The organism is Ruegeria sp. B32, from assembly GCF_025141855.1.
GTDB classification, from domain to species: Bacteria; Pseudomonadota; Alphaproteobacteria; order Rhodobacterales; family Rhodobacteraceae; genus Ruegeria; species Ruegeria arenilitoris.
This window is the reverse complement of record NZ_CP081106.1, coordinates 1-56,388: the sequence shown is the minus strand read 5'-3', so window position 1 is coordinate 56,388 and position 56,388 is coordinate 1. Positions and strand designations below refer to the sequence as shown.

Annotated in this window: 54 protein-coding genes, 1 tRNA gene and 1 riboswitch (1 of these 56 only partly in view); of the genes, 19 read left to right on the top strand and 36 right to left on the bottom strand. The window is 61.2% G+C overall.

What is annotated here, in order from left to right; all coding sequences use genetic code 11:
• Positions 1–833: the 5' portion of a polyphosphate kinase 2 gene (gene ppk2, locus K3752_RS00275; protein WP_170360005.1), read on the bottom strand. Its footprint begins 85 nt before the window's first position; 833 of the gene's 918 nt are visible here — the first part of the coding sequence; it begins with the start codon at positions 831–833; its stop codon lies beyond the left edge, outside the window.
• 150 nt (positions 834–983) lie between these two features.
• Positions 984–1,442, bottom strand: coding sequence for an Lrp/AsnC family transcriptional regulator (locus K3752_RS00270; protein ID WP_093963556.1), 459 nt, complete (start codon positions 1,440–1,442; stop codon positions 984–986).
• A 135-nt stretch (positions 1,443–1,577) separates the two neighbouring features.
• On the opposite strand from K3752_RS00270, the gene ald reads away from it, so the two are divergent.
• Complete coding sequence (ald, locus tag K3752_RS00265) at positions 1,578–2,696, top strand: alanine dehydrogenase (protein WP_170342313.1); 1,119 nt, start codon at positions 1,578–1,580, stop codon at positions 2,694–2,696.
• Positions 2,697–2,784: 88 nt separating this feature from the next.
• Here ald and K3752_RS00260 read toward each other — a convergent pair whose 3' ends face one another.
• Positions 2,785–3,546, bottom strand: coding sequence for a mechanosensitive ion channel family protein (locus K3752_RS00260; protein ID WP_174819835.1), 762 nt, complete (start codon positions 3,544–3,546; stop codon positions 2,785–2,787).
• A 259-nt stretch (positions 3,547–3,805) separates the two neighbouring features.
• Here K3752_RS00260 and K3752_RS00255 point away from each other — a divergent pair, with 259 nt between their 5' ends.
• A complete protein-coding gene (locus K3752_RS00255; protein WP_260063986.1) occupies positions 3,806–4,504 on the top strand; it encodes a glutathione S-transferase family protein in 699 nt (232 codons plus the stop codon).
• 48 nt (positions 4,505–4,552) lie between these two features.
• On the opposite strand, the gene K3752_RS00250 is transcribed toward K3752_RS00255, so the two are convergent.
• Together K3752_RS00250 and K3752_RS00245 are read right to left on the bottom strand one after the other, a co-directional pair.
• The gene (locus K3752_RS00250; protein WP_170365493.1) at positions 4,553–5,002 is read right to left on the bottom strand and encodes a YtoQ family protein; all 450 of its coding nucleotides are present in this window, start codon (positions 5,000–5,002) and stop codon (positions 4,553–4,555) included.
• Positions 5,003–5,091: 89 nt separating this feature from the next.
• The gene (locus tag K3752_RS00245; protein WP_170359999.1) at positions 5,092–5,724 is read right to left on the bottom strand and encodes a class I SAM-dependent methyltransferase; all 633 of its coding nucleotides are present in this window, start codon (positions 5,722–5,724) and stop codon (positions 5,092–5,094) included.
• 84 nt (positions 5,725–5,808) lie between these two features.
• On the opposite strand from K3752_RS00245, the gene K3752_RS00240 reads away from it, so the two are divergent.
• Positions 5,809–6,693, top strand: a complete 885-nt coding sequence (locus K3752_RS00240) for a LysR family transcriptional regulator (RefSeq protein WP_170420857.1) — start codon at positions 5,809–5,811, stop codon at positions 6,691–6,693.
• 46 nt (positions 6,694–6,739) lie between these two features.
• Here the strand turns inward: K3752_RS00240 and pheT are convergent, their stop codons facing one another.
• The 7 genes from pheT to K3752_RS00205 all read right to left on the bottom strand — a co-directional run bounded on the left by pheT (position 6,740) and on the right by K3752_RS00205 (position 15,083).
• Positions 6,740–9,136: a phenylalanine--tRNA ligase subunit beta gene (gene pheT, locus K3752_RS00235; RefSeq protein WP_222457986.1), complete on the bottom strand. Its 2,397-nt coding sequence runs from the start codon at positions 9,134–9,136 to the stop codon at positions 6,740–6,742.
• Between the two features lie 74 nt (positions 9,137–9,210).
• Positions 9,211–10,284, bottom strand: coding sequence for a phenylalanine--tRNA ligase subunit alpha (pheS, locus tag K3752_RS00230; protein ID WP_093963563.1), 1,074 nt, complete (start codon positions 10,282–10,284; stop codon positions 9,211–9,213).
• 73 nt (positions 10,285–10,357) lie between these two features.
• The gene (locus K3752_RS00225; RefSeq protein ID WP_260063976.1) at positions 10,358–11,425 is read right to left on the bottom strand and encodes a Hint domain-containing protein; all 1,068 of its coding nucleotides are present in this window, start codon (positions 11,423–11,425) and stop codon (positions 10,358–10,360) included.
• Between the two features lie 112 nt (positions 11,426–11,537).
• Positions 11,538–12,908 (bottom strand): glutamate--cysteine ligase, encoded by a 1,371-nt coding sequence (locus K3752_RS00220; protein ID WP_170343046.1) that lies wholly within the window; start codon positions 12,906–12,908, stop codon positions 11,538–11,540.
• A 77-nt stretch (positions 12,909–12,985) separates the two neighbouring features.
• Entirely contained in the window at positions 12,986–13,513 is a 528-nt protein-coding gene (locus tag K3752_RS00215) for a hypothetical protein (RefSeq protein ID WP_260063974.1), read from the bottom strand.
• A complete protein-coding gene (locus K3752_RS00210; RefSeq protein WP_260063973.1) occupies positions 13,510–14,358 on the bottom strand; it encodes a GNAT family N-acetyltransferase in 849 nt (282 codons plus the stop codon). Before K3752_RS00210 ends, K3752_RS00215 begins: the two co-directional genes overlap by 4 nt.
• Positions 14,358–15,083: a 16S rRNA (uracil(1498)-N(3))-methyltransferase gene (locus tag K3752_RS00205; RefSeq protein WP_170343052.1), complete on the bottom strand. Its 726-nt coding sequence runs from the start codon at positions 15,081–15,083 to the stop codon at positions 14,358–14,360. Before K3752_RS00205 ends, K3752_RS00210 begins: the two co-directional genes overlap by 1 nt.
• A gap of 12 nt (positions 15,084–15,095) precedes the next feature.
• Here K3752_RS00205 and ubiA point away from each other — a divergent pair, with 12 nt between their 5' ends.
• From ubiA to K3752_RS00190, 3 genes are all read left to right on the top strand, one after another.
• Positions 15,096–16,058, top strand: a complete 963-nt coding sequence (gene ubiA / locus K3752_RS00200; protein ID WP_170343054.1) for a 4-hydroxybenzoate octaprenyltransferase — start codon at positions 15,096–15,098, stop codon at positions 16,056–16,058.
• Between the two features lie 65 nt (positions 16,059–16,123).
• Positions 16,124–18,043 (top strand): OmpA family protein, encoded by a 1,920-nt coding sequence (locus K3752_RS00195; RefSeq protein WP_260063972.1) that lies wholly within the window; start codon positions 16,124–16,126, stop codon positions 18,041–18,043.
• Position 18,044: 1 nt separating this feature from the next.
• Complete coding sequence (locus tag K3752_RS00190) at positions 18,045–18,365, top strand: hypothetical protein (protein WP_093963571.1); 321 nt, start codon at positions 18,045–18,047, stop codon at positions 18,363–18,365.
• Positions 18,366–18,369: 4 nt separating this feature from the next.
• On the opposite strand, the gene K3752_RS00185 is transcribed toward K3752_RS00190, so the two are convergent.
• The 3 genes from K3752_RS00185 to pgsA are packed head-to-tail and all read right to left on the bottom strand — an operon-like array spanning position 18,370 to position 19,735.
• Entirely contained in the window at positions 18,370–18,813 is a 444-nt protein-coding gene (locus K3752_RS00185; protein ID WP_260063971.1) for a molybdenum cofactor biosynthesis protein MoaE, read from the bottom strand.
• Positions 18,814–18,817: 4 nt separating this feature from the next.
• Complete coding sequence (moaD, locus tag K3752_RS00180; protein WP_260063970.1) at positions 18,818–19,063, bottom strand: molybdopterin converting factor subunit 1; 246 nt, start codon at positions 19,061–19,063, stop codon at positions 18,818–18,820.
• Positions 19,064–19,066: 3 nt separating this feature from the next.
• Entirely contained in the window at positions 19,067–19,735 is a 669-nt protein-coding gene (gene pgsA, locus K3752_RS00175) for a CDP-diacylglycerol--glycerol-3-phosphate 3-phosphatidyltransferase (RefSeq protein ID WP_170342342.1), read from the bottom strand.
• A 191-nt stretch (positions 19,736–19,926) separates the two neighbouring features.
• Here pgsA and K3752_RS00170 point away from each other — a divergent pair, with 191 nt between their 5' ends.
• Positions 19,927–20,826: a DMT family transporter gene (locus tag K3752_RS00170; protein WP_260063969.1), complete on the top strand. Its 900-nt coding sequence runs from the start codon at positions 19,927–19,929 to the stop codon at positions 20,824–20,826.
• On the opposite strand, the gene uvrC is transcribed toward K3752_RS00170, so the two are convergent.
• The 8 genes from uvrC to K3752_RS00130 form a co-directional block, all read right to left on the bottom strand.
• Positions 20,811–22,685 (bottom strand): excinuclease ABC subunit UvrC, encoded by a 1,875-nt coding sequence (uvrC, locus tag K3752_RS00165; RefSeq protein ID WP_260063968.1) that lies wholly within the window; start codon positions 22,683–22,685, stop codon positions 20,811–20,813. The genes K3752_RS00170 and uvrC overlap by 16 nt on opposite strands.
• Positions 22,686–22,975: 290 nt before the next feature.
• A complete protein-coding gene (locus K3752_RS00160; protein ID WP_260063967.1) occupies positions 22,976–23,755 on the bottom strand; it encodes an SDR family oxidoreductase in 780 nt (259 codons plus the stop codon).
• Between the two features lie 22 nt (positions 23,756–23,777).
• Positions 23,778–24,728 (bottom strand): calcium/sodium antiporter, encoded by a 951-nt coding sequence (locus K3752_RS00155; protein WP_170372372.1) that lies wholly within the window; start codon positions 24,726–24,728, stop codon positions 23,778–23,780.
• A gap of 168 nt (positions 24,729–24,896) precedes the next feature.
• Positions 24,897–25,694: a S49 family peptidase gene (locus K3752_RS00150; RefSeq protein ID WP_260063966.1), complete on the bottom strand. Its 798-nt coding sequence runs from the start codon at positions 25,692–25,694 to the stop codon at positions 24,897–24,899.
• Between the two features lie 104 nt (positions 25,695–25,798).
• A complete protein-coding gene (locus tag K3752_RS00145) occupies positions 25,799–26,560 on the bottom strand; it encodes an ABC transporter permease (protein ID WP_093963579.1) in 762 nt (253 codons plus the stop codon).
• Positions 26,557–27,486, bottom strand: coding sequence for an ABC transporter ATP-binding protein (locus K3752_RS00140; RefSeq protein ID WP_170343068.1), 930 nt, complete (start codon positions 27,484–27,486; stop codon positions 26,557–26,559). Before K3752_RS00140 ends, K3752_RS00145 begins: the two co-directional genes overlap by 4 nt.
• Positions 27,487–27,577: 91 nt before the next feature.
• The gene (locus K3752_RS00135) at positions 27,578–28,102 is read right to left on the bottom strand and encodes a CoxG family protein (protein WP_260063965.1); all 525 of its coding nucleotides are present in this window, start codon (positions 28,100–28,102) and stop codon (positions 27,578–27,580) included.
• An 84-nt stretch (positions 28,103–28,186) separates the two neighbouring features.
• Positions 28,187–29,461, bottom strand: a complete 1,275-nt coding sequence (locus tag K3752_RS00130; protein WP_260063964.1) for a TAXI family TRAP transporter solute-binding subunit — start codon at positions 29,459–29,461, stop codon at positions 28,187–28,189.
• A 185-nt stretch (positions 29,462–29,646) separates the two neighbouring features.
• Here K3752_RS00130 and K3752_RS00125 point away from each other — a divergent pair, with 185 nt between their 5' ends.
• Positions 29,647–30,741, top strand: a complete 1,095-nt coding sequence (locus tag K3752_RS00125; RefSeq protein ID WP_260066234.1) for a CaiB/BaiF CoA-transferase family protein — start codon at positions 29,647–29,649, stop codon at positions 30,739–30,741.
• 53 nt (positions 30,742–30,794) lie between these two features.
• Here K3752_RS00125 and hemE read toward each other — a convergent pair whose 3' ends face one another.
• Positions 30,795–31,829: a uroporphyrinogen decarboxylase gene (hemE, locus tag K3752_RS00120; RefSeq protein ID WP_170391762.1), complete on the bottom strand. Its 1,035-nt coding sequence runs from the start codon at positions 31,827–31,829 to the stop codon at positions 30,795–30,797.
• A 106-nt stretch (positions 31,830–31,935) separates the two neighbouring features.
• Between hemE and hemC the strand changes: the two genes are divergently transcribed.
• Entirely contained in the window at positions 31,936–32,898 is a 963-nt protein-coding gene (gene hemC, locus K3752_RS00115; RefSeq protein WP_260063963.1) for a hydroxymethylbilane synthase, read from the top strand.
• Positions 32,899–33,131: 233 nt separating this feature from the next.
• Here the strand turns inward: hemC and K3752_RS00110 are convergent, their stop codons facing one another.
• Positions 33,132–35,366, bottom strand: a complete 2,235-nt coding sequence (locus K3752_RS00110) for a CHASE2 domain-containing protein (RefSeq protein WP_260063962.1) — start codon at positions 35,364–35,366, stop codon at positions 33,132–33,134.
• 38 nt (positions 35,367–35,404) lie between these two features.
• Positions 35,405–36,190 (bottom strand): FecR domain-containing protein, encoded by a 786-nt coding sequence (locus tag K3752_RS00105; protein ID WP_260063961.1) that lies wholly within the window; start codon positions 36,188–36,190, stop codon positions 35,405–35,407.
• A gap of 707 nt (positions 36,191–36,897) precedes the next feature.
• Here K3752_RS00105 and K3752_RS00100 point away from each other — a divergent pair.
• A tRNA-Ser gene (locus tag K3752_RS00100) sits at positions 36,898–36,987 on the top strand.
• A 130-nt stretch (positions 36,988–37,117) separates the two neighbouring features.
• Here K3752_RS00100 and K3752_RS00095 read toward each other — a convergent pair.
• Genes K3752_RS00095 through K3752_RS00080 form a run of 4 tightly spaced genes read right to left on the bottom strand, consistent with a single transcriptional unit; the run spans position 37,118 to position 40,298 of the window.
• Positions 37,118–38,146: an iron ABC transporter permease gene (locus K3752_RS00095; protein WP_260063960.1), complete on the bottom strand. Its 1,029-nt coding sequence runs from the start codon at positions 38,144–38,146 to the stop codon at positions 37,118–37,120.
• Positions 38,147–39,100 (bottom strand): ABC transporter substrate-binding protein, encoded by a 954-nt coding sequence (locus K3752_RS00090; RefSeq protein WP_260063959.1) that lies wholly within the window; start codon positions 39,098–39,100, stop codon positions 38,147–38,149. It lies immediately after the preceding gene.
• Complete coding sequence (locus K3752_RS00085; protein ID WP_260063958.1) at positions 39,097–39,903, bottom strand: ABC transporter ATP-binding protein; 807 nt, start codon at positions 39,901–39,903, stop codon at positions 39,097–39,099. The genes K3752_RS00090 and K3752_RS00085 overlap by 4 nt, the downstream gene beginning before the upstream one ends.
• Complete coding sequence (locus tag K3752_RS00080; protein WP_260063957.1) at positions 39,900–40,298, bottom strand: DUF1636 domain-containing protein; 399 nt, start codon at positions 40,296–40,298, stop codon at positions 39,900–39,902. Before K3752_RS00080 ends, K3752_RS00085 begins: the two co-directional genes overlap by 4 nt.
• A gap of 102 nt (positions 40,299–40,400) precedes the next feature.
• Positions 40,401–40,609, bottom strand: a riboswitch (cobalamin riboswitch).
• A gap of 684 nt (positions 40,610–41,293) precedes the next feature.
• On the opposite strand from K3752_RS00080, the gene K3752_RS00075 reads away from it, so the two are divergent.
• The 7 genes from K3752_RS00075 (at position 41,294) to K3752_RS00045 (ending at position 46,647) form a co-directional block, all read left to right on the top strand.
• Positions 41,294–41,593 (top strand): hypothetical protein, encoded by a 300-nt coding sequence (locus K3752_RS00075; protein WP_260063956.1) that lies wholly within the window; start codon positions 41,294–41,296, stop codon positions 41,591–41,593.
• Positions 41,594–41,917: 324 nt separating this feature from the next.
• Positions 41,918–42,256: a hypothetical protein gene (locus tag K3752_RS00070; protein WP_260063955.1), complete on the top strand. Its 339-nt coding sequence runs from the start codon at positions 41,918–41,920 to the stop codon at positions 42,254–42,256.
• Positions 42,257–42,311: 55 nt separating this feature from the next.
• Complete coding sequence (locus K3752_RS00065) at positions 42,312–42,926, top strand: hypothetical protein (RefSeq protein WP_170406932.1); 615 nt, start codon at positions 42,312–42,314, stop codon at positions 42,924–42,926.
• Between the two features lie 52 nt (positions 42,927–42,978).
• On the top strand, positions 42,979–43,284 hold the full coding sequence (locus K3752_RS00060; RefSeq protein ID WP_170342371.1) for a hypothetical protein: 306 nt from the start codon (positions 42,979–42,981) through the stop codon (positions 43,282–43,284).
• 42 nt (positions 43,285–43,326) lie between these two features.
• Positions 43,327–43,500, top strand: a complete 174-nt coding sequence (locus K3752_RS00055) for a hypothetical protein (RefSeq protein WP_170342373.1) — start codon at positions 43,327–43,329, stop codon at positions 43,498–43,500.
• 782 nt (positions 43,501–44,282) lie between these two features.
• On the top strand, positions 44,283–45,716 hold the full coding sequence (locus K3752_RS00050; protein ID WP_260063954.1) for a hypothetical protein: 1,434 nt from the start codon (positions 44,283–44,285) through the stop codon (positions 45,714–45,716).
• Complete coding sequence (locus K3752_RS00045; RefSeq protein WP_260063953.1) at positions 45,706–46,647, top strand: metallophosphoesterase; 942 nt, start codon at positions 45,706–45,708, stop codon at positions 46,645–46,647. The genes K3752_RS00050 and K3752_RS00045 overlap by 11 nt, the downstream gene beginning before the upstream one ends.
• Here the strand turns inward: K3752_RS00045 and K3752_RS00040 are convergent, their stop codons facing one another.
• Complete coding sequence (locus K3752_RS00040) at positions 46,648–47,442, bottom strand: DUF4956 domain-containing protein (RefSeq protein WP_260063952.1); 795 nt, start codon at positions 47,440–47,442, stop codon at positions 46,648–46,650.
• A gap of 159 nt (positions 47,443–47,601) precedes the next feature.
• Between K3752_RS00040 and K3752_RS00035 the strand changes: the two genes are divergently transcribed.
• Positions 47,602–48,516 (top strand): SdiA-regulated domain-containing protein, encoded by a 915-nt coding sequence (locus K3752_RS00035; protein ID WP_260063951.1) that lies wholly within the window; start codon positions 47,602–47,604, stop codon positions 48,514–48,516.
• 191 nt (positions 48,517–48,707) lie between these two features.
• On the opposite strand, the gene gyrB is transcribed toward K3752_RS00035, so the two are convergent.
• Positions 48,708–51,125 (bottom strand): DNA topoisomerase (ATP-hydrolyzing) subunit B, encoded by a 2,418-nt coding sequence (gyrB, locus tag K3752_RS00030; protein WP_260063950.1) that lies wholly within the window; start codon positions 51,123–51,125, stop codon positions 48,708–48,710.
• Between the two features lie 125 nt (positions 51,126–51,250).
• A complete protein-coding gene (locus K3752_RS00025; RefSeq protein WP_260063949.1) occupies positions 51,251–51,823 on the bottom strand; it encodes a TetR/AcrR family transcriptional regulator in 573 nt (190 codons plus the stop codon).
• Positions 51,824–51,921: 98 nt separating this feature from the next.
• On the opposite strand from K3752_RS00025, the gene K3752_RS00020 reads away from it, so the two are divergent.
• Positions 51,922–52,488, top strand: a complete 567-nt coding sequence (locus K3752_RS00020; RefSeq protein WP_260063948.1) for a carboxymuconolactone decarboxylase family protein — start codon at positions 51,922–51,924, stop codon at positions 52,486–52,488.
• A gap of 5 nt (positions 52,489–52,493) precedes the next feature.
• Here K3752_RS00020 and recF read toward each other — a convergent pair whose 3' ends face one another.
• The 3 genes from recF to dnaA form a co-directional block, all read right to left on the bottom strand.
• Positions 52,494–53,594, bottom strand: coding sequence for a DNA replication/repair protein RecF (gene recF / locus K3752_RS00015; protein ID WP_260063947.1), 1,101 nt, complete (start codon positions 53,592–53,594; stop codon positions 52,494–52,496).
• A gap of 59 nt (positions 53,595–53,653) precedes the next feature.
• Positions 53,654–54,775 carry a DNA polymerase III subunit beta gene (gene dnaN, locus K3752_RS00010; protein WP_170342392.1) on the bottom strand — a complete coding sequence of 374 codons (1,122 nt, stop codon included), beginning with the start codon at positions 54,773–54,775 and terminating at the stop codon, positions 53,654–53,656.
• 221 nt (positions 54,776–54,996) lie between these two features.
• Complete coding sequence (gene dnaA / locus K3752_RS00005) at positions 54,997–56,388, bottom strand: chromosomal replication initiator protein DnaA (protein ID WP_260063946.1); 1,392 nt, start codon at positions 56,386–56,388, stop codon at positions 54,997–54,999.

Here is a 56,388-nt window from a genome sequence, read left to right as displayed (position 1 = left end):
TTTTCGTGGGGTACCTCTTCGTACGGAATCTTGGTCAGAATATGCTCCATGCAGTTCAACCTTTCCCGCTTTTTGTCGTTGCCTTCGACAATGTACCAAGGGGCCTCGGGAATGTTGGTTCGGAACAGCATGTCTTCCTTGGCCTTGGTATAGTCTTCCCAGCGGATGCGCGATTCCAGGTCCATCGGTGACAGTTTCCACTGCTTCATCGGATCGTGGATTCGCATCAGAAAGCGCAGCTGCTGTTCTTCGTCCGTGATCGAGAACCAGTATTTCAGCAAAATGATTCCCGACCGAACCAACATGCGCTCGAATTCGGGAACGTCCTGAAAGAACTGCTCGACCTGGGCCTCGGTGGCGAAGCCCATCACCCGTTCGACGCCCGCCCGGTTGTACCACGACCGGTCGAACAGAACGATCTCACCCGCCGCCGGCAGATGCGGCACATAGCGTTGAAAATACCACTGGCTCTGCTCGCGCCGGCTGGGGGCAGGCAAAGCAACGACACGTGCAACCCGCGGGTCCAGCCGTTGGGTGATCCGCTTGATTACCCCGCCCTTTCCAGCGCTGTCGCGCCCTTCGAACAGGATGCAAACCTTGGCGCCGGTATGCTGCACCCAGTCCTGAACCTTGATCAGCTCGGCCTGCAGGCGCAACAGGTTGCGGAAATAGACCTTGCGATCCAGCATTTCAGGATGCTGTTCGCGATAGATCTTGCGGACCTCCATCGACAGCATGGGTTCACTGAACTCGATCTCAAAATCCTCGTCCAGTGTGTCCTGCAACTCGGCTTCCAGCCAATCGTCGACTGTGTTCTCATAGTCTTCAGCCAAGGGCCTGCTCCTTATCTTTCAACAGTCTCGGACCATATCGGGTACGTGTAACCGGCCAATGTCATGCCGACCTTTTTCCCGCCCCGAAGGCCAATATTGAACCGGCTCAACGGCAGATACAACCGCATCGGCAAGACTGCCGCACCAGGGTCAAACAGGCAGTGCGGTCGTCTTGAAAACGGTCCGCAGGGCGAACGAGCTTTGCATTTGCGCAACTCCGGGCAGGCGCGACAGATACTGGCGGTGGATGCGCGCAAAATCCTCGGTGTTTTCGGCGACCACCTTCAGGACATAATCCGCCGACCCGGCCATCAGGTGACACTCCAGAACGTCCGGAATGCGCCGGACCGCCCGCTCGAAAGCCTCCAGCACCTCCTCGGCCTGACCCTGCAAGGTGATCTCGACAAATACGGTTGTCGGCACCCCCAGTTTGCGCGCATTCAGCAGCGCGACATAGTCCCGGATATAGCCTTCCGCCTCAAGCCGCTGAACCCGGCGATGGCAGGCCGACGGTGACAGGTTGACCTGCTCGGACAGTTCCGCGTTCGACATGCGCCCCTTGCGCTGAAGGGCCGCCAGAATCTTTCGGTCAGTCGCATCAAGTGACATTCACGCACATCCGTTGCAAGATTTTCTCATTCCATCGAAAAATTTCCCACATATTAGCGCAGTTGCGCACCGAGTTTCACAGAAATTGCACCGCTTTCTGCACATAATTTGTGCAGTTTATGAATGGAGAGCCCCATGAAAATCGGATGCCCAAAGGAAATCAAACCGCAGGAATTCCGCGTAGGCATGACCCCCAACGCCGCGCAGGAAGCGGTTGCCCGTGGTCACGAGGTCATCATCGAAACCGGCGCCGGGCTGGGTTCAGGATTTGACAACGACGCCTATGTCGCCGCAGGCGCGCGCATCGTGGACACCGCGGAAGAGGTGTTCGCGACCGCCGACATGATAGTCAAGGTCAAGGAACCGCAAGCGGTCGAGCGCAAGATGCTGCGCGAAGGCCAGCTGCTGTTCACCTACCTGCACCTTGCGCCCGACCCTGAGCAAACCCACGATCTGCTGGCCTCGGGCTGCACGGCGATCGCCTATGAAACGGTAACTGATTCCAACGGTGGTCTGCCGCTGCTTGCCCCGATGTCCGAAGTCGCAGGGCGTCTGGCCCCGCAAGTGGGTTCGTGGACCCTGCAAAAAGCCAATGGCGGGCGCGGCGTTCTGATGGGCGGCGTCCCTGGTGTGGGCCCGGCCAAGGTTGTCGTGATCGGTGGCGGCGTTGTCGGCACGCATGCGGCTCAGGTGGCGGCGGGCATGGGCGCTGATGTGACCGTTCTGGACCGTTCGCTGCCGCGCCTTCGTTATCTGGACGACGTCTTCGGTGGCCGGTTCAAGAACCAGTACTCGACCGCCGGTGCTACGGCCGAGCTGATCCAGTCGGCGGATATGGTGATCGGGGCCGTTCTGATCCCGGGCGCGGCCGCCCCGAAACTGATCACCCGCGAGCAATTGTCGACCATGAAGCCGGGCGCCGTGCTTGTCGACGTTGCCATCGACCAGGGCGGCTGCTTCGAAACCTCCAAGGCAACGACACACGCGGATCCGATCTATGAGGTGGATGGCATCATGCACTACTGCGTGGCCAATATGCCGGGTGCGGTGGCACGGACCTCGACCATCGCGCTGGGGAACGCAACAATGCCGTTCATGCTGGCGCTGGCCGACAAGGGCTGGAAGCAGGCATGTCAGGACGATCCCCACCTTCTGGCGGGCCTCAACGTGCATGCCGGCCAGTTGACCTACTATGCCGTAGGCAAGGCACTGGGGATCGACGTGGTTTCGCCCGCAATGGTCGTCAAGGCCTGATCGAAACGCAACAGCGCCGCGCGTCTGCGCGGCGCTTGGCCCAACCGGAGAAGGGCATTTCCAATGCCCGACGGACGGGCGGGAGCATTCAGCCTTCTTTGTGGATTTCCACCGAGTGCGGGTAGGGGATCGAAATGCCCTTGCTGTCAAACGCTTCCTTGACGGCCTTGGTCAGATCGAACTTGACGTCCCAATAGTCGGCGGCGGCACACCACAACCGCGCGGTCAGGTCTACCGAGCTGTCTCCCAAGTTGGTCACACGCACCCAGGGCTCGGGGTCCGAGTGTATGCGCTTGTCCGCCTTGGCCACATCCAGAATAATCTTCATGGCCGCATCCGCACTGTCGCCATAGTCGATCCCGAACACCAGATCGACACGCCGGGTGTCGTGGGCCGAGTAGTTGGTGATGATCGACCCCCAGGCCTGACCGTTGGGAACGATGATCTGCACATTGTCGGGCGTGACCAGTTCGGTCGTGAACAGGTTCAGGTCCTTCACCGTGCCGGCTGTCCCACCGATATCCACGAATTGACCCAGCTTGTATGGCCGGAAGACCACCAGCATCACACCTGCAGCTAGATCGCTGAGCGTGCCCTGCAGCGCAAGGCCGATGGCCAGCGAAGCGGCACCCAGAATGGCAACGATACTCGTCGCTTCGATCCCGAAGATGCCAAGCACAGCAACCAGAACAATGGCCAGGATCACCCATTTGACGGTGCTGGCAACGAAATTCCCCAAAGTCGGATCGATTTGCGGGGTCGAATTAATTCGGCGGCGAACGATCCCTGCGATCATGCCAGCGGCTATCCAGCCGACAACAAGAACGATCAGGGCTTTGACCGCGCTCATGATCAATGGGGCAAATGCCCCTACCTGCGTCACGACCTCATCCACGGGCGTCTCCTTTCCAACAGCAACAAACCCGCGACTTTTGCGCGGGGTTTCCGCAACATTGGGCGATAAAACCGCACAGGTCTAGGTTTGAAATGTCCCGGATTTCCCCGCTGTGCTTCAGCAAACAGTCGCTGCCCGGGGTTGCACAGACCGCCATCTAACAATCCGCCCCTGAATGCCTAGCTTGCAATAGTACCCGAACAAGGAGATTGCCATGCTGGACACCGCCACCTTCCCGATCATGACCAAATGGCCCCCGCATTCGCCAGAGCAGATCCAACTCTATTCCTTCCCGACGCCGAACGGCGTGAAGGTGTCCATCATGCTCGAAGAAACAGGCCTGCCCTACGAGGCGCACAAGGTCACCCTGTCAGACGCCGACGTCAAAAGCCCCGAGTTTCTGTCGCTGAACCCAAACAACAAGATTCCGGCGATCATCGATCCTGACGGCCCGGACGGACAGCCCCTGGCGCTGTTCGAAAGTGGTGCGATCCTGCTGTACCTGGCCGAGAAAACCGGCAAGTTCCTCGGCCAGAACATGGCCGACAAGTATCGGATCACGCAATGGCTGATGTTCCAGATGGGCGGCGTGGGTCCGATGTTCGGGCAGCTGGGTTACTTCCACAAGTTCGCCGGCAGCGCGATCGAAGACCCGCGCCCGCGCGAGCGGTATGTCAACGAGGCCAAACGGCTGCTGAATGTCGTCGAGACCCAGTTGCACGGGCAGGACTGGATCGCCGGTGAGTACTCAATTGCCGATATCGCTTTGGCCCCGTGGCTGCGCGGCCTTGATTTCTACGGCGCCAAAGAGTTGGTCGGCTGGGACGATCATCGCAACACCATCGCCTATCTGAACCGGTTCCTGGACCGGCCCGCGGTTCAAAAGGGTCTGGTCACGCCTCCGCGCGGGTAAGGGATCACGCCGTCGCCGCCTTGCAAGCGGCGTCGGCATTCCGTGCCATCAACCGGGCAGTTTCCCGGTCAGCACATAGCGCAGAATCTCGACCACCTGACGGGGCTCCTCGGCCACCGCCAACGCGGCGGCATCGACCTCTTTCAGCGCATGCTGATGGTCGGGGCCGTGCAACACGATGATCGACTTGCCCAGGGCCGCGGCATAGCCCGCGTCGAAGGCCGCGTTCCACTGCTTGTACTTGTCGCCGAACCGCACCACGACGACGTCGGCATCGGCGATCCCCTTGCGGGTACGGATCGCGTTGACCATCGCGCCTTTGTGGTCGTGCCAGTATTTGTTCGGCTCGGCCCCCAGAATGGCGACCCCGCAATCGTCGCTGGCCGCATGATCGGTCACCGGGCCGTTGAACGTGACATCCAGCCCCTGCGCGCCTTCGATGATCTGTTCGCGCCAATCCGTGTGGATCTCGCCCGACAGGTAGACATTCAAACCCATTGCAGCCTCCGCATTTTGCTTCTGGCCCTGTTTACTGTCCAAACCCGCAAAGCCCAATGCGGAAGTTGCCTGCCGATGCTGCGCTGGCGTTACAACTTGCGAGCCACCAGATAGCGCGAGGGCGGTTTCGCCGGGAAGTTCCCGCTTTCGATGATCTCGAACCCGGCCTTTTCAATGGCGGTTTCCAGCGTCTTGATGTCGAATTGACTGACGAATGGCGCCTTGCCCAAAAGCTGCATGATCGGCAGCAGCAGCTTGAGCAAGCCGAACTTGAACCCCAATCCACCCTGGGCAAGACAGGGCGTTTTTGAAATGAACAGACCGCCGGGTTTCAACACCTCATGAACCCCGGCCAGCGTCGCCTCCAGATCCCGGATCAGGTGCAGCAGATTGAACGCCATCACCACATCATAGGCCCAATTCGGGGGGCGGTTCGCGTCGGCCTCGACAAAGACGACGTTTTCGATCTGCTCCTCTTGTGCCAACCTGCGGCCCACGGCCAACATGCCCGGAGAGACATCGCTCGCCGTGATCGTATCCGCATGGCCGGACAGCCGCAGCGCGGTGCGCCCGGTTCCGCAGCCCAGTTCCAGCACCTGGTCGGTTGGCTTCAAATAGGACACCGTGCGTTGCAACGTGTGCTCGTAGGACTCGATGTCCCGGATCGGGGATTTCGCGTATTTCTCGGCGATTCCGTCCCAGAATTTGGCTGTGGCGGTCATGTCGGCTCTCCTTTGAGCGCAAGCTAGTGATACGCGTTTCAAAGGTGAATTGCCGAAATTCGCAGAATCCTTATACATTCTTGCATGGATGATCCGCGCAAATTCGACTGGAACCATATCCGCGCCTTTCTGGCCACGGCCGAGACCGGCTCGCTTTCGGCGGCGGCACGACGGTTGGACCAGACACAACCGACCCTCAGCCGCCAGATCGCCGCGCTTGAATCCGATCTGGGCGTGATGCTGTTCGAACGGATCGGCCGATCCCTTCAGATCACCACCGCCGGGATCGAGCTGTTGGAGCACACCCGGACCATGGGCGCCGCCGCAGATCGCATTGCGCTGGCCGCGTCCGGTCAGGCGCAGTCGATCGAGGGGCAGGTGCGGATCACCGCAAGCGACGTGATGTCGGCCTATATCCTGCCGGATCTGCTGCGCGAGATCCGCGCGCAGGCTCCGAAACTGCGGATCGACGTGATCGCCGCGAACGACATTCGCGATCTGATGCGGCGCGAGGCGGATATCGCCATCCGCCATGTCCGCCCCGACCAGCCCGACCTGATCGCAAAACTGGTGCAGGAGGCTGACGGGCATTTCTATGCCGCCACCGCCTACCTGAACCGCGCTGGACGCCCCAAGTCCCTGTCGGACCTGTCCCGGCACGAGTTCATCAGTTTCGGCGACACCGCGCAGATGATCGCCTATTTCGAACCGATCGGCCTGCGCCTGACCGAAGAAAACTTCCGCCTGGGGTCGCAGAACGGCATCGTCTCGTGGGAGTTTGCCCGGCAGGGCTTTGGCATCGCGCCCATGTCCGAGCCGGTGGGCGATGCCACTTCGGGTATGGAGCGGGTCCTTCCCGACATGGAGCCGTTGCGGTTCCCGATCTGGCTGACCACCCACCGCGAGCTGCATACCAGCCGGCGCATCCGGCTGGTCTTTGACCTGCTGGCGGATTTCTTCGCAAACTGAAACACGCGCACCATCGGCGCGCGTGTCTCTTCGGGTTAGAGCGGCTTCAACCGCGCAGAACGCCGCCGGTGGCCTTGGTGACCTTGGCGATGATCTTTTCCGCCACCGCCTCGATGTCTTTTTCCTTCAGCGTGCTGTCGGTCGGCTGAAGCCGGACGGTAATGGCCAGAGATTTCTTGCCCTCGCCCAGGCTGCCGCCGATGAACTCATCGAACACGCGCACCTCTTCGATCAGCGCCTTGTCGGCGCCGGCGGCGGCATTCACCAGCGTCAGCGCCTCGACATCGGCATCGACGACAAAGGCAAAGTCACGCTCGACCGCCTGCAGGTCACGCAGTTCCAGCGCCGAGCGGGTGGTGCCGGATTTGCGCGGCAGCGGAACCTCGTCCGGCCAGATGGTGAAGGCCACGGCCGGGCCCTTGATGTCCAACTGCTGCAGCACGCGCGGATGCAGTTCGCCGAACACGCCCAGCATTTTTTTGGGGCCCAGGCAGATCTTGCCGTGACGGCCCGGATGCCACCAGGCGTCGCCATCGCGCAGGATCTGCACTTTGGCGGGGGCACCTATGGCGGCCAGCACGGCCTCCGCATCGGCCTTGGCGTCAAACACGTCGACCGCGCGGGCGGCGCCGTGCACATCCTTTTGTCCGGTCCGCCCGACCAGAAGGCCTGCGATCTGGGTGCGTTGCTCGCCGGGTTCCCCGTCATGAAAGACCGGGCCGACCTCGAACAGGGCCAGATCGGCAAAGCCGCGCGCCTGGTTGCGCGCCGCGGCCTGCAACAGGCCGGGCAACAGGTCGGGGCGCATGTGGCTCATCTCGGACGAGATCGGGTTTTCCAGCATCGTCGCGTCATCGCCGCCACCGAACAGCGCGGCCGAGGCTTGATCGATGAAAGTGTAGCTGACGCATTCATTGTACCCCAGCGCCGCGCAGTTGCGCCGCGCCATCGACTGACGCCGCTGGGCCGGGGTCATGACCGGCTTGGGAATACCATCCGTGACACGCGGCAGCGGCTTGCCCTGCAGCTTGGTCAGCGAGGCGATGCGGGCGACCTCCTCGACCAGATCGGCCTCGCCCTGGATGTCGGGGCGCCAACTGGGCACATGGGCCATGTCGCCTTCCAGACGGAAACCCAGCCGGGTCAGGGTCTGGCGCTGCTCGCTTTCGGGGATGTCCATGCCCACCAGCGACTGCACCCGCGCCGCATCCAGCCGATAGGCGCGCGAATGGTCCGGCGCCTTGCCGGCCTCGACGACCTTCGAAACCTCGCCGCCGCAGATGTCCAGGATCATCTGGGTCGCGTGCTCCAACCCTTCCAGCGTGTATGCCGGATCGACCCCGCGTTCGAACCGGTACCGCGCGTCCGAGTTGATCTTGAGCGCGCGCCCCGCCAGCGCGATCTGGACATGATCCCAGAAGGCGCTTTCCAAAAACACGTTCACCGTGTCTTCGGTACAGCCGGTCTCTTGCCCGCCCATGATGCCGGCGATGGATTCCGGGCCGTTGTCGTCGGAAATCACCATCATGCCGGGCTGCAGCGTGTATTCCTTTTCATCCAGCGCCACCAGTTTCTCACCGCCCTTGGCGCGGTACACCCGCAGGTTGCCTTTGACCTTGTCGGCGTCAAAGACGTGCAGCGGGCGGTTGCTGTCGAAGGTCATGTAGTTGGTGATATCCACCAAGGCCGAAATCGGACGCAGGCCGATCGCCTTCAGCTGATCCTGCAGCCATTGCGGGCTGGGGCCGTTCTTGACGCCGCGGATCAGGCGGCCGGTGAAATGCGGGCAGCCATCCAGCGTGTCGTCGTCGATCGTCACCTTGATCGGGCTTTCGAAATCCCCCGGCACTGGGGCATAGTCGCGCTGCTTCAGCGTGCCCAGACCCCGCGCCGCCAGATCGCGCGCGATGCCTGCAACGCCCAGCGCATCGGGGCGGTTGGGAGTGATGGCGATCTCGATCACCGGGTCGATCTTGGCGGGGTCGTTCTCGGCCAGCCAGTCGACGAACCGCTGGCCCACCTCGCCCGAGGGCAGCTCGATGATGCCGTCATGTTCGTCCGACAGTTCCAGCTCGCGCTCGGACGCCATCATGCCAAAGCTTTCGACGCCGCGGATCTTGCCGACGCTGATCGTCAGATCCAGACCGGGGATATACATGCCCGGCTTGCAGACCACGACGGTGATGCCCTCGCGCGCGTTCGGGGCGCCGCAGATGATCTGCAACTCGCCCTCGTCGGTGTCCACCTTGCAGACGCGCAGCTTGTCGGCGTCGGGGTGTTTCTCGGCATGTTTCACATAGCCCAGGGTAAAATCCTTGAGCTTGTCGGCCGGGTTGATGACCTCTTCGACCTCGAGCCCGAGATCGGTCAGCGCCTCGGCGATCTCATCAACTGAGGCGTCGGTGTCCAGGTGGTCTTTCAGCCAGGAGAGGGTGAATTTCATTTCTGTTTTCCTGTCCGGTAAGGCGGGCCAGCCCGCCGAATTCTCTTGGGCAGCAGGGCAAGCCCCACGCTATTTCATCGTGACAAGCCACCATGCAGGTTCGGCATGTCCAGCGCCGCAAACCCATAGTGGCGCAGCCAGCGCAGGTCGGAATCAAAGAACGCCCGCAGATCCGGGATGCCGTATTTCAGCATCGCCAGACGATCGATGCCGATGCCGAAGGCAAAGCCCTGATAGACCTCGGGGTCGATCCCGCCGGCGGCGATCACCTTGGGGTGGACCATGCCGCTGCCCAGAATCTCCATCCAGTCGTCGCCCTCGCCGATCTTCAGCTGGCCGCCTTCCCAAGAACAGCGGATATCGACCTCGGCCGAGGGTTCGGTGAACGGGAAATGCGAGGCGCGGAAGCGCAGTTCGACGTCGTCGACCTCGAAGAACGCCTTGACGAATTCCTCCAGCACCCATTTCAGGTTCGCCATCGAGATATCCTTGTCGATGGCCAGGCCTTCGACCTGGTGGAACATCGGCGTGTGGGTCTGGTCATAGTCGGCGCGATAGACACCGCCCGGACAGATCACGCGGATCGGCGCGCCCTGCTTTTCCATCGAGCGGATCTGAACCGGCGAGGTATGGGTGCGCAGCACATGCGGCGGGCGATTGTCGCCCGGCGCGCGGTGCATGTAGAACGTGTCCATCTCGGCCCGCGCGGGGTGGTGGCCGGGGATGTTCAGCGCGTCGAAATTGTACCAATCTGTCTCGATCCGCGGACCTTCGGCGACGGAAAAGCCCAGTTCGGCAAAGATCGCGGTCAGTTCCTCGGTCGCCTGGCTGACCGGGTGGATCGAGCCTTGGCGGCGCGGGCGCGCGGGCAGGGTCACGTCCAGCCACTCGGTCCGCAGACGTTCGTCCAGCGCGGCATCGGCCAATGCGGCCTTCTTGGCGGCCAGCGCCGAATTGATCTCGTCCTTCAGCGCGTTCAGCGCGGGGCCGGCGACCTGGCGTTCCTCGGGCGTCATCTTGCCCAGTTCGCGCATCTTCAGCGCCACTTCGCCCTTTTTGCCCACCGCGGCCACGCGGATCGCTTCCAGCGTGCTTTCGTCGCCTGCGTCAGCGATCTGACCCAGGTATTTTGCCTTAAGATCGTCCATGACGGTCCCCTGAATTCTGTTGCTGTCCTGCTATCACAGCAGCGCGCGAAAGCAAGAGGGCCGGGCCGCGCGATCAGGTCGCGCGCAGAACCGCTGCCTGTCGATCACACCGGACCGGGCGGATCGTGGGGCCATAGCCCTGCGGATGGGTCTGCAGTTCGGGGAACAGCGCAAACAGTTCGCGCGCGGCCTCCTGCTCCAGCCCCGAGAGCGCCTCCTGCCCCGGAAAGAAGCTCTCGGACACAAGACCTGAAGTGGTGACCAGCTGGTGCCGGTCGAAGAACAGGTGGACATAGCGGACAATGTCACAGGGCTGCACGGTGACGGTATCGCCGTTGACCAGCGATTTGGCGGGGACCAGAACCTCATCCTCGCCGAACAGAAGCTGGGCTTGCCAGCCGCCGACAAGAATGCGGTGCTGGGGCGAAACCAGAATGTCCGTCTTGGCGCCCAGAACACCCGCGCGGATGCGCACCGGCGCGAAACGACCCACGCCGCGCACCGTGCGGCCGCCGATCCAGCGCACCCGGCAGGGGCCGTCATCGACGGTCAGGACCGTATCGCCGGGCTGCAGCGTCTCGATCCGGCGCGGCCCCTCGGGGGTATCCACCAGGGTTCCTGCCGTGAAACAGGCGGTCCCGGTATCCCCGGGCGACAAGGGGCCATAGGTCAGCGTGTCAGGATCGGGTTGATTGAACTGCAGGGTCGTCGTGGTCTGGTTCGGCCCGACCAGCACCGGCAGGTTGACCGAGGTTTCCCCGGCCGCCAACCCATCGACCGCGACGATGTTCTGCGTGCCGCCACCGATGTCGTAGAAATCTATCACCTCACCCGTGGCGGTGTTGGTCAGCGCATAGGCTTCGTAATTGGTTGGGCCGCCGCCATCCGGATCGGTCAGGAAGATCGGGAAATCATCGGCCGAGATGACATAGACGATCTCGTTGTTGTCGGGGTCGACGGTGACCTGAACGGAAGGATCGTTGAGTGGGATCTCGATCCCGACCTGCCCGTTCGCCTGATAAAAGGAAACGGTGAAATCCGCCGGGTCTTCGTCCGGGCGAAGGGACACCTCCAGGAATTCGGACACGCCCGAATTCGCGGCATAGGCATTGGAATAATGCAACTCACTGATACGCGCCATGAAAGCACCACGACCGGAAAACCTGACCCGAATGTATCGCGCAAACGCCGCCGCCGAACAAGGCGCGATCCGGGAATGTGGCTAACAGGCCCCTAATTGCAACAGGTCGCGGTCAGTAGCTGTATTCGGGGTAGATCCGCGTCAGATCGCCCTGCCAGTCGCCGTGATAATGCTCGAGCAGTTCGTCGGCTGGCACCTTGCCGGACTGGATGCTTTCCTTCAGCGCGTTCAGGAAATGCGTCTCGTCCGGGACAAGCCCGCCCGCACCCGGCCGGGCCCGCGCCTTCAGGCCGGAGTCGGCGATGGCCACCACCTCGCGCGCCAGATCGTGCATGTTGATACCGCCGACCTGCGCCTGCAGCCCGTCCCGGGCCGCGGCGACGCGCAACCCCTCGCGGGTTTCGGCGTCCCAGCCCTTGACCAGATCCCATGCGGCATCCAGCGCGGACTGGTCATAGGTCAGCCCCACCCAAAAGGCGGGCAGCGCGCACAGGCGGCGCCACGGGCCGCCGTCGGCCCCGCGCATTTCCATGAATTTCTTGATCCGCGCCTCGGGGAAGGCAGTGGTCAGGTGATCGGCCCAATCCGAAAGCGTCGGCGTCTCGCCCGGCAGCGCGGGCAGCTTGCCCTGCAGGAAATCGCGGAACGACATGCCCAGGGCGTCAATATATTTACCGTCGCGATAGACGAAATACATCGGCACATCCAAGGCATATTCCACGTAGCGCTCGAACCCGAAGCCGTCCTCGAACACGAAGGGCAGCATGCCGGTGCGCGCGTCATCCAGATGCCGCCAGATGTAGCTGCGCCAGCTTTTGTGGCCATTGGGCTTGCCCTCAAAGAAGGGCGAGTTGGCAAACAGCGCGGTCGCCACCGGCTGCAGGGCCAGCGCCACGCGCAGCTTCTGCACCATGTCCGCCTCGGACCCGAAATCGATGTTGACCTGAACCGTGCAGGTCCGGCGCATCATGGCGCGGCCCATGTCGCCGACCTTTTCCATGTAGTCGTTCATCAGGACATACCGGCCCTTGGGCATCAGCGGCATGTCTTCGTGCTTCCAGATCGGTGCGGCGCCCAGCCCGATGAAGCCTACGCCGATCTTGTCGGCGATGTCCTTCACGTCGCGCAGATGCGCGTTCACCTCGTCGCAGGTCTCGTGGATGGTCTCCAGTGGCGCGCCTGACAGCTCCAGCTGCCCGCCCGGTTCCAGCGAGACGTTGGCCCCGTCCTTTTCCAGCCCGATCAGCTTGCCCGCCTCTTCCACGGGGGTCCAGCCATGCCCGTCGCGCAGCCCCTGCAGCACCGCCAGGATCGAGCGTTCGCCTTCATAGGGCAGCGGCTTCAGCGTGTCCTTGCAGTAGCCGAATTTCTCGTGCTCGGTCCCGATGCGCCATTCGCTTTTGGGTTTGCAGCCATCGGCCAGGTATTCGGCCAGTTGTTCGTGGCGTTCGATCGGCCCGCCGCCGGACTGAGGAATGGACATGAACCGTGCTCCGATCCTGAAGTGTCGAGTCGTGGGGGTCAGTGGTGGTCGCAATCTCCCCCGGTGTCAATGCACCGTCAGTTCAACCGGATGTGTGCCGGGCGCGAGGGGTGGCGTTCCCAGATGACCACCGGATGCGACGCCCCGCCCTTGAGTTCCGACAGCATCCGCTCGGTCCGCAGCCCCGGCAGGGCCGAGAACACGTCGAACAGCGCCTCGGCGCCCTCGGCATTCACGGGAATGTGAAGCGGCGGCTGGCCGGGCTGCTGCAGCACCCAATGCGCGGGGCTGGCGGTGGGGTCCAGCGTCAGGCTCTCGATTTCGCGGGTGGCGACGATGCCACCTTCCAGTGGCCCCAGATAGGCAATCTGCCCTTCATCCACCGACACCACGCCCGGCCCGCCCGCGCCCAGCCGGAACCGCGCGCGCTGTATGCCGATCACGGCCAGCGCGACCGAAACCAGCACAAGCACCCAGCCCAGCCAGCCCAGCAACCCGCCCGGACCGCCGATCCAGCTGAGGCCAAGGATCAGAACGAACCCGGCGGCCAGCACCTCGCGCCAGCGCCACAGGGCCAGTTTGGCTTCGGGTCGGATGAAACTCATGACGCGGCCTCCATCTGATCGCTGAACAGGACCAGTGAAAAGGTCCCGGCAGAGGCAAACCCAATAGCAACATAAGCACGCACGGCGGCGTTTGAAGCCGCGAACAGAACGGCCTTGCGCACTCCGGCGGCCCGCGCCTCGGCCAGATGCAGGGCGACGGCGGTGCGGGCATAGGCCCGACCACGCAGCGCAGGCGGGGTGAACACGCCGCCGATCTGGACGATCTCGGGCAGCGTAGCATTGAAGCCCGTCATGCTGACGGGCTGGTCGTCGACCATCAGCAGCCGGTGCGAGTCGCGCTGAATATATCCGTCGATGTCCTTCTGCGCAGCCGCGCGGGCCATGCCCGGGTCGGTGCCCAAAGATTCCAGGTGATAGGCCTCGCGCCAGCGGATCAACAGGCTCCGGTCGCCATCCGACAGCGGCACCAGCCTTGCGCCATCCGCTTGCGGAACGATCAGGTCGCGCAGGTCCAGAGCAAAGGAGGGCTCATCCCGATTCAGATGCGCTGCGCGGTCCTGCCATCCGGCCTGTCGCAGAAACCGGCGGGCTTGCGTAGCCTCGCCCGCCAATCCTATGACCGTGCGGCCCCGGATCAGGTCCGATGCCTCGGCCAGGCCGGCCTCGGGCAGATCCGGGCACTGCGGCAGGATCATGCCTTCGTTGGTGATGCCGAACACGCCGCGCAGCGGGTCGCCCAGCATCCACATGCTCATCGCGCGCGGCGCGGGTGCGTTCAGGCCGAACTCTCGCAGGTTGGCCAGCGCGAACATCGAGCTTTGCACATGGTCCAGAAGAAACCGCTCAATCGCCGGAATGTCCTGTTGCTGCGCCAGCCGCCACATCAGGACCAGTCCCCCAGCGCCTGCTGCCACAGGGTCATCGCGGCAACCGCCGCCGTGTCGGCCCGCAAGATGCGCGGCCCCAGGCTGACCACATGCGTGAACGGCAGATCCTTCAACCGCTGGCGCTCGGCATCGGAGAACCCGCCCTCGGGGCCGATAAGGATGGCCCACGGTCGGCCCTTGTCCTGTGCGGCGAGGCGCAGGGCCGACCCGGCCTCGGCCTCGTCGCAGAACATCAGTTGGCGGCCGTCGGGCCAGTTGTCCAACAGCTTGTCCAGCCGCTGCAGGTCGCAGACCTCGGGCACGAAAGTGCCGCCGCATTGCTCGGCCGCCTCGACCGCATGGGCCTGCAGCCGGTCCTGGCGGATGCGTTCGGAATTGGTGAAGGCGGTCTGCACCGGCATGATCTTGGCGGCCCCCATCTCGGCCGCCTTTTCGACGATGAAATCGGTCCGGGCCTTCTTGATCGGGGCAAACAGCAGCCAAAGGTCCGGCGGCAGTTGCAGTGGCCGGGTCTGTTCAAGACAGCTCAGAGTACCGCCCCGCTTGCCCGCCTCGGCCACCTGCGCCAGCCACTCGCCATCGCGGCCGTTGAACAGGGCCACCTGCCCGCCCACGGCCAGACGCATCACGCCGAACAGGTAATGGGCCTGCTCGCGCGTCAAAGGAACCGATTGCCCCGCACCCAAAGGGTGATCTACATACAGCCTGATCTTCGCACTCATGAGACCCTACATATGCAAGGCAATGCCCCAACACCAGACGGTCAGGTCGCCGACGCCGTTACCGGCAACTGGGTCGATACCCGCGCCCCGGCCTTTGCCCGCCCCTATCTGCGGCTGTCGCGCGCGGACCGGCCGATCGGGACGTGGCTGCTGCTGATTCCGTGCTGGTGGGGCCTGGCGCTGGCGATCCTGCATGACGGTGAGCCGCGGTGGGGCGATCTGTGGATTGCCGTGGGGTGCGCGGCCGGGGCCTTTCTGATGCGCGGCGCGGGCTGCACCTGGAACGACATCACCGACCGCAAGTTCGACGCGCAGGTCGCCCGTACGCGCTCGCGGCCCATCCCCTCGGGGCAGGTCAGCGTGCGGCAGGCGGTGATCTGGATGGGCCTCCAGTGCCTTCTGGCGCTCGCGATCCTGCTGACCTTCAACCAGGCGGCCATCGCGATGGGCGCCCTGTCGCTGCTGCCGGTGACGATCTATCCCTATGCCAAGCGCTTCACCTGGTGGCCGCAGGTGTTTCTGGGGCTGGCCTTCAACTGGGGCGCCCTGCTGGCATGGGCGGCGCATCGCGGCACGGTCGAATGGCCCGCGATCCTGCTATACCTGTCCGGCATCGCCTGGACGCTGTTCTACGACACGATCTATGCTCACCAGGACGCCGAGGATGACGAGCTGATCGGCATCAAGTCCACCGCGCGCCTGTTCGGGACCGACACCGCGAAATGGCTGAAGTATTTTCTTGTGGCGACCGTGGCGCTGATGGGGCTGGCCATCGTCGAGGCCGCGCTGCCCAATTCCAGCGTGCTGGCGCTGGTCGTGGCCATCGGTGGACCTTGGGCAATGGGGTGGCACATGGCGTGGCAACTGCGCGGGCTGGACATCGAAGACAACGCGAAACTGCTGCAGCTGTTTCGCGCCAATCGGGACACCGGCCTTATTCCGCTCATCTTCCTTTGCGTCGCATTGCTCCTCTGATTGCACCTCGGCACCGGTGCCTGTAAGAGTCCCGCCCAATGGCCCGAGGAGATAAGAAACCGCTCATGCGCTTGCCGTATTTCCTGACATCAGCCCTGATCTTTGTCGTGTCGGCGGGGGTCTGTCTGCTGGCCGCCGGATTCGCGGTGACCAAGATCGAAGAAACCTCGGAAACTGCCGTTCGAAATGCACTGAGCATGCAGGGCCATGAGTGGGCCGAAGTGCAGGCGGATGGGCTGCGCGTTGTGCTGACCGGTACTGCCCCGGACGAGGCCACCCGATTCAACGCGCTGACAGCGGCCGGTACACAGGTCGACACCTCTCGGGTGATCGATGAGATGGACATTGCCCCGACGGCTGACCTGACTCCGCCCAAATTCTCGACTGAAATTCTTCGGAACGACAGCGGCATATCCGTGATCGGGTTGGTTCCGGCCAGCGTGGATCGCAACGCACTGATGGCCCGGCTGCAGAAGCTGGACCCCCAGGCGCGGGTGTCGGACCTGCTGGAAACTGCAGACTACAAGAAACCCAAAGGTTGGGACGACGCGATATCCTATGCCATCCTTGCCCTGTCCAAGCTGCCGCGAGCCAAGGTTTCCGCCAGCCCCGACCTGGTCAAGATCACTGCCATCGCTGACAGCCAGCAGGAAAAAGAACGGCTGGAACAAGAGCTAACACGCGCCGCGCCGCCCAGCTTGCGCATCGGTCTGGCGATTTCGGCACCGCGCCCGGTGATCACTCCGTTCACCCTGCGCTATCTGATTTCGGAGGATGGCGGACAGTTCGACGCCTGTTCGGCACAGGATGAAAAGGCGCGCGACACCATTGTTGCCGCCGCGCAGGATGCCGGGCTGTCAGGGCCCTATACCTGCACAATCGGCCTGGGTGTGCCATCGCCCCGATGGGCGCAGGCCGCTGAACTGAGTATCCGGGCTCTGTCCGAGATCGGGCAAGGTTCTGTCACGATGTCGGATGCCGACATCACGCTGATTGCTGAACCGAACACCAGCCCGGCCACCTTCGACAAGGTCGTGGGCGAGTTGGAAAACGCCCTGCCCGAAGTGTTTGCCCTGCACGCGGTTCTGCCTGAACTCGAAAACAACGAACAGGCCGGACCTGTGGAATTCACCGCCACCCGCAGCCCGGAAGGTCTGGTACAACTGCGCGGCCGTCTGGGCGATGATTTACAGCGCGACATGATCGACAGCTATGCCCGGGCTGCCTTCGGATCCGATCAGGTTCACAGTGCCGCCCGCGTGGTCGACCAGATGCCGCAGGACTGGCCCGTGCGCGTTCTGGCGGGGCTGGAATCCCTGTCCTGGCTGAACAACGGCGTGCTGACCGTAACGCCTGAAAAGGTCGAGTTGACTGGCGTCAGCCACGATGAGGACGCCAAGGCACAGATCGCGGGCCTGCTGTCCGACAAGCTGGGCGATGCGCAGGACTTTGACCTTTCGATCACCTATCAGCCCCCGCCCGAACCCGAAGACGCGCTGCCAGACCCCGAGCAGTGCGAAAGTCGCATCGCCGAGGTTCAGGAGGCCCGCAAGATCACGTTCGAGCCCGGATCGGCTACGGTTTCATCAGAATCCCGCGACAGTCTGAACCAGATTGCCGAGATCCTGCGCGAATGTGGACCGATCCGGATTGAAATCCAGGGTCATACCGACAGCCAGGGCCGTGAAGAGATGAACCAGCAGCTAAGCCAGTCACGCGCCCAGTCCATCCTGAACGAATTGCGCGCCCGCCGGGTGCCGACCAAAAGCTACTCGGCCGCAGGATATGGTGAGACGCAGCCCATTGCAGACAATGACACCGAAGACGGGCGCGAGAAAAACCGGCGCATCGAATTCCGGCTGATCCGGCCCGAGCCGGTCGCCAATCAGGAAACCGGTCTGGAAGCATTGGAGACCCAGACAAGCGTAACCGAACCTGCGCCAACAGAAGAAGAAGCATCCGAAACGGATGCAGGGGACCAGTAAGTTGAACAGAACCGAATTCATCATCGCCACCGCCGTCATCCTGTTCGCCGCCTTCTGCATGGGCTGGTTCGCCAACTGGCTGGTGCACCGCCTGTCGCGCGTGCGCCAATCCGACGTGGCCGATCTGGACCGCATGAGCCAGGAGTTGCACGAGGCCGAGGAAACCCGTGATCAGGCGATCACCTATCTGCAGCAGCGCGAGGCCGAGCTGACCAACCAGCTGACCCAGACCGAGGCCGAGCTGGCCGCGGCCATGGACGGGCTGCGCGCCGCCCGCCAGGAAGCCGAGGAATTGCGCGGCAGGATCAACAACGCCGACTGAGCGCCTACCAGCGCGACAGCGCGTCCTCGTCCTCGTCCTTGGCGGCAACCCACTCCGCGCCCGAACCTGTGATTTCCTTCTTCCAGAACGGGGCGCGGGATTTCAGGTAATCCATCAGGTATTCTGCAGCCTCGAACGCATCCTTGCGGTGCGGGGCTGCCGTTGCGACCATCATGATCCGGTCACCCGGGGCCAGCCGCCCATGGCGATGGATCACCAGCACGTCGCCCAGCGACCACCGGGTCTTGGCTTCCTCGGCGATCTTGGCGATGGCGCGTTCGGTCATGCCGGGATAATGCTCGATCTCCATGCAGGCCAGATCGGTCTGGGCCAGATCGCGCACGACGCCGGTGAAGGTGACGATGGCGCCATTGGCCGTGTCACCCGCGGCAAAGGCATTGGCCTCGGCCCCCAGATCGAACGGCTCTTGCTGGACGGAGATCCGCATCACCCTAGCCGCCCGTCATGGGCGGGAAAAAGGCCACTTCACGGATGCCGGCCAGCGGCGCGTCGAAATCCGACAGTTCCTGATCCAGCGCGACCCGCAGGGCGGAGACGTCGGCAAAGGCCGCGGCATAGCGGTCTTCGCGGGCGCTGAGTTCCGCCACCAGATCGGAGACCGTCGCCGCGGTGGTTTCGACCTTTTCCTTCGGTACGCCGATCCGCTCGCGGACCCAGGCGAAATACAGAACATCCAAGTGTCAGCCCTCCTTCAGATGGGGCATGGCTTTACGTAGGTAGTCGTAGCCGGTGATCAATGTCAGCGTCGCCGCGATCCACAGCAGCCACAACCCGATGCGGCCCGACCAGAACATGCCATCCAGCTTCCATTGCAGGCCCGAGATATCCTCGACCTGGCCCGACAGGATCTGGTCGATCAGCGCGGCATCCATGCCGAAGGTGGACATGACGAAATAGTGCTCGAATATGCCCTGCGAAAACAGCACGGCAATCGCCACCATCTGCGCGGTCGTCTTCCATTTGGCCAGCTTGGTGACCTTGAGCGTTCCGGCCACGTCGCCCAGATACTCGCGCAGGCCCGAGACGAAGACCTCGCGGAACAGGATCACGGTGGCGGGCAGCACCAGCCAGGGCGTCCAGTGCTCGGTCGAATAGCCGACCAGGATCATCAGCGCGATCACCACCATCGCCTTGTCGGCAATCGGGTCCAGCATCGCGCCCATCTTGGTTTCCTGCTTCCACGCGCGCGCCAGATAGCCGTCGAACCAATCGGTTATGGCCGCCGACAGGAACAGGATCAGCGCGAACCAATCCGCGTAGGGCCGTGTGAAATACAGAAACATCACCGCCAGGCCGGGCGCGGCCAGTAGGCGCAGCAAAGTCAGAATATTCGGCAGGTTCCACTTCATGCGCTGGACCCTACAACCATGGCCGGGAACAGAAAAGACGGCACGACAAAAAACTGCCAAGAACACAGGTGTTTGGACCACGACAGGTCAGACCGTCGCAGGCGGAGGATCGACGACCGTTTCCCCCTTGGCGCGGCGCGAAGAACGGGTCAGGTTGCGCGGGTATCGGCACATCAGGAAAGATCCGCCCCGTGACCTCACATATCAGAACCGATGCGCGCGCCAATCTGATCGGCGGCGCCTGGATGATCGCGGCCATGGCCGGGTTCGCCCTGGAGGACGCGCTGTTGAAAAGTGCCGCCAAGGTGCTGCCCATCTGGCAGGTTCTGGTGCTGTTCGGACTGGGCGGGGCGTTGATTTTCGCCGGGGTCGCGTTGATTCAGGGGCGGCGGTTGCTGCACCCCGATGTCCTGTCCAAGCCGATGAAGATCCGAGTGCTGTTCGAAGTCTTCGGCCGCCTGTTCTATGTGCTGGCCATCGCCCTGACGCCGCTGTCCTCGGCCACAGTGATCCTGCAGGCCACGCCGCTGGTCGTGGTGGCGGGTGCCGCGCTGTTTTTCGGGGAAACCGTCGGCTGGCGGCGCTGGAGTGCCATTCTGGTCGGACTGATCGGAGTGGTGATCATCATCCAGCCGACCGGAGACAGTTTCTCGGCCCTGTCCATTCTTGCGGTACTGGGAATGCTGGGCTTTGCCGGCCGCGATCTGGCCAGCCGCGCCGCCCCCGCCACGTTGGGCACCACCGTTCTTGGGTTTTATGGCTTTCTGTCAATTGTCGTCGCCGGTGGACTGTACCGGGCTTTCGAAGGCGCCGCCGCGGTGCCGGTGGACGCCCGAGCCGCCCTGCACCTGACTGGAGCCGTGGTGATGGGCGCGGTGGCCTATTCTTCGCTGATGCTGGCCATGCGGACGGGTGAAGTGTCGGCCGTAACTCCGTTTCGCTATACCCGCCTTCTGTTCGGCATCGGGATGGGCGTACTGATATTCGACGAGCATCTGGACCAGACCATGTGGCTGGGCAGCGCGCTGATCGTGGCCTCGGGGCTTTACATCCTGTGGCGCGGGCGCCAGCGGCCTCAGCCCTTTTCGTGAAAGAAATCATAGACCTTCTGCGCCAGACCGGCCGAGATCCCGTCCACGGCCTTCAGATCCGCCAGATTGGCACGGCTGACCGCCTTTGCGCTGCCGAAATGCGCCAGCAGGGCGCGTTTGCGGGACGCGCCTACGCCGGGGATTTCGTCCAGAGGCGTCGCTCCCATCGCCTTGGCCCGTTTGGCGCGGTGGGTACCGATAGCAAAGCGGTGCGCCTCGTCCCGTAGCCGCTGAATAAAATACAGCACCGGGTCGTTACGCTTCAGGGCAAAGGGGCGCTGGCCGATGCGGTGGAACTCTTCCTTGCCGTGGTCCCGATCGACGCCCTTGGCCACACCGACCATCGGGATGTCCTCGACCCCGTGTGCCTGCATGATCTCGTGCACGGCGCTCACCTGCCCCGCACCCCCGTCGATCAGCAACAGGTCGGGCCACAGGCCCTTGTCGCGGTCGGGGTCCTCTTTCAGCAGGCGGGTAAAGCGGCGGGTCAGCACCTCTTTCATCATGCCGAAATCGTCGCCCGGCGTCAGGTCGTCGCCGCGAATGTTGAACTTGCGGTAGGCGTTCTTCATGAACCCCTCGGGCCCGGCCACGATCATCGCGCCCACTGCGTTGGTGCCCTGGATATGCGAGTTGTCATAGACCTCGATCCGGTTCGGCGGCGCGTCCAGATCAAAGGCCTCGGCCAGGCCGCGCAGCAGCTTGGCCTGCGTCGCGCTTTCCGACATGCGGCGCGCCAGCGCCTCGCGCGCGTTTCGCAGCGCGCCCGAGACCAGCTCGAGCTTTTCGCCCCGCTGCGGCACCAATATCTCGACCTTGCGACCGGCCTTTTCCGACAGGGCTTGCTGCATCAGGTCCGCGTTTTCGATCGCGTCCGACAGGATCAGCTGCCGCGGCGCTTCCTTGTTGTCATAGAACTGGCCCAGAAAGGCCTCCATCACCTCGGCCGGCGAAACGTCGGGGCCGACCCGCGGATAGAAATCGCGGTTGCCCCAGTTCTGGTTGGCGCGGATGAAGAACACCTGAACACAGGCCTGGCCGCTGTCCATATAGAGGCCGATCACATCCGCCTCGGCCACACCGCGCGGGTTGATGCCCTGCGCCGTCTGCACCTGCGTCAGTGCGCGGATCCGGTCGCGCAGGGCGGCGGCGCGCTCGAACTCCATCGCATCCGAGGCTTCCTGCATCTGCGCGGCCAGTTCCTCCTGGATTCGGGTCGAGCGGCCGGACAGGAACCGCTCGGCATCGCGCACGCTTTCGGCATAGTCGGCCTGCGAAATCATACCCACGCACGGCCCCGAGCAGCGCTTGATCTGATAGAGCAGGCAGGGCCGGGTGCGACTGTCGAACATTGAATCCGAGCAGTTGCGCAGCAAAAACGCCTTCTGCAGCTGGTTCAGCGTGCGGTTCACCGCGCCCGCGCTGGCGAAGGGGCCGAAATAGGCACCCTTTTCCTTCTTGGCGCCGCGGTGTTTCTTGATCTGCGGAAATGGATGGTCCTTGGCCACCAGAATGTTGGGAAAGCTTTTGTCGTCGCGCAACAGCACGTTGTATTTGGGCTTGAGCTGCTTGATCAGGTTCTGTTCCAGCAGCAGCGCCTCGGTCTCGGTCCGAGTGGTCAGGAACATCATAGACGCGGTCGAGGCGATCATCCGCTCGATCCGGCCGGAATGGCCCGGGCGGGTGTAGTTCGACACCCGCGCCCGCAGGTTGCGCGCCTTGCCGACATACAGAACCCGGCTGTCCGCATCCAGCATCCGATAGACACCCGGCGAACTGTCCAGCGTCTTCACGTATTTCTGGATGCAGGCATAGCCGGTCGGCTGAGGCTGGGATTGAGAGGCGCTGTCGGCGGTCATGAGAGAGAGATACGATTCTCTGACCGTGGCTGCAATCTTGCGCGCCTCAGATCAAGAGAAAACAAATCCACGATTCTTGTGGATAACTGTGCGGACAACTTTCCCTGCACCGTGATTTTTCCTTGAATCCTTGTGTTTTCACTGCGTTGCACAATAAATAGGCACAATTTCAACACATTGATTATAAAAGATATTTTTATTCTCGTTTTACAAGTGTATGAAAAAAAAGACATTTTTGTAACGAACCTGTAACAGGATCGAGAGCGGTGCAAAACTTGCAGGGGCAATACCTATTCAAGGCCCACTACATCAGGCGTTTGCCAGCCCAGATGCTGGCCGCCATCAACGCACAAAAGCTGGCCCGTGACCGCATGTGCGTCCAGAAAATACCCAAGGGCCGCGTTGATATCCGACGGGTTTGCACCGCGTTCCAAGACCGTGTTTTCGCGTTGGGTCTTGAAGTGCTGGGGACTTTGCCGATGTCCCTGCAGGGTTGGACCCGGCCCAATTGCATTGACGCGAATGGCCGGCGTCAGTGCCTGGGCCGCCGTCCGGGTCAATGCCCATAGCCCCATCTTAGCGATGGTGTAGGACATGAACTCAGGCGTCAGTTTGCGCACCCGCATATCGACCATATTCACGATCAAGCCGGTCGCGACGGGTTCATCATTCTCATCCATCTCGGGTTCCAGACTCTGGCTCGCCATGGCCTGCGTCAGCACGAAGGGCGCGCGCAGGTTGCTGTCCATGTGGCGATCCCAGCTTTGCCGGGTGGCAGTGCGGATGTTGTCGTATTCGAAGATCGACGCATTGTTGACCAGACAGGTGATCGGACCGCCCAACGCCTCGGCCGCGCGCGGCAAAAGGGTCTGCACCTGATCCTCGTCCAGCAGATCGGCCTGCAGCGCCACGGCATTGCGACCCATCGACTGGATCTCGGACACGGTCTCGGCAGCGGCTGCGCCCGAGGTTGCGTGGTGCACGGCAACGTCCATGCCACGTTTTGCCAGGTACAACGCCATGGCCCGCCCCAGTCGAATGCCGGCGCCGGTCACCAGTGCTCGGGTCATGTAGGGGCTCCTTTCAGTCAGATCAGGCCAACAGGATCACGACGTATGTGACGTAAAGCAGCGTCAAGATGAACCCCCAGACCCGGGTGATGTCTTGCTTGAAGAAAACGAACGGGATCAGCAGCAAGGACGAGCCCAGCATGACCCAAAGATCGAATTGCAGGAATTCGGGGTCCACGGGGATGCGCCCGAACAGCGTGGCGATACCGACAATGCCCAGAAGGTTGAACATGTTCGAACCGATGACGTTGCCCAGTGCAACATCGGCCTGCCGGCGCAACGCGGCCATGACGGTGGTCGCCAGTTCAGGAAGCGAGGTTCCGACCGCGACCAGCGTCAGCCCGATCACCGTTTCACTGACCCCGTAGGTCCGCGCAATGATGGTCGCGTTGTCGACCAGAAGATGCGCGCCCATCGGCAGGCCAATCAACCCCAGCACCAGATACAGCGACACCTTCCAGTACGGCATGTCCGGGTCGGCCTCTTCCAGCGCTTCCAGGTCCTGCTCTTCCGAGCAGGAGTTGCGATGCGCGTGCGCTTCTCGGAAGGCGTTGAGCAGGATCAGAGCCAACCCCGCCAGCAGGATTGCCCCGCTGAACAGGTTGAATTCTCCGCAAAAGGCCAAACCGATGAACAGAACCGAGGCCAGCAACATGAAGACGTAGTTTCTTCGCGTGTTGCATTCGCTGCTGTGGATCGTTGCCAACAAGGCCGGCAAACCCAGGACCAGAAGGATGTTGGCCGTGTTCGAACCGACGACATTGCCCAGCGCGATACCGGGCGCATTTTCCTCGATGGCCTTGATGGCGATCAGAAGCTCGGGTGCCGAGGTGCCGAAGGCCACGATCGTCAGGCTGACGATCAAGGCCGGAACACCCAGGCGCAGGCTGAGATTCACCGCACCCCGCACCAGCGCGTCACCGGCCAACAGCAGGATCAACAAGCCAAGACCGGAAAGCAGCCAGGCCGTCATCGACGCCCTCCTTGCTCACATGTGCAGGGGCCCTTGCCGATCCGGAACCGACCGCAGCGCGGACATTTCGCGGAGTTCAATCGCTGTTGGCCGGGAAAGCGCAGCTTTCCGAACATCGCCAGGACCCCCATGGCAACCAGAAACAGAATGACGACCTTGACGATCACGTCACATACCAAAGCGCGCGTAGGCCGCGCGCTCCTCGAGCAGGGAAATGGCGTCCTGCGCCATGTCCGTTCCGAACCGCGACCAGATCGGTCGGCGCAACCCGTAGCGCCGGAATTTGACCTTGTCGCCAAACACTTCCTGCATCCTTGGCTTCAGATGCGCGATGCCGTCGATCAGCCCAAGTTCATGCGCACGCCGCGCCAGCCAGATTTCACCGGTAAACAGATCGGCGGCCTCGTCCAAGCGACTGCCGCGCCGAGCTTTCACATAGGCAATGAAATTCTGGTGGATGTCCTCCAAAAGCCCCTTGAGACGCGCGACATCCTCTTCTTTCTCCGGAGAGAACGGGTCCAGCATCGATTTGGATTTCCCGGCGGTGTGCACGCGCCGCTCGATCCCCTGACGGGCCAGAAAAACATTGGCTCCGAACCCCGAGGAGATGACCCCGATCGACCCCAGAACCGAGCTGTCATCCGCCCAGATCTCGTCCGCCGAAGCCGCAAGCCAATAACCACCCGAGGCCGCCACGTCCTCGACAAAGGCATGGACTGGCACCTTGAACTCGTCGGCCAACCGTCGGATCCGCGCACCGATCAGCGAGCTTTGCACCGGCGATCCGCCCGGCGAATTGATCTCGAGCGCGACGGCGGCAGGTTTTCCCTTGCGGAAGGCTTTTTCCAGAACCGGTGCCAAAGAGGCATCGTTCAGCGAGGCTCGGCCAGCCATTCCAATGGCTCCGGACAGGCGAACGACAGCCACGGTTGGCTGCTTGTTGAGAAACGGCAGGCTGAGTTTCATGGGTGCCGATGTAGAGTGCGCCCGCCCCTTAAACAAGGGACCCCACCTGCCATGAACGTGACGTGAACCAAAATCCTGTTCAGCCACGGCAAAAATGCAACGCCCTAGCTGCGGATGCGCCACCCGGTTTTGAAGATCCAACCGATGACCGCCAGGCAGAAGCCGGTAAAGGCCAGGATCGCCAGAAGGCTAAGCAGAATGGGCACGTCCGAAAGCCCGTAAAACGACCAGCGAAAGCCCGAGATCAAATAGACCACCGGGTTGAACAACGAGATCGTCTGCCACACCGGCGGCAGCATCGAAATCGAGTAGAACGTGCCGCCCAGAAAGATCAGAGGCGTCACAACCAGCTGCGGTACCAACGACATCTGTTCGAAATTGCTGGCCCAGATCCCGATGATGAAGCCCAGCAGGGAAAAGCTGAGGCAGGACAGGATCAGAAAGGCGGCCATCGCGAAGGGGTGCTCGATGCGGATGTCCACGAAGAACGTGGCGGTGGTCAGGATCACCAATCCCACGAACAACGCCTTGGTCGCGGCGGCGCCCACATAGCCGATCACGATCTCGATGAAATTCACCGGGGCCGAGAGCAGTTCGTAGATCGTGCCTAGGAACTTGGGGAAATAGATGCCAAAGGACGCGTTCGAGATCGACAGCATCACCACCGACAGCATGATCAGCCCCGGCACGATGAAGGCGCCGTAGGAGACGCCCTCGACCTCCTGGATGCGACTGCCGATGGCAGTGCCAAACACCACGAAGTACAGCGAGGTCGACAGAACCGGTGACAGAAAGCTCTGCGCGAGGGTGCGGAAGAACCGGGCCATTTCGAACCGGTAGATGGCGGCGATGGCGGACCAGTTCATGCGGCATCTCCGGACACGAGGTTGACGAAAATCTCTTCCAGGCTCGATTGCCGGGTCTGAACGTCACGCAACACCAGCCCCGCCTCTGCCACGTCATTCAGCAAAGTGGTGATGCCAGTGCGATCGGCATTGGTGTCGTAGGTATAGATCAGCGCATCGCCCTGCCCGTTCAGCACCAGATTGTGGTGGGCCAGACTGCCGGGAATGTCCGAGATCGTGCGGGTCAGCATGACCTCAATCTGCTTCTTGCCCATCTGCGCCATCAAGGTGTTTTTGTCCTGCACCAGCATCAGTTCGCCCTTGTCGATCACACCGATCCGGTCGGCGATGGCTTCGGCCTCTTCGATGTAGTGGGTGGTCAGAATGATGGTGACACCGGCAGCCTTCAACTCGTCGACGATGGCCCACATGTCCTTGCGCAGTTCGACATCCACACCGGCGGTGGGTTCATCCAGAAACAGCACCCGCGGCTCGTGCGCCAGCGCCTTGGCGATTAGCACCCGCCGCTTCATGCCGCCCGACAGTTCCTTGATCGCGTTCTTGCGCTTGTCCCACAGCGATAGCTTGCGCAGGATCTCCTCGATCCGCGCGCTGTCCTGCCCATAGCCGAACAGACCGCGCGAAAACCGTACGGTGTTCCAGACCTTCTCGAACGGCTCCAGCGCAATTTCCTGCGGCACGAGGCCGATCATGCGCCGGGCTGCACGAAAGTCCGTGAGGATGTCGTGCCCCCCTACTGTGACGGTCCCAGACGTGGGCGTGGTAATCCCGCAAACCGTCGAGATCAGGGTTGTCTTTCCCGCCCCGTTCGGGCCGAGCAGGGCCAGGATCTCGCCCTCTTCGATGTCCAGCGATACGCCTTTCAGCGCTTCGAACCCGCCGGCATAGGTTTTGCGCAGATCCTTGATCGAAAGAATTGTCGTCATGCGTTTTCCCAGTTCTGGCCGGGACAGTATCGCGCCAGAGGATTGCCGAACAGACCAAATTCGCACAGTCCTCTGCGCACAAACGCAGGTTTCACTCGCGCCCGGTCAGGCGACCCAGCCAGCCTTTCTTTTCCCCCTCGGAGGTGTCTTTGCGGCCCTCTTCCGGCGCTGCAGGGCCTTCGAAATGCTGCTGAAGGTTCGAGAAGAACTGGTCAGCCATCTTTTTGGCAAAGCCGTCGATCAAACGGCTGCCTAGCTGCGCCAGCTTTCCGCCAACCTTGGCATCCACGTCATAGGCCAGAACCGTTCCACCGCTGTCACTGGCGCTGAACGTGACACTGGCGCTGCCCTTTGCAAAACCCGCGGCCCCGCCTTTGCCCTCACCGGCGATGGTCAGGCTTTGACCCTCAACCATGTCGGACATCGTGACGGTGCCTTTGAACGTGGCCTTTACTGGCCCCACCTTCTGCACCACGGTCGCCTCGTAACCGTCCGTCGGATTGCCCGAAACCTCTTGCGCACCGGGCACGCAGGCTTTCAGCACCTCGGGGTCCAGCAGGGCCGCATAGACATCGGACGGCGCCGCCTGAATTTCACGCGTGTCACTCATTTGCATGGGACCACCCCCCTTTCTCAAATGTCTGATATTCGACCAAAGACCTATCCACGAACTGCCGTTGCGGCAACCGTGTTCCACACATTACCCGCCGCCCCCGGAATCCTGAGCCCGCATGTCGGAAATCCGTTTCTGCACCAGTTCCAGATGCAGACGGGCATCATACTGCCCTTGCCTGTAGGCCGCTGGCAGCCGTAGGTCCGCCAGCTTTTCGTCCAGCACCTGCAATTGGCCTTGCATCCGCACGAGGTCTTCCGCGGAAGGGTTGTCGGCCAGGTCCTGTTCGATCAGACGAATTTCCGGGTAGTGCTGCCAGACACGCCATCGTTGGAAATAGGCGTAGATGCGCGGCAACAACCGGACCAGCGGAAGGACGATGAAAAAGAACGGCAGGAACAAAAGGAAAACCCGATTGACCTGCGCCGCCACCCAATAAGGCAACCAATCATGCCAGGTGGATGGCCCTTCAAGTATCAGCTGCCGTGCGGTATTGTTGAGGGGCAATGCGGTCCCTTCGATCCCCGGAAAGGCCCCGGGGTCATTGATGATGCCCTGAGCCTCGTGCAGGGCGATCGCCGCCATCGTTAGTCGATTGACCAACGCCGGATGCAGTCCCGGCCGCACGACCAGTCGCGCCTCGAGAGCGATCAGATCTACCGGGCGCGGCGGCAGAACCGGGTTCAGCGACATGCCTCCGGTCGGTACGGTCACCACGGTGGCATAGGACAAACGACGCGAAATCGCCTCGACATGTTCAAGGTTCAGCACCTTCAGTCCCGGCACCTCGTACGCGGCCAGCAGGTAGGGAGCTTCGATCGGGGCGACAAAAACGGCGATGTCCAACGTTCCGTCCAACAAGGCGTCGGCCGCCTGGTCATAGGGCAGTGCAACATGCACGTTATCCTCTTGGGCCAGCCCGACAGCGCGTTCGAAGTCGCGGAATGCGTCCGCGGTGCCGGACCCGGGTGCACCGCTGTTGATGCTCAACCCACGCCACAGCGCGGGATTGGGCGGAATCCACGCATCCTCGCGCGCCATGAAAATCATCGGCTCGAAAAACACGGTCCCGATGGCCTGCGCCTGATCCGGGTCAACTTCGATGCCGCCCTGCAAGAAGGCCACATCCACAGCCCCGTCTTCCAGGAGACGCGCATTTTCGACAGACCCTGCGGTTTCGACGATCTCGAGCCGAATCTCATCCTCGGCAAGGATATCGGAGTAGTCCTGCGCCACGTCGATATAGGCACCACCCGCCGGTCCGGCTGCCATGCGCAGGTCGCCGGGCGGGTGCAGCAGAAGGATGATTGCCACCAGAACCGCCAAGACCATGGCGGCACTGATCGTGATCCAAAGACGCATCCTACCCCTCGCTGATCCACCCCGGACAGCACGCTACGCCGCTGGCCCCAAGCTGGCAAGTATTCCGATGTGTTTGTTGGTTTTTCCCGTTCCGGATCAGACCGATGCCAGACGCCGCGTCGCCGCCGGTCGGTCTTGCATTCCTGCTGGGCGCCGGCCAGCATCGCCGCGAGGGAGTGCTGCTCATGCTGAACGGAATCCGTGTTGTCGAAATCGAGGGTCTCGGCCCCGGCCCGTTCGCCGCCATGATGCTGGCGGATCTGGGGGCCGATGTCGTGACCATCCACCGCAAGGGGGGCGCCGTCACACCCGGCATGCCGGACCGATCCGTGCTGGACCGGGGCAAGCGCTCGATCGCGCTCGACCTCAAGGACCCCGACGACCTCGAAACCGCCCGGCGCCTGATCGAAACCGCCGATGCGTTGATTGAAGGCTTCCGCCCTGGCGTGATGGAGAAGCTGGGTCTGGGGCCCGAAGCCTGCCACGCCCTGAACCCGGCGCTGGTCTATGGCCGCATGACCGGCTGGGGCCAGGACAGCCCGCTTGCCGACACCGCAGGACATGATCTGAACTACATCGCCCTGTCGGGAGCGCTCTGGTACGGCTCACCGCCCGGCATCGAGCCGATGACCCCGGCCACGCTGGTCGGCGATATCGGCGGCGGCGCGATGTATCTGGTCACCGGGATACTGGCCGGGCTGCTGAACGCGCGCGCAACCGGCACTGGCACGGTGGTCGACGCCGCCATCTACGACGGGTCCGCGCACATGATGAACCTGCTGATGAGCCTGCGCCAGACAGGCAACCTGTCCGACACGCGCGGCCAGAGCCTGCTGGACGGCCCGCATTGGAGCCGCACCTACACCTGCGCGGATGGCGGCTTTGTTTCAGTCCAATGCCTCGAACCGAAATTCTATGCCCAATTCCTGGAAATCCTGGACCTATCCCAAGACCCGGCGTTCCAGCAACAATACGACAGCACGCGCTGGCCCGACCTGACCCGACGCCTGGCGGAACTCTTCGCAACCGAACCGCGCGACCATTGGGCCAAACTGTTCGAAGGCTCAGACGCCTGCGTCGCCCCGGTGCTCAGCCCCGACGAGGCCGCAACCCATCCGATGAACACCGCCCGCCAAACCTGGCGAGAAACAGACGGCACCCTGCAGGCCGCCGCCGCCCCGCGCTTCTCCACCCACCAATGGCAGCCGAAACCCAGCCCGGCCCGCGGCCAACACACGGCCGAAATCCTGATCGAACTCCAGGCCGTCAAGACAACCTGACACATCCTTCATATGGCCAACGGCCAAGGGGGGCTGGCCCCCTCCCGCGCCGCCTACCCGCGGCGCACCGTGTCGATCATCAACTGCACATTCTCCGGGTCGGCATCCGGTGTGATCCCGTGTCCCAGATTGAAAATATGCGGCCCGTTGGAAAAGGCACGCAGGATGCGGCGGGTCTCATCCACCAGGGCCTGCCCGCCGGTCACCATGTGAGACGAGGCCAGGTTGCCTTGCACGCAGCCATCCACCTGCACATGTTCGGCCGCCCATTCCGGCGCAACCGAGTTGTCCAGCGCCACGCAATCGACCCCAGTGGCCTTCGCGAAACCGACATAACCCTCGCCCGCCTCACGCGGGAAACCGATGACGGGAATGCCCGGGTGGCGTTCCTTGAGCGCCTGGGTAATGATCCGGCATGGCTCGACCGCGTATTTGGTGAAAGCCTCGCCTTTCAGCGACCCGGCCCAGCTGTCGAAGATCTTGACCACCTCGGCCCCCGCTTCGATCTGAGCCGACAGATATTCGATCGTGGCCGCCGTGATCCGGTCCAGCAACGCCTCGAACAGCGCGGTGTTTTCCTCGCGCAGGGCGTGTGCAGGACCCTGATCAGGGGTGCCACGCCCGGCGATCATATAGGTCGCAACGGTCCACGGAGCGCCGGCAAAGCCGATCAGGGTCGTTTCGGACGGCAGCTCGCGCGACAGGATGCGCACGGTTTCATAGACGGGCGACAAGGTCTCGTGAATCGCATCAACCGGCTTCAACGCATCGAAATCCGGTTGCTGCGTGATCGTCGACAGGCGCGGCCCTTCGCCGGTGACGAACCAAAGGTCGGCGCCCAGCGCCTGCGGCACCAGCAGGATGTCGGCAAACAGGATCGCGGCATCGAACCCATAGCGGCGGATCGGCTGCAGCGTCACCTCGGCCGCCAGATCGGGGGTGTAGCACAGCGACAGGAAATCGCCCGCCTGTTCCCGCGTCGCGCGGTATTCCGGCAGATAGCGTCCGGCCTGTCGCATCATCCAGATCGGCGGCGTGTCCAGTACCTCGCCCGCCAGCGCCCGCAGCAGTTTCTTGTTCTCGGCCATGTCAGCCCCCACTATTCCGGTTTGCGCAACGGGTCAGCCTTCAGCGGCAAAATGTCAAGCGTGGCCCCCATTGTCAGGGCAATGTGACGCGACTAAAGCTGTGCCCATGACTTTGACCCTGCCCACCCCCGCATCGCCGCTGAAGATCGGCACCCGTGGTTCGCCGCTGGCGCTGGCCCAGGCCCATGAAACCCGTCAGCGGCTGTGTGATGCTTTCGAACTGCCGGAACAGGCGTTCGAGATCGTGGTGATCAAGACCACCGGCGACAACCGCGCCATGATCGACGCGGACCGCCCGTTGAAAGAGATCGGCAACAAGGGCCTGTTCACCAAGGAAATCGAAGAGGCGATGCTGGGCGGGGACATCGACATCGCCGTGCACTCGACCAAGGACATGCCCGTCGAACAGCCGCAGGGGCTGGTGCTGGACACGTTCCTGCCGCGCGAGGACGTGCGCGATGCCTTCATCTCGCCCCGCCTCAGCTCGATCCATGACCTGCCCGAAGGCGCGGTCGTCGGCACCTCGTCGCTGCGGCGGCGGGCCCAGTTGCTGCACCGCCGGCCCGATCTGAACGTGGTCGAGTTCCGGGGCAACGTGCAGACCCGGCTGAAGAAGCTGGCTGATGGCGTGGCCGAATGCACGTTTCTAGCCATGGCCGGCATCCGCCGCCTGAACATGCAGGACGTACCTGCCACTGCGATCTCGCCCGACGACATGCTGCCGGCCATCGCACAAGGTACGATCGGCATCGAACGCCGCGCGGACGACCACCGGGCCGCCGAGATGCTGGAAGCCATTCATCACTCTGAAACGGCCTGTCGTCTGGCGGCCGAGCGCACGTTGCTGGCCGCGCTGGATGGGTCCTGCGAAACTCCGATTGCCGGTCTGGCTGAACTTACCGATGGGCAGTTGCGCCTACGCGGCGAAGTGCTGCGACCGGACGGATCGGATGCCATCAGTGAGAGCGAGACCGGTTCGACGGAGGACGCAGCGGAAATGGGCCGGGCCATGGCGGCAGAACTGCTGCACCGTGCCGGGCCAGGATTCTTCGAGTGGAGAAATTTGTAAAAAAGTTTCTGCGAATGTGAACTGCTTCACTGTCGCCCCGGTTGAAATCGGGCATCAATGTGTCATCCCGATTGGGAATGTGGATCAGTCTCGAATGTATCGAAGTTTTAGTTCGTGATTTTGTAGATAGTATTCGAGGGGGCGAGACTGAGAACCCTGTCCGATCGAAACGGGTCGTGCCTTTGAAAAAAGGCGCGGCCCGTTTTGACTCTGCGGCCCGCAATGGGTCCCTGTCATCCGGGAAACCGGTGCACGTTGCCATGATGACTGAACATCGCCTGGCCCGAGCGGACGTCGAACCGGAAATCAGCCGACCGTCCCGGCAAGGCCGCATAGAACGCGCGCAGGCCCGGCTCGACCAAGCCAGCTTGGACGCTGCAGGCTTCGCCCAAGCGCTGTATTTCGTCGTGAGACCGCCGTGCACGTATCGCAGTGATCAGATCCTGGTGCATCTCCTGCAGCTTCCGGAAATCCGCGCTATGGGCCAACGCACTGTCACCGACCAATGCAAAAATCGGCTCCAGTTCGGTCTTGCCTTTCAGATGAACAAGCCCTGCTTCGAGCATCGCGAGATCGGCGCCAGCGGCCTGTGAGACTGAACTTGAGATCAGGATGTCATATTCGACCTGGCGGCAACTCTGCTCGATTCGAGCGGCGACGTTGACCACATCTCCGATCACCGTGTAGTTGAATCGCCGCCGCGAGCCGATGTTGCCGACACAGGCCATTCCCGTGGCAAATCCTGTCGCCAATGCGATCGGAGGATGCCCGCGCATCGTGTCCGAAGCATTGAACTCGGCCAGAGCTCGGCGCATCTGCAGCGCAGCCTGCGCCGCCAGAAGCGGGTGCCGCTCCACCGGAACCGGCGCGTTCCAGAACGCCATGACCGCATCCCCGATGAATTTGTCGATGGTGCCTTTTTCGTGCAGGATCCGGTCTCCGATGACCGAGAACAGTTCATTGAGCAGCGCGACCAGGTCCGTGGCCGACACCCGCTCGGACAACGGTGTAAACCCGCGAATGTCCGAGAACATGACCGTGATTTCCTGCGTTTCACCGCCCAGTTGCAGTTGGTGTCCGGTTGCATCCATCTCGTCCAGGATCTCGGGCGCGACATAGTGCGAGAAGATCCGCCGGATCACCCGCTTTTCCCGCTCGGTCGATATGAACAGATAACCGGACAACAGCCCGAAATTGGCCATCCCGCCGGCAAGCGGGAAGGTTGCATCGAACAGTACGGACTGGTTCTGAAATGCCAACCAACTGACCCCGACAACCACGGCCGCCGCGATGCCGCCTGCCATGAACGAGGCAACGGCCCCGAAACTGGACATGACGACCGTGACGACGACTCCAAGGATGATGAAAGCCAGAAGCTCGAGGGCGGCGGTGACATCCGACCGGGTCAGCATGTCGCCCAGCAGCGCCTGCTCGATGACTTGGGCATGGATGGAGACGCCTGGAACGGACTCTCCCAACGCAGTCTGATGCATGTCGAACAGACCTGCCGCTGACGTTCCGATCAATACGATCCGGCCTTCGATCTGGCTGCGCAGAACCGGATCATCTGCGGATTGCAGTATGTCATTGGCCGACAGGTAGAGCCCGGGATCATCTGGTCTGTACCTGACCCAGACCTCTCCGTTTTCCGTTGTGGGCAGGACCAGACCGGCCAATTCGACCGACAGCACGATGCCGGCCTCGCCCTGAGCCCCTTCGATGAAGATCACCGGCTCGCCCGTCGCGACCCTCAGAGCCTCCAGCCCAAGTCCGGGCAGAACACCGCTTGGCCCCTGCCACAACACCGGAACCCGACGAACCACGCCCGTACCGCCCAAAGGTGAAACATTCACACCGCCGATCCCGGTTGCATCCCGGTCCAGCGGTGGCGCCAGCGGAGTCCAGTGGGGCACGGACACCAGCCCGGCGGCCGGGTTTTCGCCGATCTCCACGATCCCGGCCTTCGGGGCAATGTCCTGATCCCCTCCGGTCAATCGCGCCGCCACACCCATCACGACGGGCCAGTTCGAAACCTCGGCCCCGAACAAGATGTCATTGTCCAGCTGGGCGGCCTCCTTTTTGGCGCTGAGAATGTCAGCCAGGGCCGGATCACTCAGCAGCCGCGACGGTGAGTACCGATCGGGCTCGGCGAACAACATGTCAAAAGCGATTGAAGCGGCGCCATACTCGCCCAAACGCTCGACCATCTGCGTCAACAGGGTCCTGGGCCAGGGCCATTGGCCCCAATTCTCGAGCGACGTTTCGTCGATATCGACGACCCGGACCGGCAAATCGGGATCGAAGGCGCGCGGGGACAACCGCTGCAACACGTCGAAATAGATCAGCCGGGACATGCGGACCGGATAAGGGTCCAATACCCGCAGCAGACAACCAAACAGGATCAGACCCAAGCCCACCAGCCGAAAAGCACGGCGCCGTCCGGCTTTCTCGTGCTGCCTGACACTCACGTCAACCTCTGCTCGCCAGCAACGACATGGACAACGCTCTAGCCATCGCCGCCGGACCCAAAGACACCGCCGCCAGTATCCCGCCGATCATCGGCAGTTTCGGGCCGGTCGCCCGACCTGTCGAACTGCCCGACCGGATCCGGTTGTTCGGGCGGCGCGGCAACCGCTGCCTTGACCTGCCTCTGCGGCGGAGCGGACCGGCGCGGTTCGGGCGCGTCCGATTTTGCGCGCGGCGCAGGTTGGGATTCACCCGAGCAACCTTCGACATCCACCTGCAAAGGCGGTTTGAGGTCTTTCTGCGACTGAATGAAAGGAAAACCGCTGACCACGGCCTTATCATACATCGCCTGGTCGACCGGGCGCCCGACCGCACCACGCTGGCTGGTTGCATACAAGCTGCAAATCCGGCCCGTCGATCGGCAAGAGCCGCCGAGGCCACACATCTGAACCGTGCCGTGCAGCACGAGCATCGCGCTTTGGTTTCCCGGCGCGATCCACATGTCAAATACCGTGCCCCGCACCGCCATGGTGGCCGTCGGCGTCTTGATGGAGTAGGCGCGTTTCCTGCTTTTGCCCGAGATGAACCGGAAGCTTCCACCCAGCGCCTCGACAGCAAAGCTCTTGGCCTTGCGGTTGCCGCGCAACATCTTCACGTCCAGAACCATCCGCGCATTGGGACCAACCGCGATCTTCGTGTCATCCACAAAGACAAGCTGAACCACGCCATTCGCATCCGTGACGATCGAGTCGCCGGACAACACCTCCATCCCATTACGCAGGGGCAGCGTTTTGCCGCCACGGGTCACGTCCGCCCCCTGTTTCACGCTGATTACGGTTCCAATATTTGCCCAGCTGAGGGCAGGAACGCAAAGAACGAAAAAACCAACCAGAACAATCTTCAACCAAGCCAAAATGCCAGCCCTTCCCCCAAAGGTTACTGTCGAGCGCGGATGCGCTCACTGCCCGGCCAGCCTCTGAAACTGTTTTTTGGATCAATCAAAATGACTAAAATCTTAGCAAATATGCATCCATTGGCATGTAATTGGCAAGTTTTCTGTTCTTATGCCTGTTCCGCAGACAAGCCGAGCCGCCGAGTTTAGTCAAAAGAAACCGCCGTTTCTGCAACTCAAACCACCTGGCACGGGTGATCCAGCAGAGCGCGTTCCAACGCCAAAGGCAGGCAACCTCTCCAATTGGTTCAGCCGTTCGCGACACCCATCATTTTGCAGATGCAGTTCCCCACCGCACCTGGCTCGCCATAATTATGTGTCCGATTACGTACTCTGGCCGCGCGTAAATTCTCAGGCCAACCGACGTTGGGATAGCGAAACCAAATCGAAGCAGAACGCGAATCCACGCATAGTTCTTGGAAATCCAACAGCAAGACATGGTGACCACGCCTTGGTCCAAGCGGGTGCAGACCTAAGCGATTCCAAGCGTTTTCAAGGGCTTCGCCCAATCCGGCAAAAATTTCCGGTGGCGCAGGAATTGGCCTTGTATTTCCGTCGCTTGCACGGCTATACCCGTCGGCGGAGACGTGGCCGAGTGGTCGAAGGCGCTCCCCTGCTAAGGGAGTAGGCGGGAAACCGTCTCGAGGGTTCGAATCCCTTCGTCTCCGCCATTACCCATTGATATGGCTAAAATAGTGAAGGGCTTGCTTTCAAGTTCTACACTTTTGCTGCGCGCCTTCGCCGGTGCTCCGCCAGCTTCAAGCACCGTTTGGCTGATGATCCGCCAACGGGCCTCAACACTCAGCGTTTCAACAACAGAATAAAGAAGATCCCTCCCAAAAGACCCGTGACGACGCCAACTGGGATGTCCTCGGGGGCCATTGCGGTTCTGGCGACCACATCCGCCCAGAGCAAAAACAAACCACCCAGAATTGCCGACAGAGGAACGACGCGTCGATAGTCTCCGCCAACAAGGAACCGCACGATATGCGGAACCATCAGACCGACGAAGCCGATCTTGCCCGAGAAGGCCACCATGACTCCGGTGATCAGCGCGCCAGCTGCAAAGACACCAAGCCGAAACCGCGCCACCGCAATACCCAACGAGCTTGCAGTCTCATCCCCGATGGTCATCGCGTTCAGCCTGGCGGCCTGAAGCCACAACCAGGTGCCGCATGGCAGCAGGATCGCCAGCGGGTAGATCAGGTATGACCATTGAGCCAACCCCAACCCGCCCAACATCCAGAACACGACCGTATGGGCCGCCTTGGGATCGCCGAGGAAAATCAGAATGTTGGCGCCAGCCATGATGACGAAAGACACCGCCACACCGGTCAGGACCAGGCGGTCCGCGCTTGTGGCGCCGGCCCAGCGGGCAACGCTCAGGACCGTCAGCGTGGCCGCCAGGGCACCCAGAAACGCCATGACCGGCACGGTCAGAAGCCCCAGAAACAAGCCGGTATGCAACAAGGCAAGAATGGCTCCAAACGCGCCGCCGGCCGATATGCCCAGCAGGTGCGGATCGGCCAGCGGGTTTCTTGTGACCGCTTGGAGGGTGGCCCCGACAATCGCCAGTCCGGCCCCGACCATGACGGCAAGCAAGGCGCGCGGAAAACGGATTTCCCAGATAATCGCGGCGCGGCCCTTTGACCATGTCGGCTCGCCCGAGGATAGGCCGGTTTCGTGCAGCAACACTCCCCAAACGGTCTTGGTGGGCACCGAAATGGCCCCCACCGAGATCGCAAAGGACAAGGAAACGACCATCACGACTAGCCCCACCAGCATCGCCGCCCAGAGCGGTAGTACCCGGCGCGCCTGCACTACGCGCATTTAGTTGCCGACCAAGGCAGCCGGGCCCCAAAAGCCATGGGCGAGCTTCCGAACCGCCTTGATGTTGCGCGGTCCGGGTGTGGCCTCGACATATTCCAGAACCACGAAACGATCGTTCTTGACCGCGTCCAGATCTGCAAATGCAGGATTATTGACCATGAAGTCCCGCTTCTGCTCGGCGGTGACGTCGCCATAATTGACGATCACAATGACTTCGGGGTTGCGATCGACGACTTCCTCCCAAGTGACGGTCGCCCAGCTTTTCTCGAAATCATCCATGATGTTGACGCCGCCTGCGGCCTCGATCAGAGCGGTCGGCATGGCATAGCGGCCGGCAGTGAACGGCGTATCCTCGCCGCTGTCATAGACAAAGACACGCAGCGGTTCGTCCGAGGGATTCAGGCTGAATGTGATCTCAGCGAGTTCGGCCTTATATCCCTGGACCAGCTTTTGCGCCCTGTCTTCGACACCGAAGATACGACCGAGGTTCAGAAGATCGTTGTACATGTCGCTCATGCTGGCTTTGGGCTTGTCGCCGATATGGATGCAGCTTTCAGTCAGTTCGTAGACTTTGATCCCGAAAGGTTCGAGCGTCTCTGGCGTCACCTCGCCACCCACTTTCATCCCGTAGTTCCAGCCCGCGAAATAGAAATCGGCATCTGCGCCGACCAGCACCTCTTTGCTGGGATACTTGGCCGACAGATCGGGCAGCTGCTGCACTCCGGCGCGCATGTCCTCGTCCAACGTCTTCCAGCCGGAAATGCCGGTATATCCCACCATTCGGTCGGCGAGGCCCAGCACCAGCATCATTTCCGTCAGGTTCACGTCGTTCGAGACCGCCGCCTTGGGCGGTTCTTCAAAGGTGACGGTTCGATTGCAACTTTGCACGGTGGTTTCCGCGGTCGCGGTGTTGGCGGCCAAAGCAAGGCCCAGGGCCAGGGTGGTCGGTTTCATTTCAAGCTTCCTTCTGGTTGGGGATTGGGGAGTTGATAGGTCAGGTGAGGTTTGTGACTGAGGCTGAGCTGCTCTTGCCGGGCGGTGACTTCGAACGTGTCAGAGACCAGCCTGTCACTCAGCACTGTCTGGGGTGGGCCAAAGCCGCAGGGTCGACCGTTCTTCAGAACCAGAACACGGTCGCAGACATCGGCAGCCAAGTTCAGGTCGTGCAGCGAGGTGACGATCGTCAGATCGAGGTCCCGGATCAGCCGCAACACCTCTAGCTGGTGGCGGATGTCCAGGTGGTTGGTAGGCTCGTCCAGCACAAGAATCCGGGGCTCTTGGGCAAGGGCGCGGGCGACCATCACACGCTGACGCTCGCCGCCGGACAGAGTGGCCAGCCCACGGTCGGCAAACCCGTGCAGATCCATTCGGTGAAGCGCGGACTCGATGATCTGGTGGTCACGACTGCCGGGCGTGGACAGGCCTAACCGGTGCGGCACACGTCCCAACGCCACGACGTCGCGCACGGTCAGCGCGAAATCCGAGGGCTGCTCCTGCAGCACGGCGGCAACCTGACGCGCCAGCGCCCGGGGGGCCATTCTTTTGACGGACACGCCGTCCACCAGAATGTCGCCCGAGGACGGACGGTGATAGCCGTAGATCATCCGCAGAAGGGTTGTCTTGCCGGCACCGTTCGGCCCCACAACCCCCATGACCTGCCCGCGCATCAGCGCAAAACTGGTCTCGTGCAGCACCAACGGCGCTCGTTTTCGCGGCGCCCAGGTGACGGTATTCACCGACAGCAAAGGCGCGCTCATGAGGCGCAATCCGCATTTTCCGAAGACGCAGCCATCGCGGCTGGAATGCGGGCCAGCGTCGCGTGGCGAAGCCCGGCCGGGCGGTCGACCGAGCTGCACCATCCATCGCGCAACTGCTGGTACAGCCGGGCGAATTCCACCAATGCCCCGGTCACTTCAGACGTCAGGCCGCCAAACAGGTAAGATGCCTTGCCCGGCGCGTGATAGGCGACGGTACAGGGTCGGGTGCACCCGGCCATGCAGGCCGCACCGGAAACGTCAAAACCTGCCAAACCGTCGTCTTCGGCCAGCGCGGCGCGCAATCGTCCGATCAGGTCAGGCCCGGGGCGTACGGCTGCGCTTTTGGGTCGGCAAGATAGGCAAACCGTGATTTTATGTGTTGATTGTCGGTTCATTTCGCCCTCCGCGAAATCGCGGGGCGGAAAGGGAACCAGTCATGTCAGCGGCGTAAGCCGAAAATGCCATCTTGGCCTCCTTCCGGGACACCCCGCCCGAGTTGAGTTGCGTTTGATGATGGCAGGTCTCCTGACTCGCGGTGTATGGCTTGCCCCGCCTTCCCAGACCTATCGGCCCAGTGGCATCCGGGGGTCGCACACCGCCTACAGTTGCGGGGGCAGTCACGGAATTGGCGTCAGAACGGCGCCGCACCGTATTCCCTTTTACCCGACCGCCGAAACGATCGGGAACCATCAGCGCCAATCTCATCCATGAATCGGGTTGCACTGTCAACGACGTTCTGGGCGGGTACGTAATGGAGGTATCCAGGCGACCCTTCGGCACCACCTGAGCGACAGACCGGGCCGCGAATCACGTCGTTTTGACCAACTGGATTAAGATAGCTCGGAAGGTCCCGAAACACGGCGGCGCAAGCGGGCCGACTGCCAAGCCTCCGTGAGCGGCCTCGCCTTTTCCCTTTGAATGCAGAAGCCTATCGTTGGAAAGCGTACAAAATTTACGCGCGGAAAAATCATTGATTTATCCTGTGATTGATTCAAACATACGAATTCGACACAACTTTAGCTTTACCTCCGTTGTTGTCGCTGTCGCCCGTTTCGTCGGGCCCTTCCGACTGCTGGAGTGAGTGCTGGCGGTCGGAAGGCATTTTACGAAGATCAGCGTTGGGAGGACGCAGTGCCGGGATTAAATTTACGAACCCTTCCGCGAAAGTTCGCACCGGTTTTTACCCATAATGTCATAACATCAGCACGCTTTGTTCACGGTCCCGGGGATCAGCAGAAATCCTGTCTGCCAGCCACGTCATTGGCGACAGACTTTTTTGGAACGGGAATTACCAGACCGGGGTATGCTCGTATGACTGCATAGACGTGAGCGCGCAAAAAAAAGAGGCCACCTATTCCACATGTATCGACAAACCCAAGAGGAGAAGAAAGTGATTAAGAAAGTCATGATGATTTCAGGCGCGACGTGTTTCGCACTACTAGCGGCCTGTGACGACACCAGCACGTCAAGCGCACCTGCCGAACTGACGCCCGCTCAACAGGCGTGTCTGCGAGACGTGGCCAAAACAACCAACAATTCGCAGGTGGTCGTGCTCTCATCCGCCTTCAGCGAGGCTGGAACACAAGTCACCGTTGGGGTTGGAGAGGATCGGGCTCCGTGGAATTGTATTGCCTACAGTGACGGCGCGACAGCTGGTATCGAGTTCCTCGGCGACGAAGGCGCACTTTGACCCGTTTGATGCGTAGCCGGAATCGGCTGCGCAGCGCTGGCTTGATACTCTGAGGTCCGGCATGGTCTGCAGAATAACCATCATCGCGTTTGCGACCCTTTACCTGTTGGCGTTGTTTGCGTTTGTGACGGGCACTTTTGGCTGGTTTGGACAGGAACGAGACCCATTGTCCGGCGTATTCCTTTTGCCGCTGGGTCTGCCTTGGGTCCTTGCGTTGGACCTTTTCTCAGAGTCGGCCAAACCGTGGCTCGCGGCGATTGCACCGGTGCTCAACCTGTTGGCACTGGTTTTGATATGCAGATGGGCACGTGGTTTGCGCCAGGAATGAAGGCGGAACTCTTTCCCGCAAAATGGGAGGAAAACATGGGAAAAGTGATCTTGGGGCTTGTGATCGGGCTCATCCTCGGCGTGGTTGGAGCGATGACCTTGGGCGGCGGGGCCGCGATGGGTGTCGGCGTTGCGACAGGCTTGTCCGCCGGTGTGTGCATCACATTGAAGGGAGCTCAGGCCGAGAACCTGATCACCGCCGAGCAAGCAGATCAGATCCTCAATCGCGTGAACTCCGAGATGGCATCATTGCAAGGAATTGAAACGACGGACGAGATCGTCGGCAGCGCACAGGCATGCGATGAATTTCTGGCAAAGTTGCGGGAAGCGAAGTGAGGTTTCTGCTCACCGGAAACATAACATTTACGATAGACCGACAGAGGATCTGCTTATGAAACGCAGTTTTTGGAATCTTTTCACACCCGCACTTGCGATCAGCGGAACGGCCGCCCTGGCCATGTCAGACGCCGACGACGCGTGTATCGACCATCTGCGGCAGGTCGGTGGACCGGACGGTCAGTCCGGCACGATCGAAAGCTCACAGTTCTCGGAAGCCGGCACGCTCGTCATGCTGCGTGACGCGGGCGGAACACTTTGGCGCTGCATTGCGTACAAGGACGGAAGCATTGGCGAGATGTCGGTTGTCGAGGCGATGGACGATGGTGGCGGAGCCATGGACGGCGCTGCCGGGTCGACAGGTAGCCAGCGCGTAAAATTCGATGCCGGGTCCACCGGCGCCGAGCTCGTCGGCCAACTCGCGCCAGGGGAATCGCAGCAATACGTTCTTGGCGCGAAGAACGAACAGTTTCTTTACGTCCGCGTTGCTCCGCGAAATGGCTCTTTGGACTACGTCATTCGCAACCCCGATGGGTCGGAACTGTTGGGATTAATGTCTGCGGACAAGGAGTATCGCGGACAGCTGTGGCAATCCGGCGATCATGTTGTCGAGGTCATCAACCGCGGCAACTCTGCCGTCGACTACAACGTCATTTTTGGAATTGAGTAGGTGATCGACCTGAAACCCTGAACCGCATTTCAAAAACAATCAGGAAGAACAGATGAAATCCAAGATCCTATTGGTGATCGGCGCGGTCAGTGCCTCTGTGCTTGCAGGATGCGACGAAAGTGGCGGATCAGTGGACGCAAGTGCACCGGTTGTGGGCAGCTCCAGCGATCTTTCGTCATTTGAAGGGGCAAGAGCAGGTCAGGCTGAAATGGGCATTCAAAGTCTCGGGTTTGAACTCATCCGAAGCGAAGGGCTGACCTCGTACTGGTTCAACAAGGAGACCGGTGCTTGTGCTCGGATCACGACATCTGAGGGAAGATACTCGGACGTAGCGATGCTGCCGTCAGGTGACTGCTGACACGCATTCATCAATCCCAAATCTGCAAAAAGGAGCTTCAACTTGCATTTCGATCTGGCACATGCGGCAGTTATCGTTGTCGCCTTGATCATCACCAACCTGGCGTTGAAATCGGCCGGCGTGATCAACGAAGAAAACAAACACCAATGGAACTGGAAAGCTTTTCTGGCCTACTTCGTGGTCATATTTATCATCAATCTGGTGTGGCCGATCTAAGGCTTCAGGGCGGCAAGCCAACCGCCGATCTGACCTGGTTACCGTGAACGCGCCTCTCGGCGGGACTGCCGGCAGGAAAAGCGTGAGCATCGCTGGCTGAAAACAGAAAGGAATACGCATGCGGTTTTTGACGTCCCTCATATTCATCGGTGTTCTGGCAACCGCGGCGAATTCTGACGTCACCAGTCGAAACGGTGGCCCAAGCAACAGCCAGATGCTTTCTAAGGGCAGCGACGGAGGCGTCGATGGCATCGCTTTCTTTCGCCCAGTCCTAAGCGGGGTTTTGTATCGCTCTGGCTTCAAGGGCGGCGACAAGGGTCGAACGGGTCTGAGTGACGCTCAGCGCGAAACACTTTGCGATGAAGGGTTTTCAACCGGGTTTTACGCGGATTTCGGCAAGAACACCGAATACGGCCGCACCAGCTGTGGGAACGGAGCCTTTGACTATCAGAGCGCCAGATCGTCCCGCCCCGGCAGTGTCATGGCCGCCATACACGAGGTGATTGAGGATCCAGGCAAGGGTCCTGTCCTGGTGCACTGCATGTGGGGCGTTCATTCCTCAGGCGCGTTGTCGGCAATGGCGCTTGTTCAGTTTTGCGGCTGGACGGAAGAAAGGGCCAAGGAATATTGGAATGATGCCCGAAACGGGGCCCCATGTTCGGGCGGGTGTGACCAGTGGATTGACTCGAAATTCTCCAACTTCAGTGTCGATCCCAGTTTGAAGATCTCCGCCGAACAACAGGCCGCGATTTGCCCCAAATGACATCGGGAGGACTATCCAAATGAGATTCAATCTTCTGGGGTCACTGGCTCTCATTGCACCCACAGCCTTGTGGGCGAGCGACGATGTTCGCGGAGAAGCCACGACATTTGATAGTCCCAATGGTGTTACGGAACGCTGCATTCGGATCGAAAAAGTCCCAACGGGCGAGTACAAGAACAGCGATCTTGAGGAAGAAACTGCCTATTGCGAGATCGATTTCTATGCGCCCGAAATCGCCATTTGCCCAAAAACCTGGAGCACCAGCCCAGGAATGGCCGTCTACGATATTTCGGAAGGACCCTACGTGGGGAACCGTTCCGAGTTCGAGAGAAACGCTTGCAAAGAGGGCAAGTCGGCAAAAGAACTGGCCAATGGCAGAGTGGCCAAATTCAAATCCACCATGAACCAGAAGGGTACAAGCGGAACGTTTTCCACCTCGTCGCTGCTCTACTATCATTTCTCAAGGTATCTCGACGCGACGGTGAAAGTTCCGGTGGCGGTCTGGCGCAGCATGGACGCTCAGGCGCATCTTACCGAGGTTGCAGAGCCCGGCCTTGCGATTTCCGGTGGCTCTCATGGCGGGCGTATGAACCATGAAGGCTGGCGGGTTTTCGTGGCTGCGGATGCCGACCCGAACTCGTACCAACCGACGGATGATCTGTTCACCGCGGATCGAACGCAGATATACGGTGTCCTGCTTGATAGCCCCGGTCATCGCTACGGCTCGGAAATCAACGGCACCCGTAAATCCGGTTGGGGCAAAGGCCAAAATCGCGATTTTCAGGAAACACCCGCTTTCCTGGCCTTGCGGTCGTCAAAACCCTTGCCCGAGGCCATTGCAGAGGGCGTCAGGAAAGGCCGAAAGGATCGTCAGATCAACAAGGACCTCGGGCCCGATGTCAGCGACCGGCAGATGGCATTCTGGATGCAGGAGCTTACCGAGATTGTTCTGCTCGACTTCATCTTCAGCCAGCAGGACCGTGTGGGAAATATTGATTTCACGCCCTACTGGTATTGGGTCGAAGACGGAAAACTGAAGAACCAGAAAACGAAGCACCATCAGCCGAATGATGGAGACGTTCCCGCCGATGCAATATTGATCCGTCGCAGCAATCTGAACGACAACGATGCCGGTGGGCGGGTCGAATATGCCAACTTCGCGAAATCCACTCAGATGCTGGAGAAAATGCGGCATTTCTCGCCAAACACGTATCGGCGCCTTGTTGCGTTGAACAGCGACCTTCAAACGCAAGGCCCGGTTTACGGCTGGTTGTCACAAAGCTTTGGGTTGTCGGACCGTCAGATTGCGCAGGTCGTCAAAAACACTGCGCTGGCAACATCCATCCTCAAGAGCAATTGTGCCAAAGGCGATCTGGTGTTTGACTTGGACCCTGTCACATTCTTTTTGAACAAAAATACCGAGGCGGAGGGCCTGGACTGCAATGATCCGTAAGCGTTCGATCACTGTCGCGGCGTTCGTTTGGACGGTCGTGCTCGCCTGCAAAGCGGCCGCTTTGGATGTGATCGTCATATCGGATCTGAACGGCAGCTATGGCTCGGTCAAATACGATGCCCGCATCGAAAAGGCGATCAAGCGGATAATCGAGATTGATCCCGATCTGGTGATTTCGACGGGCGATATGGTCGCCGGACAGCGCATCCCCAACCTTTCAGACAAACAGGTCAGAGAGATGTGGAAGGCGTTTCACATGGCGGTATCCGACCCGCTGGAGGCTGCCGGAATTCCATTTGCGGTCACGCCGGGAAACCATGATGCGTCGGCCTATCGCGGGTTCGAGCGCGAGAGAAAAATATACGCCGAGGAATGGGGCCCGAGAAAACCAAACGTCAACTTCCTGATGTCGGATGACTATCCGTTCTTCTACGCGTTTGAAATGCAGGGGATAACCTTTGCGTCTTTGGATGCCACGACCCTTGGGCCACTATCCGGCGATCAGCCGGACCAACTTGTGCAACTTGGGGCAGGTGGAGACCCGATTGTCACGTTCAGCCACCTCCCGCTGTGGCCGTTTGCGATCCAGCGCGAACGCGAAATCATCGGTGACCCGACGCTTGAAAGAATCTATCTGCAAAGCGGCGTCGTTCTGCACCTGTCTGGACACCATCATGCTTTTTACCCTGGCTGGAAAGACGGCGTGGCCTATGTTTCGCAAGCTTGCTTGGGTGGTGGCCCGCGGCGGCTAATCGGTGATCGCGCCAGGTCACCTCACAGTTTCACGCATGTCACCTTCCAGCCGAACGGAGAGTTTGGGGTAGCAGTATATCGAGGGCCGGATTTCGAAAGGTCTGTCGACTTCAAGTCGCTCCCGAAAGAGATCAGATCCCCGAATGCGGTGTTGAAACGTTTAGACCTTGTGAAATGACTAGAAGCTGAGTTTCAACTCGACTTTTTCGGGGACCAAATCGTTTATCATCTCTTCGATGCGGGCCTCGGAAAGTCCACCCGAGGTAATGAAAAGCAATGAAATTCGGGATTTGCCGGGTACATGGTGTTTTCTGATCAGCTTCCAGCCGGCGTCGGCGGCCATCGCTTCAATGGCGCTGCTGACGTTCAATGAGTGCTCCTCGTCCGAAGCCTTAAGCGATATTTCAACGCCCTTGTTTCGCCCTCCGAGCCAAATGAAACACCAACAGACAACCGCCACCAATGTGGCCATCAGCGGCAGGCCCAACCCGACCGCAAGCCCAAGAACGGTTACGACGATCAATTCGACAGTGTCTATCGGATCATCCAAATTGGAGCGAAACCTGAGCAACGCTCCGATGCCGAAGATAACGAACCCGATCATTGACCCGTGCTGGACGACAAGGAACCCCACCGCCATGCCGATCAGCGCATACAGGAAGAAGAGCCTGGGCATTACTATGTCGCCGACACTTCTACGGGCTTTACGCCGCACCGGATGATAGACGATCAAGCCGGCCAGAATGATCGTGACCAGCACATCAAGAGAAAAGAAATACAGTTCCTGTTTGCCGCGAAACTGGATCCATCTGCGTTCGATCAGAATTTCCGATTCCGATGCCCCGGCAAGCATCGTTGCCGGGTCGATTTGCGACATCGCCGCAGCGGGCAACAGCAGCATCAACAACACAGTCACAAACGGGAAAATCGTACTCAATTCATCGTCCTTCCTGCTTGTGCCCAGACAGTACACGTCATCACGCGCAAATCGCGCCCCTTACAAGTCAATCCCAACAAGGAGGATCAGGTAAAGAGTTCAAAGCGCATTCTTCCGACATCGCAGACAAGTTGTGATACGAATGCGATAAAGAAGTGTGTTCCACACACGAGAAAACCGAAGGGCAGAAAGCACGTGTATCCGTCAAAACCTGAAGTTTCACGGCGCTTGTGCAAATTTGGAAGATCCGCTCTTGCAGCCAGCTTACTAGCGGCAGCGTTTTTGCCTTGGACCGGAGCTGCCTTTGCAAAAAGTGCTGATCTGATTTTGGTCGACAGATTCAAGGTGGCGGACAAATCAGGGGGGTTTTCAGAACCTTCCGGTTTGTCGCTGTCCAACGCTGAAGGCTTCCTGTGGTCTGTAAGCGACGCTGAGCCCAAACTGCACCTCCTTGGAATCGACGGAGTATTGGGAAACTCCTTCCAGTTGCCGTCTTTGGCCGGATCAGATTTGGAGGGCGTCGCGTCGCGAAGAGATGGGTCGGTTTTGCTCCTTCAGGAAACCGATCGATCAATATTGGTCGTTCAACCAACCGACCCTATCCAACTGACAAGGGTCCCACTTGCCTCCCTCAAGGGGTACCCGGCCGCTGCCGAACTGCTTGTCGGCAACCCACTGAACAAGGGGCCTGAGGGCATCACCGTCGATCCGGACACTGGGCGAGTATTCGTTGTCATTGAAGGACAACCGCGTCTGTTGCTGGTCGTGTCACCGGACCTGACTGAAATTGAGGAAGTCATCCCTTTGGATCGTGGATCTGGTTTTGTATCGGATCGCGTGAATGACGATGAACTGGATGTAAGCGGTTTGGCTTGGTCCATGTCAGGCGTGCTGTGGATTCTCAGCGACAAGGGACGCCAGATCTTTTTGTACGATCCAGAGACGAGAAAAACTGATACGATCGAACTGACGTATATGAAAAATGGAGATCGAAAAGCCGTGAAGCATCCCGAAGGAATTGCCTTGGATGAGGCCAAAGGGCTTCTCTACATCCTCACAGACGATGGCGAGAAGTCGCGCCTGTACGTTTTCAATATCCCTGAGCTTTGATCGCTACTGTACGGAACTCACACCGAAGGGATGACTTAGCCAAGCAAGCCCGCATTGGGTCCAACTTCCTTGATCCGCACCACTCAGAACCGCTCGTTCAGGTCCGCTCCCAGGCCACGTTTTTTTGGCCGTAGGAGCGTCCCGAGCAAAACTGCCGTCAGTTGGGCCGGTTCAGTCATCTTGCGAAGCGACTAGAAATCCAGGTTTTCCACGCTCAGTGCGTTTTTTTGGATGAACTCACGGCGCGGCTCGACCACGTCGCCCATCAGCTTGGTGAACAAGTCATCGGCCTCGACCATGTCATCGACACGCACCTGCAGCAGTGTCCGTGCATCCGGATCCAGCGTAGTTTCCCACAACTGATCGGGGTTCATCTCGCCCAAGCCCTTGTAGCGCTGGAGCGAAAGGCCTTTTTCGCCCTCTTCCAAAATGGCGCGCAGCAGATCCAGCGGGCCGTGGATGACCTGCGACCGGTCGCGGCGGACCAATGTGGCCGGCAGGTTGTAGACGTCCTGCAGGCTCTGGGTAAAGCTGCCTGTCTTGCGTGCCTCGCCGGAACGCAACATCGGACCGTCCAGCGTGCGGACTTCCTCGACGCCGCGCAGGATGCGCGCCAGTCGGATACCGTGGTCCTGAGTGATCCGGCCCTGCCAGCCGCGCTCGTATTCCAGCGCAATCAGGTCCAGCCGCGCCGCGACCTTGTCGGCCACACCCTGCAGGTCGGCATCCACCGCCCCGGGCACAAAAGCCCCGGCAACGGCGGCCTGTTCAAGGATGTGACGCGGGTAATGCGTCGGGAAGGCGTCCAATACACGCTTGAGCTGGCGCGCCTCGTCCACCACACGGGTCAGATCCTGACCCACGATCTCTTCACCCGAGCCCAACTTGAGCACGGCGCCCTCGACACCCTGGTTGATCAGATAGTCGTCAAGCGCTGCCTGATCCTTTAGGTAAACCTCTGACTTTCCTCGTGAAACCTTATACAGTGGCGGCTGCGCGATGTAGAGATATCCACCCTCGATCAACTCGGGCATCTGACGGTAGAAGAACGTCAGCAACAGGGTCCGGATATGTGCGCCGTCCACGTCGGCATCGGTCATGATGACGATCTTGTGGTAGCGCAGCTTCGAGATGTCGAACTCATCCCGGCCGATACCGGTGCCAAGCGCCATCACAAGGTTGCCGATTTCCTGGCTGGACAGCATTCGGTCGAACCGCGCACGTTCGACGTTCAGAATCTTGCCGCGCAAAGGTAGAACCGCCTGCGTCAGACGATCGCGACCGGTCTGCGCCGATCCGCCGGCCGAGTCCCCCTCGACAAGGAAAACTTCGCTTTTGGCCGGGTCCTTCTCAGAGCAATCCTTGAGCTTGCCGGCCAGATAGTTGACGTCCATCGCCGTCTTGCGTCGGGTCAGTTCGCGGGCTTTCCTCGCCGCTTCGCGCGCCAAAGCGGCCTCGATGATCTTGCCGACGATGGTCTTGGCCTCGTTGGGGTTCTCCTCGAACCACTCGGCCAGCTTCTCGTTCATCAACCCTTCGACAGCCGGTCGCACTTCCGAGCTGACAAGCTTGTCCTTGGTCTGGCTGGAAAACTTCGGGTCAGGAACTTTGACGGACAGCACGCAGGTCAGGCCTTCGCGCGCATCATCGCCGGTGAAGCTGACCTTTTCCTTTTTCGCGATCCCGCTGGACTGTGCGTAGTTGTTGATCGTGCGGGTCAGCGCCCCACGGAAGCCAGCGACATGCGTGCCGCCATCCCGCTGGGGGATGTTGTTGGTAAATGGCAGGACTGTTTCGTGATAGCTGTCGTTCCACCACATCGCGATCTCGACCCCGATGTCGTCGCGCTCGCCCTTGATATAGATGGGCTCGGGCATGGCCGGAGTTTTCGACCGGTCGAGGTATTTCACGAATTCCTTGACGCCGCCCTCGTAGAACAGTTCGGTCTCAAGCCGCTCGGCCGGCCGTTCGTCAATCAGAATGATCCGAACGCCTGAGTTCAGGAAGGCCAGTTCGCGCAACCGCTTCTCCAGCGTCTCGAACGAAAACTCTAGGTTCGAAAACGTATTGGTCGAAGCCAGAAACCGCACCTCGGTCCCGGTCCGGTCGCCGCATTCGCCGACCACTTTCAGATGCTCCGAGGTTTCTCCGCCTTCAAACCGGGCGAAATGCTCTTTGCCGTTGCGCCAGATGCGCAGCTCCAGCCAATCGGACAGAGCGTTCACCACCGAAACGCCCACGCCGTGCAGACCGCCCGACACCTTGTACGAGTTCGAGTCGAATTTCCCGCCGGCGTGCAGCTGGGTCATGATGACCTCGGCCGCCGAGACGCCTTCTTCGGGGTGGATATCCACCGGAATCCCGCGACCATTGTCGCTGACCGAGACGCTGGAATCGGCATGAATCTTGACGGTCACATGGTCGGCGTGACCGGCCAGAGCCTCGTCAATGCCGTTGTCCACGACCTCGTACACCATGTGGTGCAGACCGGACCCGTCGTCGGTGTCGCCGATATACATTCCGGGGCGTTTGCGGACAGCCTCCAACCCCTTGAGAACCTTGATGGAATCTGCGCCGTATTCCTGATTTGCCTGTGCGTCTTCGGACATGCCGTCAGTACCTATATTATTTTGGTAACTTATACGTTCTCTGGTGGGGAATGTCACGTCATCCCCCCAGATTTTGTGCCGGTTCTTTCGGGCGCAGGCCGAGCTGATCGACCGACCTCAGACGGTCACAATCTATCCAGATCGGCGGCGATATCAGCAGCGATTTGGCGGGCATCGACATCGCCGCGCTCGGCCGACAGGCGCAGGCCCAACAAGTCGGACTGGTAGCGCGCCGCCAGCCGTTCGGGATCATGGTCGGCGCCGATCTGCCCTTGCGCCTGCGCCTGCCGGAACAGATCGGCGAAACAGGCTTTCATCCGCGACAGATGGGTCGCGGCCAGTTGCGCCAGATCGTGGTTCTTCGCGCTCAGCTCGGCATAGGTTTTGGCCAGCATGCAGGCCTTTGCGGGCGCGTTCGCGGCCTCGACAACCAAACGCGGCTGGGCCTTCAGCGCACCCAGCGGCCCCAGTTCCCGGGCCAGGGCTTCAAGCCGGGCAACACCTTCATCCGCATAGCGCTCCAGCGTCAGGGCATACAAGGCGTCCTTCGACCCGAAGGCCGCGTAAAAACTGCCGGGCTTCAGCTTCAGCGCATGCTCGAGATCCTTCAGGGACGTGCCCGCCCAACCCTGACGCCAGAACAGGTCTCGGGCCTGGGCGATCAGCGCGTCACGGTCATAGGCAGGTTTGCGGGGCATATGATCACCAATTCTTGAACGATTACTCAAATATATACTTGAGTGATCGCTCAATAAAGCCTATTTCGGACTCAGCCGCCAGAAAAGGAGACCCGAAAATGGCCGATTTTCCCTCACATGACCTGAACACTGCCCCTGAAGGTTCGAAACCCCTGCTCGAGAAATCGCAGGCCGCGTTTGGCCGCCTGCCGGGCCTGCACAAGGTCATGGCCGAAAGCCCACAGCACCTTGAGGCCTATCAGGTTCTGCACCACCTGTTCCTGCAGACCGAGTTCGACAACGACGAGAAAACCGTCGTCTGGCAGACCATCAACGTGGAAAACGAATGCCACTATTGCGTTCCGGCCCATACCGGCATCGCCAAAATGATGAAGGTGTCCGACGAGATCACAGAAGCGCTGCGCAATGAAACCCCGCTGCCCTCGCCTAAGCTCGAAGCACTGCGGACGTTCACGCTGCAGGTGATGAACCAGCGCGGCAACGTCACCGACGCGCAGTTGCAGGCGTTTTTTGATGCGGGCTATTCGCACCGCGCCGTTCTGGACGTGATCCTGGGCCTGGCGCAGAAAACCATGTCGAACTACGTCAACCACATGGCCCAGACGCCGGTGGACGAGGTGATGCGTCCCTTCCTGTGGGAACGCAAGGTTGGCGAGCCGGCCTGATCCGCTCAGGCGGGGGTGACGGTCGAGCCGTCACCCGCGTCATTGACCACGAAAGACTGCGCCCGGTCGCCCAGTTCGGCGAACAACTCGGGGCCTGTTCCGGTCATCCAGGCCTGCGCCCCCAGCGCGCAGATTTCGTCATACAACGCCGCCCGGCGGTCCGCGTCCAGATGGGCCGCAACCTCGTCCAGCAACAGGATCGGTGGCGCTCCGACCTGCGCGGCCAGCGCCCGCGCGTTGGACAGAATCAACGACACCAGCAGCGCCTTCTGCTCTCCGGTCGAACATTCACTGGCCGCAACGCCTTTTGCGGCAAAAACCCCATACAGATCCGACCGGTGCGGCCCCACCAATGTGCGCCCCGCCGCTAGGTCGCGGAACCGGCTTTCGGCCAGCGCCTCCAACAGATCCTGCGCGCTTTCGGGCATGTCCCCTTCGGACTGAACAAGTTCCAGTTCCGCCGAGGGAAAGGCGGTCTCGGCCTGTTCCTGCGCCGCGCGCAACTGCGCCAGAGCACCCAGCCGCGCGGTATGAATGCGATGCCCGGTTTCGGCCATTTGCGCCTCGAGCGCGGCGTACCAATGCGCGTCACGCACCTGCTCTTTCAGCAGGCGGTTCCGTTCGCGCATGGCCTTTTCATAGGTCAACGCGGCCTCGGCATGGCTTGGGTCGAAACTCAGCGTCACCCGGTCCAGAAACCGCCGCCGGCCTTCGGCGCCTTCGATCCAAAGCCGGTCCATCGCGGGCATCAGCCAGACGACCCGCGCCAGCCTGCCCAGATCAATCTGGCTGGCTGCCTTTCCGTCGATCCGAACCTGCCGCGCTGCACCGGCTTCCGACCAAGTTTCGATCTCGGACCGGCGGCCCTGAACCTCCAGAAGACCGCTCAGCTTCCAGCCCAGCGCCTCAGGCCGGCGCGTCATCTCGGCGGCACTGGCCCGGCGCATGCCGCGGCCGGGTGAAAACAGGGATACCGCCTCGAGTATATTGGTCTTGCCGGCCCCGTTCGGCCCGTACAAGGCCACCGGCCGCCCGTCCAGCGCCATGCGCGCCAGCTTGTGCGACCGAAAATGCGAGACCGTCAATTCGGTCAGGGCCAAAGCCATGACCCCTCCCTTCATCCTTGCACAAACACGCGCGCCGGACGCATCCAGCGCCCGCGCGATCAGACGCGCATCGGCATCACGACATAGACCGCGCTCTGGTCATTGCCTTCGCGCATCAGGGTCGGGTCGCCCGCCGAGTTGAACAGGAACACCGCGTTCTCGCGGTCCACCTGGCTTGCGATTTCCAGCAGGTACTTGGCGTTGAAGCCGATTTCCAGCCGTTCGTCGCCATAGGCCACGGCCAGCTCCTCCTCGGCGGCGCCGCTGTCGGGCGCATTCACCGACAGGACCAGCTTGTCGCCGTCCAGCTGCAGCTTTACCGCACGGGACCGCTCGGACGACACGGTTGCCACCCGGTCGACGGCCTGGGCGAACTCGGCCGCGTCGACTTCCATCTTGCGGGTGTTGTTCTGCGGAATCACGCGGGTGTAGTCGGGGAAAGTCCCATCGATCACCTTCGAGGTCAGCGTGATGTCGGGTGTGGCAAAGCGCACCTTGGTTTCGCTGACCGACACCGCGATGTCCATGTCGTCATCTTCCAGCAGCTTGCGCAGCTCGCCCACCGTTTTGCGCGGCACGATCACGCCGGGCATATCGGCGGCCCCGTCGGGGCAATCCGCGTCGATCCGCGCCAGACGATGCCCGTCCGTGGCCACGCAGCGCAACACCTTGCCACCCTCGGGGCCATCCGTCACGTGCATGTAGACGCCGTTCAGGTAATACCGGGTCTCTTCCGTCGAGATGGCGAATTTCGACTTGTCGAACAGCCGCCGCAGCAGAGCCGCCGAAGCGGTGAAGTTCGACTGGTACTCCGAGGACGCCATCACCGGGAAATCCTCTTTCGGCAGGGTCGCCAGCGAGAAGTTCGACCGCCCCGCCTCGACCGTCAGCCGGCCAGCCGCGCTGTCGGCGGTCAGCGTGACCAGCGCGCCATCGGGCAGCTTGCGCACGATCTCGTGCAGAGTCGTTGCCGCAACCGTGGTTGCGCCCGCCTTTTCGACCTGCGCGGGGGCCTTGTCGACCACCTCGATATCCAGATCGGTCGCGCGGAACAGAACCTGATCGCCCTCGGCCTCGATCAGCACGTTGGCCAGGATTGGAATCGTGTTGCGGCGTTCCACAACGGATTGGGCCTGCGAAACGGCCTTGAGCAGCGTGCCGCGTTCGATGCTGATCTTCATACCCTCAATTCCTCTGATTTGAGTGCTTACATGGGCGGGACTGGCAAGTTAGCGGTTCAGCCCTGAGGCACAAGGATTTTTTACCGATTTCTGGGTCGGAACGCGCAAACCGTCAAGGTCCCGAGCGGCCCTGCGCCCCAGTTCCGTGGAAATCGTGGAAAAATGCGCACAGAAAAACCGCCCCCGCGCAGAGCCGGGACGGCTTTTCGAATTGCAGGGGCTCAGGCTTCGAGCGCCCGACGCAACATTTCCACATCTTCGGCGATCTGACCGTCGGTCAGCTTCAGCTCCTCGATGCGTTTGACGCCGTGCATGACGGTGGTGTGGTCACGCCCGCCAAAGCGGCGGCCGATCTCGGGCAGCGACCGGCTGGTCAGCTGCTTGCACAGATACATCGCCACCTGACGCGGGCGGGCATAGGACCGCAGACGTTTCGGCCCGATGATGTCGGACAGGCGGATGTTGTAGTAGTCGGAAACCTTGCGCTGGATCTCTTCGACGGTGATCTTGCGTTCCGAGGCGCGCAGCACGTCGGCCAGACAGTCCTGCGTCAGTTCCATGTCGATCTCACGGCCGACCAGCGAGGCAAAGGCGAACAGCCGGGTCAGCGCCCCTTCCAGAACGCGTACGTTGGTCGAGATGCGATGGGCCAGGAATTCCAGCACGCCATCGGCAATCTTCAATTCGGGATAAGTCTTCGCGTATTGCTGCACCTTGTTCTGCAGAATGCCCAGGCGCAGCTCGTAATCGGTCGGGTGCAGGTCAACCACCAGTCCGCATTGCAGACGCGACTTGACCCGTTCCTCCAGATCCTTGATTTCACCCGGCGCGCGGTCGGCCGAGATGATGATCTGCTTGTTTTGATCCACCAGCGCGTTGAAGGTGTGAAAGAACTCCTCCTGCGTCGAATCCTTGCCGGCGATGAACTGCACGTCATCGACCATCAGCACGTCGACCGAGCGGAACAGGTGTTTGAAATCCATCATCCGGCGTTCGCGCAGGGCCTGTACGAAGCGGTACATGAACTGTTCGGCAGACAGGTACAGCACATTGAGCTCGGGGCGTTTGGTCTTCAGCTCCCAGGCGATGGCATGCATCAGGTGCGTTTTACCGAGGCCAACACCACCGTACAGAACCAGCGGATTGAATGTGACGGGGCCGCCTTCGGAAACACGGCGCGCGGCGGCATGGGCCAGTTCGTTCGGCTTGCCGACGACGAAGGTGTCGAAGGTAAAGCGCGCGTCCAACGGTGCGGCCTGCAGCGACTCGAGCGCTTCATTGGTTCCGTTGCCTTCCGGCGCCAGCTCGATATTGACAGGCTCGGGCTGGTCTTCGACCGGCCGAACCGCGGCGGCAGGACGCGCTGGTGAGTTGGCGGCCACCCGGAAAGCCAGGCGCTGAACCGACTCTCCGGCCGTGTTCAGCTCGTACAGAATGAGGTCTGCAAAATTTTGACTGACGTAGTTCCCCATGAAGTTGGTCGGAACCGAAAAAACGGCCACGCCTCCCTTCAATTCCTGAAATTCCAGTGGTTCAATCCAGGTCGTAAAATTGTTCCGGCCCACGGCCTTCAGCAATTTGTTACGCAGTTGTCCCCATTTTTCTTGTGTCAT

Excerpts from the sequence above, each read along its gene's own strand:
- K3752_RS00270 (WP_093963556.1), bottom strand. The coding sequence starts at position 1,442 with ATGTCACTTGATGCGACTGACCGAAAGATTCTGGCGGCCCTTCAGCGC.
- ald (WP_170342313.1), top strand. The coding sequence starts at position 1,578 with ATGAAAATCGGATGCCCAAAGGAAATCAAACCGCAGGAATTCCGCGTA.
- K3752_RS00260 (WP_174819835.1), bottom strand. The coding sequence starts at position 3,546 with ATGAGCGCGGTCAAAGCCCTGATCGTTCTTGTTGTCGGCTGGATAGCC.
- K3752_RS00255 (WP_260063986.1), top strand. The coding sequence starts at position 3,806 with ATGCTGGACACCGCCACCTTCCCGATCATGACCAAATGGCCCCCGCAT.
- K3752_RS00250 (WP_170365493.1), bottom strand. The coding sequence starts at position 5,002 with ATGGGTTTGAATGTCTACCTGTCGGGCGAGATCCACACGGATTGGCGC.
- K3752_RS00245 (WP_170359999.1), bottom strand. The coding sequence starts at position 5,724 with ATGACCGCCACAGCCAAATTCTGGGACGGAATCGCCGAGAAATACGCG.
- K3752_RS00240 (WP_170420857.1), top strand. The coding sequence starts at position 5,809 with ATGGATGATCCGCGCAAATTCGACTGGAACCATATCCGCGCCTTTCTG.
- pheT (WP_222457986.1), bottom strand. The coding sequence starts at position 9,136 with ATGAAATTCACCCTCTCCTGGCTGAAAGACCACCTGGACACCGACGCC.
- pheS (WP_093963563.1), bottom strand. The coding sequence starts at position 10,284 with ATGGACGATCTTAAGGCAAAATACCTGGGTCAGATCGCTGACGCAGGC.
- K3752_RS00225 (WP_260063976.1), bottom strand. The coding sequence starts at position 11,425 with ATGGCGCGTATCAGTGAGTTGCATTATTCCAATGCCTATGCCGCGAAT.
- K3752_RS00220 (WP_170343046.1), bottom strand. The coding sequence starts at position 12,908 with ATGTCCATTCCTCAGTCCGGCGGCGGGCCGATCGAACGCCACGAACAA.
- K3752_RS00215 (WP_260063974.1), bottom strand. The coding sequence starts at position 13,513 with ATGAGTTTCATCCGACCCGAAGCCAAACTGGCCCTGTGGCGCTGGCGC.
- K3752_RS00210 (WP_260063973.1), bottom strand. The coding sequence starts at position 14,358 with ATGTGGCGGCTGGCGCAGCAACAGGACATTCCGGCGATTGAGCGGTTT.
- K3752_RS00205 (WP_170343052.1), bottom strand. The coding sequence starts at position 15,083 with ATGAGTGCGAAGATCAGGCTGTATGTAGATCACCCTTTGGGTGCGGGG.
- ubiA (WP_170343054.1), top strand. The coding sequence starts at position 15,096 with ATGCAAGGCAATGCCCCAACACCAGACGGTCAGGTCGCCGACGCCGTT.
- K3752_RS00195 (WP_260063972.1), top strand. The coding sequence starts at position 16,124 with ATGCGCTTGCCGTATTTCCTGACATCAGCCCTGATCTTTGTCGTGTCG.
- K3752_RS00185 (WP_260063971.1), bottom strand. The coding sequence starts at position 18,813 with ATGCGGATCTCCGTCCAGCAAGAGCCGTTCGATCTGGGGGCCGAGGCC.
- pgsA (WP_170342342.1), bottom strand. The coding sequence starts at position 19,735 with ATGAAGTGGAACCTGCCGAATATTCTGACTTTGCTGCGCCTACTGGCC.
- uvrC (WP_260063968.1), bottom strand. The coding sequence starts at position 22,685 with ATGACCGCCGACAGCGCCTCTCAATCCCAGCCTCAGCCGACCGGCTAT.
- K3752_RS00160 (WP_260063967.1), bottom strand. The coding sequence starts at position 23,755 with ATGACCCGAGCACTGGTGACCGGCGCCGGCATTCGACTGGGGCGGGCC.
- K3752_RS00155 (WP_170372372.1), bottom strand. The coding sequence starts at position 24,728 with ATGACGGCCTGGCTGCTTTCCGGTCTTGGCTTGTTGATCCTGCTGTTG.
- K3752_RS00150 (WP_260063966.1), bottom strand. The coding sequence starts at position 25,694 with ATGAAACTCAGCCTGCCGTTTCTCAACAAGCAGCCAACCGTGGCTGTC.
- K3752_RS00145 (WP_093963579.1), bottom strand. The coding sequence starts at position 26,560 with ATGAACTGGTCCGCCATCGCCGCCATCTACCGGTTCGAAATGGCCCGG.
- K3752_RS00140 (WP_170343068.1), bottom strand. The coding sequence starts at position 27,486 with ATGACGACAATTCTTTCGATCAAGGATCTGCGCAAAACCTATGCCGGC.
- K3752_RS00135 (WP_260063965.1), bottom strand. The coding sequence starts at position 28,102 with ATGCAAATGAGTGACACGCGTGAAATTCAGGCGGCGCCGTCCGATGTC.
- K3752_RS00130 (WP_260063964.1), bottom strand. The coding sequence starts at position 29,461 with ATGCGTCTTTGGATCACGATCAGTGCCGCCATGGTCTTGGCGGTTCTG.
- K3752_RS00125 (WP_260066234.1), top strand. The coding sequence starts at position 29,647 with ATGCTGAACGGAATCCGTGTTGTCGAAATCGAGGGTCTCGGCCCCGGC.
- hemE (WP_170391762.1), bottom strand. The coding sequence starts at position 31,829 with ATGGCCGAGAACAAGAAACTGCTGCGGGCGCTGGCGGGCGAGGTACTG.
- hemC (WP_260063963.1), top strand. The coding sequence starts at position 31,936 with ATGACTTTGACCCTGCCCACCCCCGCATCGCCGCTGAAGATCGGCACC.
- K3752_RS00095 (WP_260063960.1), bottom strand. The coding sequence starts at position 38,146 with ATGCGCGTAGTGCAGGCGCGCCGGGTACTACCGCTCTGGGCGGCGATG.
- K3752_RS00090 (WP_260063959.1), bottom strand. The coding sequence starts at position 39,100 with ATGAAACCGACCACCCTGGCCCTGGGCCTTGCTTTGGCCGCCAACACC.
- K3752_RS00085 (WP_260063958.1), bottom strand. The coding sequence starts at position 39,903 with ATGAGCGCGCCTTTGCTGTCGGTGAATACCGTCACCTGGGCGCCGCGA.
- K3752_RS00080 (WP_260063957.1), bottom strand. The coding sequence starts at position 40,298 with ATGAACCGACAATCAACACATAAAATCACGGTTTGCCTATCTTGCCGA.
- K3752_RS00070 (WP_260063955.1), top strand. The coding sequence starts at position 41,918 with ATGAAGGCGGAACTCTTTCCCGCAAAATGGGAGGAAAACATGGGAAAA.
- K3752_RS00065 (WP_170406932.1), top strand. The coding sequence starts at position 42,312 with ATGAAACGCAGTTTTTGGAATCTTTTCACACCCGCACTTGCGATCAGC.
- K3752_RS00060 (WP_170342371.1), top strand. The coding sequence starts at position 42,979 with ATGAAATCCAAGATCCTATTGGTGATCGGCGCGGTCAGTGCCTCTGTG.
- K3752_RS00050 (WP_260063954.1), top strand. The coding sequence starts at position 44,283 with ATGAGATTCAATCTTCTGGGGTCACTGGCTCTCATTGCACCCACAGCC.
- K3752_RS00045 (WP_260063953.1), top strand. The coding sequence starts at position 45,706 with ATGATCCGTAAGCGTTCGATCACTGTCGCGGCGTTCGTTTGGACGGTC.
- gyrB (WP_260063950.1), bottom strand. The coding sequence starts at position 51,125 with ATGTCCGAAGACGCACAGGCAAATCAGGAATACGGCGCAGATTCCATC.
- K3752_RS00025 (WP_260063949.1), bottom strand. The coding sequence starts at position 51,823 with ATGCCCCGCAAACCTGCCTATGACCGTGACGCGCTGATCGCCCAGGCC.
- K3752_RS00020 (WP_260063948.1), top strand. The coding sequence starts at position 51,922 with ATGGCCGATTTTCCCTCACATGACCTGAACACTGCCCCTGAAGGTTCG.
- recF (WP_260063947.1), bottom strand. The coding sequence starts at position 53,594 with ATGGCTTTGGCCCTGACCGAATTGACGGTCTCGCATTTTCGGTCGCAC.
- dnaN (WP_170342392.1), bottom strand. The coding sequence starts at position 54,775 with ATGAAGATCAGCATCGAACGCGGCACGCTGCTCAAGGCCGTTTCGCAG.
- dnaA (WP_260063946.1), bottom strand. The coding sequence starts at position 56,388 with ATGACACAAGAAAAATGGGGACAACTGCGTAACAAATTGCTGAAGGCC.